We start from the raw sequence: 55587 nt of genomic DNA, 5'->3' as shown, positions 1-55587 counted from the left end.
TCACCGCCGTCGCCCGCCTGACCGGAACCGAGGAACCGCAGGCGCTGAAGGATCAGGGACGTGAGTGATCCGGCACTGATCTGGTCCTATCTGGCGCAGGGGCCGCTTCTGTGGCTGACCGCGACGCTGCTGGCCTATCTGGCGGGCGACGCGGTCTTTCGCGCGGCGGGGCGGCGCAGCATCGCCAACCCGGTTCTGGTCGCAGTCGCGCTGCTGGCGGTGCTGCTGTGGCTGACCGGCACCGATTACGCGACCTATTTCGGGGGCGCGCAATTCGTCCATTTCATGCTTGGCCCCGCCACCGTCGCGCTGGCGCTGCCGCTTTACGACAACCTGCCCCGCATCCGCCGCGCCGCCCTGCCGATGCTTGCGGGACTGCTGGCGGGATCGAGTGTCGCTGTGATCTCGGCGCTGGCCATCGCGCGGGCCTTCGGGATCGAGGGCGGCGTCCTGGCCTCACTGGCGCCCAAATCGACGACCGCACCCGTCGCCATCGGCATCGCCGAGCGGCTGGGGGGCCAGCCCACCCTGACGGCGGCGCTTGTGCTGCTGACGGGCATCTTCGGCGCGATCATCGTGACGCCGATGCTGAACGCGCTGAAGATCCGCGACTGGCGGGCGCGCGGCTTTGCGGTGGGCGTGGCCGCCCACGGCATCGGCACGGCGCGCGCCTTTCAGGTGAACCCCACGGCGGGCGCCTTTTCCGGCATCGGCATGGGGCTGAACGCGGTGCTGGCCGCGATCATCGCGCCCCTCGCGCTGCGGCTGTTTGCGGGTTAGCCGATCTCGGACAGGATTGCCTGAGCGGCGGCCCGAGGGTCCGGGGCCTGCCAGATCGGGCGCCCCACGACAATGTGGTCGGCGCCGGCCTGCAGCGCGGCGGCGGGCGTCTCGACCCGCTTCTGATCGCCACGGGCCGCACCTGCGGGCCGCACGCCGGGCGTCACGATCAGCCCCGATCCCGGCAAGGCACGGATCGCAGCTGCCTCGCGCGGGGAACAGATGATGCCGTCGGCGCCCGCCTCGAAGGCGCGGGCGGCACGTTCAACCGTGATCTCGTGCAGATCGCCCGCACGGATCAGCCCGGCATCCAGATCCGCCCGGTCCAGCGAGGTCAGGATCGTCACGCCCAGGATTTTCAACCCCGTTCCCGCCGCGCCCTGCTTGGCGGCCGCAACCACATGCGGATCGCCGTGGACGGTCAGGAAATCCAGATCGAACTGCGCCAGCCCGCGCACGGCGGCCTCGACCGTGGCGCCGATGTCAAAGAGCTTCATGTCCAGGAAGATGCGCTTGCCGTGTTCGTCCTTCAGCTCGCGCGCAAGCGCGAGGCCGCCGCCGGTCAGCATGCCCAGCCCGATCTTGTAGAAGCCCACGGCATCACCCAGACGCCCGGCCAGATCCAGCCCCGCCACGGCATTCGGCACATCCAGCGCCACGATCAGCCGGTCATCCATCGCCCGTTTCTCCTGTCATCGAAATCGGCGCCTTATGACATGCGAGCCGGGCGCTTGAAAGCCGCCGCAAAGCACCCAAATCTGGTTCATCAGACCCGGATGGGGGCGTGCCGCGAACGGGCGCCCGCGACCCGGGGGCTTAGCGAAAGGAGTGACCCGATGAACATGGACAAGTTCACGGAGCGGTCGCGCGGCTTCATCCAGGCCGCACAGACCATCGCGATCCGCGAGAATCAGCAGCGCGTGATGCCCGAGCATCTGCTGAAGGCGCTGATGGATGACGATCAGGGCCTCGCCTCGAACCTCATCACCCGCGCGGGCGGCGATGCCCGCCGCGTCAAGGAGGCCGTAGATCAGGCCGTGGCCAAGCTGCCCCGCGTCACCGGCGGCGGCGGGCAGGTCTATATCGACCCCGCCCTCGTGCGCGTTCTGGACGAGGCCGAGCAGGTCGCGAAAAAGGCCGGCGATAGCTTCGTCCCGGCCGAGCGGATGCTGATGGCATTGGCGCTGGTGAACACGAATGCCCGCGACGCTCTGACGGCGGGCGCCGTGAACGCGCAGGCGCTGAATGCGGCGATCAACGACATCCGCAAGGGCCGCACCGCCGACAGCGCCTCCGCCGAGGACAGCTACGAGGCGCTTGAGAAATATGCCCGCGACCTGACGGCGGCGGCGCGGGACGGCAAGATCGACCCGATCATCGGTCGCGACGAGGAAATCCGCCGCGCCATGCAGGTCCTGTCGCGCCGCACCAAGAACAACCCCGTCCTGATCGGTGAACCCGGCGTCGGCAAGACCGCCATCGCCGAGGGCCTTGCCCTGCGGATCGTGAACGGCGACGTGCCCGAGAGCCTGCGCGACAAGCGGCTGATGGCGCTGGACATGGGCGCGCTGATCGCCGGTGCCAAGTATCGCGGCGAGTTCGAGGAACGGCTGAAATCCATCCTGAAGGAGATCGAGACCGCAGCCGGCGAGATCGTGCTGTTCATCGACGAGCTGCACACGCTGGTCGGCGCCGGCAAGTCCGAAGGCGCGATGGATGCCGCAAACCTGATCAAGCCCGCGCTGGCGCGGGGCGAGCTGCATTGCGTGGGCGCCACGACGCTGGACGAATACCGCAAGTATATCGAAAAGGACGCGGCCCTTGCCCGGCGCTTCCAGCCGGTTCTGGTCGAGGAGCCCACCGTCGAGGACACGATCAGCATCCTGCGCGGCATCAAGGAAAAATACGAACTGCACCACGGCGTCCGCATCAGCGATGCGGCACTGGTCGCCGCCGCGCAGCTGAGCCACCGCTACATCACCGACCGCTTCCTGCCCGACAAGGCGATCGACCTTGTGGACGAGGCCGCCAGCCGGTTGCGGATGGAGGTCGACAGCAAGCCCGAGGAACTGGACCAGCTGGACCGTCAGATCCTGCAGATGCAGATCGAGGCCGAGGCCCTTAAGAAGGAAGACGACGCGGCCAGCAAGGACCGGCTGGAACGGCTGGAAAAGGACCTCTCGGACCTGCAGCAGCAGAGCGCCGCGATGACCGCCCGCTGGCAGGCCGAACGCGACCGGCTGGAGGGTTCGCGGACCCTTAAGGAGCAGCTGGACCGTGCGCGGGCCGAGCTGGACCAGGCCAAGCGCGAGGGCAATCTGGCGCGGGCGGGCGAGCTGTCCTACGGCATCATCCCGGGGCTGGAAAAGCAGCTCGAGCAGGCCGACGGCGAATCGCTGATGGTCGAGGAGGCCGTGCGCCCCGAGCAGATCGCCGAGGTGGTCGAACGCTGGACGGGCATCCCCACCGCCAAGATGCTGGAGGGCGAGCGCGACAAGCTGTTGAAGATGGAACAGCAGATCGGCCGCCGCGTGATCGGGCAGGCCGAGGCGGTCACCGCCGTCTCGAACGCGGTGCGCCGCGCACGGGCGGGCCTGAACGACGAGAACCGGCCGCTTGGCAGCTTCCTGTTCCTGGGCCCGACCGGTGTCGGCAAGACCGAGCTGACCAAGGCCCTGGCCGAATACATGTTCGACGATGACGGCGCGATGGTCCGCATCGACATGTCCGAGTTCATGGAAAAGCATTCCGTGGCACGGCTGATCGGCGCGCCTCCGGGCTATGTCGGCTATGACGAGGGCGGCGTCCTGACCGAGGCCGTGCGCCGCAGGCCTTATCAGGTGATCCTGTTCGACGAGGTCGAAAAGGCGCATCCCGATGTCTTCAACGTGCTGTTGCAGGTGCTGGATGACGGGGTGCTGACCGACGGCCAGGGCCGGACCGTGGACTTCAAGCAGACGCTGATCATCCTGACCTCGAACCTCGGATCGCAGGCGCTGTCGCATCTGCCCGAAGAGGCCGATGCCAGCGATGCGCGCCATCAGGTGATGGAGGCGGTGCGGGCGCATTTCCGCCCCGAATTCCTGAACCGTCTGGACGAGATCATCATCTTCCGCCGCCTGTCGCGGTCGAACATGGACGGGATCGTGCAGATCCAGCTTGCGCGGCTGGAAAAGCGGCTGGCCGGGCGCAAGATCACGCTGGATCTGGACGATGCGGCGCGGATGTGGCTAGCCGATCAGGGCTACGACCCGGTCTTTGGCGCACGCCCGCTGAAGCGGGTGATCCAGCGCGCGCTGCAGGACCCGCTGGCGGAGCTGCTGCTGTCGGGCGAGGTGCTGGACGGCAGCGTCGTCAAGGTCACGGCGGGGCCGGACGGGCTGATCGTGGGCAACCGCGTGGGCAAGGCGGGCGACCGGCTGGGGGCGGTGGGCGAGGGTCCGCGCCCGGATGTGCCGGTGCATTGACCCCCTGCAAACGAAAAAAGGCCCCGCAATAGCGGGGCCTTTCCTTTCAGAAACAACCGATCACTCGGCGGTTTCTTCTTTCTTCTCGACGATTTCCTCGCCGGTTTCCTGATCGACCATCTTCATGCCCAGACGGACCTTGCCGCGATCGTCGAAGCCCAGCAGCTTGACCTTCACCTCTTGACCCTCTTTGAGGATCTCGTTCGGGTGGGTCAGGCGGCGGTTGGCGATCTGGCTGACATGGACCAACCCGTCGCGCTTGCCGAAGAAGTTCACGAAGGCGCCGAAATCGACCAGCTTCACGACCTTGCCGGTATAGACCTTGCCTTCTTCCGGCTCGGCCACGATCGAGTAGATCATGTCATAGGCCTTCTTGATCGACTCGCCATTGGCCGAGGCGATCTTGATCACGCCATCGTCGTTGATGTCGACCTTGGCACCCGAGACCTCGACGATCTCGCGGATCACCTTGCCGCCCGAACCGATCACTTCGCGGATCTTGTCGGTCGGGATCTGCATCGTCTCGATGCGCGGAGCGTGTGCGCTGAACTCGCGACGGCCTTCGGTCAGGGCCTTGGCCATCTCCGAGAGGATGTGCAGACGGCCGTCCTTGGCTTGCGCCAGGGCCTGCTCCATGATCGCGGGCGTGATGCCCTGGACCTTGATGTCCATCTGCAGCGACGTGATCCCGTTTTCGGTCCCCGCCACCTTGAAGTCCATGTCGCCCAAGTGATCCTCGTCGCCCAGGATGTCCGTCAGCACCGCAAAGCGGCCGTCATCTTCCAGGATCAGACCCATCGCGACGCCGGCCACCGGCGCCTTCAGCGGAACGCCCGCATCCATCATCGACAGCGAACCGCCGCAGACCGAGGCCATCGAGGACGAGCCGTTCGATTCCGTGATCTCGGACACGACGCGGATCGTGTAGGGGAAGTCGGTCGGCGCCGGGAGCACCGCCTGCAGCGCGCGCCATGCGAGCTTGCCGTGGCCGATCTCGCGGCGACCGGGCGAGCCCACGCGGCCAACCTCACCGACCGAATAGGGCGGGAAGTTGTAGTGCAGCAGGAAGTTCGAACGGAAGTTGCCGTGCAGCGCGTCGATGATCTGCTCATCGTCGCCTGTGCCGAGCGTGGTCACGACCAGCGCCTGCGTCTCGCCGCGCGTGAAGAGGGCCGAGCCGTGGGTGCGCGGCAGGATCCCGACTTCGCTGACGATCGGGCGGACGGTCTTGTTGTCACGGCCGTCGATGCGCGCGCCACCGTTGATGATGTCGCCGCGCAGGATGTCGGATTCCAGCTTCTTGAGCGCCGAGCCAAGGTTCGGATCGGCCAGCTGCTCTTCGGTCAGGCCGGCCTTGACGGTCGCCTTGGCCGCAGCAACGGCATCCTGACGGGCCGACTTGTCGCGGATCGCGTAAGCCGCGCGCATCTCGGTCTCGCCCAGAGCCTTCACGCGGGCATAGATCTCGCTGTAATCGGGCGACTGGAAGTCAAAGGGCTCTTTGGCGGCGGCTTCGGCCAGTTCGATGATCAGGTCGATCACGGGCTGCATCGCCTCGTGGCCGAACTTCACGGCGCCCAGCATCTCTTCCTCGGTCAGCTCATAGGCTTCCGATTCGACCATCATCACGGCATCTTTCGTGCCGGCGACGACCAAGTCCAGACGCTGCTCGGGGTTCGAGCGAAGCTGGTCCATGTCCTGAACCTCGGGGTTCAGCACATATTCGCCGTTCGAGAAGCCCACGCGCGCGGCGCCGATCGGACCCATGAACGGCACGCCCGAGATGGTCAGCGCGGCCGAGGCGGCGATCATCGCCACGATGTCCGGGTCGTTGACCAGGTCGTGCGACAGCACGGTGCACATGACCAGGACTTCGTTCTTGAAGCCCGGCGCGAACAGCGGGCGGCAGGGACGGTCGATCAGACGCGCGGTCAGCGTCTCTTTCTCGGTCGGGCGCGCCTCGCGCTTGAAGAAACCGCCGGGCACCTTGCCGGCGGCGTAGTATTTTTCCTGATAGTGAACCGTCAGCGGGAAGAAGTCCTGCCCGGGCTTGGGTTCCTTCGCGAAGGTGACGTTGGCCATGACGCTGGTCTCGCCCAGGGTGGCGATGACGCTGCCGTCGGCCTGACGGGCAACCTTGCCCGTTTCCAGCGTGAGCGTTTCCTGGCCCCACTGGATCGATTTCTTCACTTCGTCAAACATCTGATGTCCTCTTGGGATGGTCCGGCCCTCCGGTCATCCCGTGTCATATGGCGGCCCCATTGCCGCCGACCCCAATCCTCTCGCGTCCGCCGGGGTCGAAGCGTCACGTCACAGATTCCGGCGACATACAGGAAATCGGGCCAGTTGGGAAGGGGCGCGCCGGGAACACTCTGCGCCTTCCGCGTCTTACCAAGGCTCAGACCCTGCCGAGGAGCCCGCGATGACCGACACGCCGACCCTGCCCGAACCGCCCGATCTGGCCGCCACGGTCTTTGCCGCACTGAAGGACAAGGCGCATCTGGCGAATGGCCCGCGCATGATGCTGGGCGTGCTGGCGGGGGTCTATATCGGTCTGGGCGGGCTGTTCGCCATCATCGCGCTGGCCGGGGCCGAGGCGATGCCCTTCGGCGTGGGCCAGGTGCTGGCGGGGCTGGTCTTTGCCATGGGCCTTGCGCTGGTGATGATCGGCGGGGCCGAATTGTTCACCGGCAACACGCTGATGGCGGGGCCGGTCGCGGCGGGCGAGGTCGCGCCCGGGCGGGCGGCGGCGGCGCTGGCGGTGGTCTATGCGGCGAATTTCGCGGGCTCGGTCCTGCTGGCACTGCTGGTTCTGGCAGCCGGCCTGCACGAGGCCGGCGAGGGCGCCGTGGGCCGCGCCGCGCTGGATCTGGGCGCGACCAAGACCGATCAGGGATTTGGCGCGATGCTGGCCAGCGGCATCCTTGCGAACATGCTGGTCTGCCTTGCGGTCTGGCTGGCCTATGGCGGCAAGACGGTGACGCAGAAGCTGGCAGGCCTGACCCTGCCAATCGCCGCCTTCGTCGCCGCCGGGTTCGAGCATTCGGTCGCAAACATGTATCTGCTGCCCTATGCGTGGATGGTGCAGGCCGTGACCGAGGGCGCGGGCGCGGCCATCACCGCGTCGGGCGTGCTGGCCAATCTGGTCGCTGCGACCATCGGCAACCTGATCGGCGGCGCGGCCATCGCGCTGGCCTACTGGTTCGCCTATCTGCGCGACTAGGCGCAAAACGGAAAACGCCCGCAGCACAGGGGCCGCGGGCGTTCTGTCTGTCGCGTCAGGCGCGCCGGATCAGCGGCGCAGGCCCAGCTTGGCGATCAGCGCGGTGTAGCGCGCTTCTTCCTTGGCTTTCAGATAGTCCAGCAGCTTGCGGCGCTGCGCGACCAGCTTCAGCAGACCACGACGCGAATGGTTGTCTTTCTTGTGCGTCTTGAAATGCTCGGTCAGGGTGGCGATGCGCGAGCTGAGGATCGCGACCTGCACCTCGGGCGAACCGGTATCGCCTTCCTTGGTGCCGAATTCCTTGATGACGCGGGCTTTTTCTTCAACAGTGATCGACATCGGGTACTCCTTTCGGATCTAGGGTCAAGGCGCAGGCCGGGATGTCGTCCAGCACAGGCCACTTGGTTCCCGGCCCGTCAGGGCGGCAGGATGCGCGCAGATAACCGAGAATCACCTGAAAGAAAAGCCCCCGGACCGGCGTCAGTCGCGCACCGCGACGATGCGGATGTCTTCCAGCCTCAGGCCGCCATGCTGCAACAGGCGCCCGACGGACTGGCCGTTGACCTCCAGCAGGTAGGTTCCGTCCAGATCCTGCCTCAGGGTCAGCTGCGCGGTGGGCGCGATCGTCTCGGACAGGTGCAGGTGGATCTGGTCTTCGGCTGCGTCATAATCGGCGATGGTCGGCATGCCCTGCGGGATCTGGCGCAGCACGAAGGTGTCGGCCCCCGCATTCCCCGAGGCGAAGTCATGCGCGCCGGGCATCAGCGTGTCGTCGCCCTCGCCCCCGTTCATCCAGACGGTCTCGGGACCGTCATGGCCGATCAGCACATCATTGCCGCGCCCTCCATCCAGATCGTCGGACCCCTCGGTCGAGACCAGCACGTCGTCGCCGTCATTGCCCGACAGCCAGTCATTGCCCGGCCCGCCGAACAGCGTGTCGTTTCCCTCGCCGCCAAAGATCGTGTCGTCGCCCTCGTCTCCATAGATCAGGTCGTCGCCGCCCTGCCCGTTCAGATGGTCGTTGCCGTCACCGCCGAAGATGACGTCGTCGCCACCCTCGCCATAGGCCGCATCGCCCTGGATCCAGTCATCGCCGCCGCCGCCATGGATCGTGTCCGCGCCCAGACCGCCGCGCAGGTCGTCCATCCCGGCGCCGCCGCGAATCACGTCATCGCCCGCCCCGCCCATCAGCGTGTCGCCATCGTCATCCCCGACGATCTGCCGTGGCACCGTCGGCGTTCCGTCCGGTCCGGGCATGACCGGCGGACGCTCTGCGTCGTCGGGATCGGGGGTCAGGGCATCGTCGTCGCTGGTGTCCTCGTCGCCGGACTGGCCGGATTCCATGACGAACGCCGCCAGGACAAGACCGATCAGACTGCCGATGAGCAACATTCGCGGACCCTTCACCACAGGACAGAGCAACAGCCGCAACGCGCGGCCTGTCACAGCATAGACCAGCCCGCAGGCCCGCGAAGCTGCAAACTTAAGAAAACCTTAACCAGCGCCGGTCGCTCTGCCGCTTGGCACGAAAAAACCCGCCGCATTGCTGCGGCGGGTTCTTTTCGTCCGTGATCTGCCGGGCATCCCCGGCAGGACCATCCTCAGCCCTGACGGGCCTTGAAACGGCGATTGGTCTTGTTGATCACGTAGATGCGGCCCTTGCGGCGCACAACCTGACAGTCGCGGTGCCGGCTCTTGAGCGAGCGGAGCGAGTTGCGAACCTTCATCGGTCTTCTCCATCGTCGCGGCCGCTGCGCTGCCGCCTTGAAAACGAAATACCCCCGACAACCGGCCGGGGGCGGCGAAAGAATGGTGGGCGGTACTGGGATCGAACCAGTGGCCACTACGATGTCAACGTAGTGCTCTACCGCTGAGCTAACCGCCCGTCCTCGAGTTCCAGGGCGATCGGCCCTCTCCCTCGTGGTTGGCGATCCTATACAGAGGCCCCAAGGGGGATTCAAGACCTATCGGCAACATGTTTTTCCGGTCTATAAACATTTACGGATCACCGTCGGAAGAGACCCTTGTCCCAGGCCGAGCTGCCATTCCTGCTGAATCGACCCGACCGCTGGAAGGCCGGAGTGATCTTCGCTTCGCCCCATTCGGGTTGCCATTATCCCGACTGGTTCCTGCGTGGCACGCGGTTGCCGATTCACGCGCTGCGGTCGTCCGAAGATGCCTTCGTGGACCGCCTGATCGCCTGCGCCCCCGATTTCGGCGCGGTTTCGCTGTGTTCGCTGGTGCCGCGCTGCATCGTGGATCTCAATCGCGGCACGGACGAGATCGACCCGCTGGTCGTGCGCGGCGTGCCGCGCCATCCGCTGAACCAGCGCACGCTGGCCGGGCTTGGGGTGATTCCCCGCGTCGTCTCGCAGGGGCGCGCCATCCACGAGCGGCCCATCGACCGCGCCGAGGCCGAGCGCCGGATCGAGACCTGCTGGCAGCCCTATCACCAGGCCCTGACCTCGCTGATCTCCGAGGCGCGCAAGCGATTCGGCCGCGCCATCCTGATCGACATGCATTCCATGCCTCATGACGCGCTGGCCCATCTGCAGGGCTCGCGTCCCGACATGGTGCTGGGCAACCGCCACGGCCTGTCGGCCTCGGCGCGGGTGACCGACGCGGTCTGCGCGGCGGTCGAATCACAGGGCTGGCGCATCCGGCGGAACTCGCCCTTTTCGGGCGCCTATATCTGCGCCGCCTACGGGCGGCCCAGCCAGAACGTGCATGTCGTCCAGCTCGAGATCGACCGCTCGCTCTACATGGATGAAAAGACGATCCTGCCGCGCCCCGATTTCGACGATTTCGCCGCAAGGATGCGCCGCGTGATCCGCGACCTCTCGCGCCTCGACGCCGACGAGCAGGACGCGATCGCGGCCGAGTGATCAGGCGCCCTTGGGCCGGAACGCCTTGATCCGGGCCGGGTCGGTCTCGATCCTCGCGGCGCCGATCAGGTCAAGGCAATAGGGCACGGCGGCAAAGACCGCATCCAGGCAGGTCGCGATGGCCGACGGCTTGCCGGGGATGGTGATGATCAGGCTGCGCCCGCGAATCGCCGCGGTCTGGCGCGACAGGATCGCGGTCGGCACCTCGCGCAGCGAGGCGCGGCGCATCTCTTCGCCAAAGCCGGGCAGTTCCTTGTCCATGACATCGGCCACGGCCTCGGGCGTCAGGTCGCGCGGCGCAGGCCCGGTGCCGCCGGTGACAAGGATCAGATCCGCGCCCCCGTCGGCCAGATCGCGCAGGGTGGCCGCGACCCCTTCGCGGCCGTCGGGGATGATGTGGCGCTCGATGATCACGGGCGAGGTGATGACACCCCGCAGCCAATCCTCGGCGCCGGGGCCGCCGTTGTCCTCGTATTCCCCCCGCGACGCCCGGTCGCTGACGGTCACGATGGCGATGCGGGCGGCCCCGTCCGTCATTTCGCGACGCGCGCGTTGCGGTTCGCGATCAGCTTCAGGCGCAGCGCGTTCAGGCGGATGAAGCCCGCCGCGTCCTTCTGGTCGTAGGCGCCGGCATCGTCCTCGAAGGTGACATGCGCCTCACTGTAGAGCGAATGATCCGACCAGCGGCCCACACAGCTTGCCAAGCCTTTGTAGAGCTTCAGCCGGACCGTGCCGGTCACGTGCTCCTGGCTCTTGTCGATCAGGGCCTGCAGCATCTCGCGCTCGGGGCTGAACCAGAAGCCGTTGTAGATCAGCTCGGCATAGCGCGGCATGATCGAATCCTTGAGGTGCCCCGCGCCCGCATCCAGCGTGATCTGCTCGATCCCGCGATGGGCCTCGAGCAGAATCGTGCCGCCCGGCGTCTCGTAGATGCCGCGCGACTTCATGCCGACGAAGCGGTTCTCGACGAAATCCAGACGCCCGATGCCGTGCTTGCCGCCCAGCTCGTTCAGGCGCGTGAGGATCGTGGCGGGCGACAGGGCCTCGCCGTCGATCGACACCGCGTCGCCGCGCTCGAAGCCGATCTCGATGAATTCGGGCTGATCGGGGGCGTCCTCGGGGTTCACCGTGCGCTGATAGACATAGTCCGGCGCGGCCTCGGCCGGGTTCTCCAGCGCCTTGCCCTCGGACGAGGTGTGCAGCAGGTTCGCGTCCACGCTGAACGGCGCCTCGCCGCGCTTGTCCTTGGCGATGGGGATCTGGTTTTTCTCGGCGAACTCGATCAGCTTGGTGCGGCTGGTCAGGTCCCATTCCCGCCAGGGCGCGATCACCTTGATCGAGGGATCCAGCGCATAGGCGCTGAGCTCGAAGCGGACCTGGTCGTTGCCCTTGCCGGTCGCGCCATGCGCCACCGCATCCGCGCCCGATTCCTGCGCGATCCGCACCAGATGCTGCGAGATCAGCGGCCGCGCGATCGAGGTGCCCAGCAGATAGAGCCCCTCGTAGAGCGCGTTGGCCCGGAACATCGGGAAGACGAAGTCGCGCACGAATTCCTCGCGCACGTCCACGATGTGGACGTTCTCGGGCTTGATGCCCAGCATCAGGGCCTTCTGGCGCGCCGGCTCCAGTTCCTCGCCCTGGCCCAGATCGGCGGTGAAGGTCACCACCTCGCAGCCGTATTCGGTCTGCAGCCATTTCAGGATGATCGAGGTATCAAGCCCCCCCGAATAGGCGAGGACGACTTTTTTCGGCGCGTCGGACATGCGGTGACCCCTTGTCGAAGTTTCCGGGGGAATACGGTGGTTTTCGCGTTGTCACAAGGGTGTGGGCCGAATCGAATAAGGGTGCGCGCGATTTCCATGGGAGCATTCAATGCTGGCTTTTTCAATTCTGGCCCATGCGCTGCGGCAGCTTAAGGGCAACCGGCGCGCAATGATGCGTCTGGCCGTGCCGTCGTTCCTTGTCTCTGCGGCCATATTTGCTGTGACATTCGGCGCGTCGGTTGCGATGGCTATGCGGACCAGTGCCGGCCCTGCTGCGGTGAATTTCGTCATGTGGCTCGGCATCCTTGCCGCGATTGTGCCATTTTTGGCGATGGCCGTGGCCTGGCATCGTTATGTCCTGATCGAAGAACCGCCACGGCTCCTGGGCGCAGAGCAACGGAGCGCTGTCCTCCGCTATGTCGGGACCGGGCTGCTGATGCTCTTGATCATTGTGCCGACGCTTTTCGCTGGCGCGATCCTGGTCGGCATCGTCTTTTCAGCGCGATCCGGAGGGCTGGGCCTTGGCATGTTCCTCGTCGGGATTCCGCTGGTGATGCTGTTCATGGCGTTCACACTGAGGCTGTCCATCGCCCTGCCTGGCGCCGCCATCGGCCAGTCGCGCCCGATCCGCACCGCCTGGGATGCCACAAAAGGGCGCCTCGGCTGCATTTTGGTGATCGCTTTCGTCATGTCTGTGATTCACAACCTGCCGGTGGCGATCATCGAGCGCGTGGTGCCTGGCAGCCTTGGCGGCACGGCCATCACGCTGGTGTGGCTTTGGCTTGCCGGATTGTTCCAGTTGTCGGTCGTGACCACGCTCTGGGGCCATTTCGTCGAGGGGCGTGCGCTGCGCTGAACCCTTGCCAGCTCGCACATTTCGCGGCATGGGGCGGGAATGGAAAACTTTGTCGCCTCCGTCCGTCTGGCCGAGGCCGCGCTTCGCGACCTGTTCGAGCCTACCCCGTTGCAGCGCAACGACCACCTGTCGGCGAAATTCGGCGCCGACATCTGGCTCAAGCGCGAGGATCTGACGCCCGTGCGCAGCTACAAGCTGCGCGGCGCCTTCAACGCGATGCGCAAGCTGGCCCGGCCCGGCGGCGGCGGCCATTTCGTCTGCGCCAGCGCCGGTAACCACGCGCAGGGTGTGGCCTATGCCTGCCGCCATTTCGGCGCGCGCGGAACGATCTTCATGCCGGTCACCACGCCCAAGCAGAAGATCGACAAGACCCAGATCTTCGGTGGCGACGCGGTCGAGATCGTGCTGACCGGCGACTATTTCGACCAGACGCTGGCCGCCGCGCAGGCCTTCTGCGCGGATGAGGGCGCGCAGTTCCTGTCGCCTTTCGACGCGCCCGACATCATCGAGGGTCAGGCGACGGTCGGGCTTGAGATGCTGGAACAGCTGGGCCGCGCGCCCGATCTGGTCGTGCTGCCGGTGGGCGGGGGTGGCCTGTCGGCGGGAGTGACGAAATACCTTGCAACCGAAGCGCCCGAGACACGCTTTGCCTTCGCCGAGCCGCTTGGCGGGGCCAGCCTCAAGGCCGCGCTTCAGGCGGGCGCGCCGGTCGCGCTGCCGGCGGTGGACAGCTTCGTGGACGGTGCGGCAGTCGCACGCATCGGCGCCCTGCCCTTCGAGGCGCTGGCGCGCTTCGATCCCGCCGACGTGCATCTGGCGCCCGAGGACCGCATCTGCCGCACCATGCTGGAGATGCTCAACACCGAGGGCGTCGTGCTGGAACCGGCGGGCGCGCTGGCGCTGGACGTGCTGGGCGATCTGGGCGATCTGTCGGGCCGGACGGTCGTGGCGGTCTGCTCGGGCGGCAATTTCGACTTCGAGCGCCTGCCCGAGGTCAAGGAACGCGCGCAGCGCTGGCTGGGGGTCAAGAAGTATTTCGTGCTGCGGATGCCGCAACGGCCCGGCGCGCTGCGCGATTTCCTGGATCTTCTGGGTCCGAATGACGATATCGCGCGGTTCGAATATCTGAAGAAATCGGCGCGCAATTTCGGCTCGGTCCTGATCGGGATCGAGACCTCGGATCCCGCCGATCTGGCCGCGCTGACCGCGCGGCTGGACGGGTCGGGCTTTGCCTATCGCGACATCACGAATGACGAGATCCTGTCGGAATTGCTGGTCTGAGACCGGCGCCACAAGATGAACCGCCAAGTTTAATCATCGGCTGGAGCCGGGTTTACCGCCGCTTTACGACATCGCGTCTAAGGATGTCTGATGAAAGCCGCGAATCGCCCCGCCCCCGCCCCAGTGATCACGCCCGCAGCCCTGCGGCGAACGGTGCTGCTGGTCGTCCCGGATCCCGCCGAACAGGCCGAGCTGGCCGCGATCCTGCTGCGTGACGGTTACGAGATCGTCGAGGCGATGACCGGCTCGGACGCGCTGGAACTTTGCCTCGCGCGCGAGCCGGACATGGTTCTGGCCGACCGGGCCCTGCCGGACATGAGCGGGCTGTCGCTCTGCGCCGCCTTCCGCCGGATGGAGCGGCAGAGCCACGGCTATTTCGTGCTGCTGTCAGCCGATGGCGGCGACGCCGAGATGCAGGCCGGGCTGCGCGAAGGCGTCGACGACATCCTGACCAAGCCCGTCGCACCGATGGCGCTGCGCGCGCGGCTGGCCGCCGGCGAGCGGCTGCTGCGGATCGAGGAAGAGCTGAATGCCAGCAATGCCCAGTTGCGCTCCGCGCTGGAGCGGCTCAGCGAGACGCAGGCCGCGATCGAACGCGACCTGCGCGAGGCGCGCAAGCTGCAACAGGGGCTGGTGCGCGAACGGGCCGGGCGCTTCGGCATGGCCGAGGTGTCGCTGCTGTTGCGCCCCGCGGGCCATATCGGCGGCGATCTGGTCGGCTTCTTTCCGATCAGCGACCACCGGATCGGCCTGTTCGCGCTGGACGTGGCCGGGCATGGCGTCACGGCCGCGCTGCTGACGGCACAGCTCTCGGTGCATCTGTCCGGCTCGACCGACCAGAACGTCGCGCTGCGGGGCGGGCAGAGCGGCGCGGATGCGGTGACGCCGGGCGGGCTGGCGCATTTCTTCAACACGATGATGCTGGAGGAGATGAACACCGACAGCTACTTCACGATGATCTACGGCGATCTGAACCACCGGACGGGCAAGCTGCGGATGGTGCAGGCGGGCCATCCCCATCCGGTGCTGCAACGCGCCGATGGCAGCATCCTGCGTCTGGGCAAGGGCGGCATGCCGATCGGGGTCTTCGAACGGCCGGTCTTTGACGAATTCACCGTCACGATGCAGCCGGGCGACCGGCTGCTGATCACCTCGGACGGGATCACCGAGGCCAGCACCCCCAACGGCCGCCTTCTGGGCGATGACGGGGTCGAGGCGATCATGCGCACCAACGCCTTTCTGGGCGGGGTGGCGTTTCTCGAATCGATGGCTTGGTCGGTCTCGGAATATTGCCGGGGGGAACGGCTGGACGACATGTCCGCCGTCCTGCTGGAGATGCGCACGGACGGCGGCTAGATCACGCCACAGGCGACGCCCAGCCGGCGCAGGGCGCGGCGCAGCATCTGGCGAGAGCCGGGATCGACCAGCAGATCCAGCGCCTCGGCCGGGGCGACCCAATGGGCGCTGTGGCCGGGCTCGGTCGGGTCGGACCGGCGCAGGACCGGACGGGCTAGCCAGATCGCGCAGAGCTTCTCGGCATGGATGCCGTAATCGGGCATGTAGCAGAAGCGGCGGTAGCGGCCCAGCAGGCGGGCGCCCTCGATGCTGTAGCCGGTCTCCTCGAACACCTCGCGGTGCAGCGCGCGGACAGGCGATTCGCCTGGATCGATGCCGCCTCCGGGCAGCTGGAATTCCGGCTCGGGCGCGGTCTGGTGGGTCAGCAGCAGCCGCCCCTCGCGCCACAGAACGGCATAGGCGCCGGGGCGACGCCGATAGGCGATCCGGGCAAGAGGGGGCTGTCCGAAGCGGGGGGTCATGGCGTCACCTGTCGCTGTGCAGCACCGCCATAGCAAGAGTGCCACGAACGGGGAAGCGCCCCCCGGCCCTTGGGCTTCGTTCAAAAACGCCTATATTGGGGCGCGAACAGCCCGGCCCGACCGTTTGCGGTGGCGGGGCCAGACGCTTCAAGGAAAGATGATGCACAAGATCAACCAGATCGCCTGGGACGACACGGTTCTGCCCTTCCAGCTTGACCGCTCGGACATCCGGGGCCGTGTGGCGCGGCTGGACGGGGTTCTCGACCATATCCTGACGCGGCACGATTACCCGGCACCCGTCAGCGCGCTTGTGGCGGAACTGGCGCTGCTGACCGCGCTGATCGGCCCGATGATCAAGCTGCGCTGGAAGCTCAGCCTCCAGGTGCGCGGCAATGGCGCGATCCGCACGCTGGCCGCCGACTACTACGCCCCCGTCGACGATGACGCGCCCGCCCGCATCCGCGCCTGGGCCAGCTTTGACGGCGACCGGCTGGACGCGCGCGCGCCCTTCGAGCAGATCGGCGAGGGTTACTTTGCCATCCTGATCGACCAAGGCGCGGGCAACATGCCCTATCAGGGCATCACGCCGCTTGCGGGGGGCAGCCTGTCGGCCTGCGCGCAGACCTATTTCGCGCAATCCGAACAGCTGCCGACGCGGTTCCAGCTGGCCTCGGGCCTGTCCCGGCAGGCCGGGAATGCGCCTGCTTGGCGGGCGGGCGGCGTGATGCTGCAGACGCTGCCCGCGCAGCCGCATTCCCCCGCCGAGGGCGGCAGCGGCGAGGGCGGCCTGATCGAGGCTGCCGACATCCTGCAGGGCGCGGAATCCGAGGATTGGAACCGCGCCAACCTGCTGCTGGACACGGTCGAGACGCTGGAACTGATCGGCCCCTCGGTCGGTCCGACCGACCTGCTGCTGCGGCTGTTCCACGAGGAAGAGCCCCGCGTATATGATGCGCAGCGGGTGGAGTTCGGCTGCTCGTGCACGGCGGACCGGGTGCGCGACACGCTGTCAATCTATTCGGCCAAGGACATCGCGCATATGACCACGCCCGAGGGGATCGTGACGGCCGATTGCCAGTTCTGCGGCGCGCATTACGAATTCGACCCCCAGAGCCTGGGATTCGAGGCGACGGTCGATGCGACGGGCAACCCGCTGACGGACCAGGCATGAGCCTTCGCTGGTCCCCAGACCTGCTGCGCCAGGCGCTGACGCACGCGGCCGGGGCCAGTTCGGATTACGACCTCAATCCCGGCGTGGCGCCGCCCTCGGCCACGCTGCGGCGGGCGGGGGTTCTGGCGGGCTTTCACGAAAGCGACGGGCGGCTCATCCTGACCAAGCGTGCCTCGGGGCTGCGCCATCATCCCGGCCAGATCGCCCTGCCCGGCGGCAAGCTGGACCCGGCCGACCCCGACGAGACCGCCGCCGCCCTGCGCGAGGCGCGCGAAGAGATCGGGCTGGACCCCGCGCAGTTGCAGGTGCTTGGCGCATTGCCGCCGCACCGCACGGTGACGGGCTTTGCCGTCCTGCCGGTGGTCGCGCTGATCCGGGGCGACTTCACCCCTATCCCCGAAGCCGGCGAGGTCGAAGAGGTCTTCACCCTGCCCTTCGCCCATATCGCCGACCCCACCCGATATCATGTCGAAAGGCGGCGCTGGCGCGGCGACTGGCGGGCCTATCACGTCGCGCCGTTCGGACCCTATTATCTGTGGGGCGCGACCGCGCGGATGCTGCTGGGTCTGGCGCAAAGGCTGGGGCAATGACGCATCTGCCCGCAGCGATCCTGAACGACGATGCCCTGATCCGCGTGCTTGACGCGCTGGAGGCCAGAGGGGCGCGCGCCTGGCTGGTCGGAGGCGTGGTACGCAACGCGCTGCTGGGCGAGCCGGTCAGCGATATCGACATCGCCACCGATGCCCCCCCGACCGAAGTGAGCTTACTGGCCGAGGCTGCAGGCCTGCGCGCGGTGCCGACCGGGATCGACCATGGCACCGTCACGCTGGTCGCGGATGGGCGGGGGTTCGAGGTGACGACCTTCCGCCGCGACGTGGAAACCGACGGGCGTCATGCGGTCGTGGCCTTCTCGACCGATCTGGCCGAGGATGCCGCGCGGCGCGACTTCACGATCAACGCACTTTACGCCGACCGCGCGGGCCGGGTGCTGGACCCGGTCGGCGGCCTGCCCGATCTGGCCGCGCGGCGGCTGCGCTTCGTGGGCGAGCCCGAAGACCGCATCCGCGAGGATTACCTGAGGATCCTGCGCTTCTTCCGCTTTTTCGCCCAGTATGGCCGCGAGGCACAGCCTCGGGCGCTGGCGGCCTGCGCGGCCCTGCGCGATGGCCTGGCCCGCATCGCCCCCGAACGCGTGGGCGCCGAGATGCGCAAGCTGCTGGCGGCCCCCGCTCCCGGTGCCGCCATTGCGCTGATGGCGCAGACCGGGGTGCTTGACCTGATCCTGCCCGGTGCCCGCCCAGACGCCCTGCAAAACCTGATCGCGGCCGAGAATGCGGCAGAGGCGCAACCCTCGTGGCGGCGTCGGCTGGCGGCGCTGGTGCCGGGCGATCCGACCGAGGCGCTGCGCCTGTCGCGCCACGAATCGCGCCATCTGGCCCGCCTGCGCGAGGCCGCGCGCGCGCGCTGGTCGCTGGACGAGGCGGGCTATCGCCTGACCGCGCCCGAGGCGCTGGACCATGCGCTGCTGCATCGGGGCATCGGGCTTCCCGTCGATTGGCGCGCCCGGCTGGATCGCGCGCAGGCCTCGCCCCTGCCTTTAAAGGCCTCGGACCTGCCCGGCCTGTCGGGACCGGCCCTGGGCCGCGCCCTGCGCGCGGCCGAGAGTGCCTGGATCGCCTCGGCGTTCACACTGCCTGCGCCCGCGCTGATCGACGCGGCGCTCAATGCCGACCTGAACCCCAAGGATACGCCATGAGCCCTCACGCCCGTCTTGGCCGCATGGTCGATGCCTTCCGTCCTGCAGACGGCCCGCCGCCGCGCACTTTGATGGCGTTCTTCCGCTGGTGCCTGTCGGGCGCATGGCCTGGCCTTGGCGTGGCGGGCGTGGCCTCGGCAATGGGCGGGGCAGCGGATGTCGTCTCGGCCATGCTGCTGGGTCTGGTCGTGGACGCGGTGGCCAGCAGCGCGCCCGGCACGTTCTGGGCCGAGAACTGGGGCCTCGTGGTCGGTTTCGCGCTGTTCTTCCTGGTGATCCGGCCGGCGATCTTCGGCCTGTCGACGGCCAGTTCCAACGTGATCATCGGCCCGAACATCCTGCCTCTGGTACTGTCGCGGCTGCATCGCTGGACGATGGGCCATTCGGTGACCTTCTTCGACAACGATTTCGCCGGGCGGCTGGCGCAGAAGCAGATGCAGACGGCGCGCGCCGTGACAGATGTCGCCTCGGAGATGGTGAACGTCGTGGCCTTCGCGCTGGCCTCGGTGATCGGATCGGCGGCGTTCCTGTTGGCGGTGGATGGCTGGGGGGCGGTGGCGCTGCTGGTCTGGCTTGCGGCCTATTTCGCGCTGATCCGGTTCTTCCTGCCGCGCATCCGGGCGAAATCGGGGGCGCGGGCCTCGGCGCGGGCGAATGTCACGGGCCAGGTCGTGGACACGATCACCAACATCAAGACCGTCAAGCTCTTCGCCCATGCCGATCACGAGGACCAGGCGGCCTTGGGCGCGATGGCCGGTTTCCGCGAGCGCGCGCTGGATTTCGGGGTCGTCTCGACCTGGTTCCGGCTGTCGCTGATGGTGGTGGCGGGCATCCTGCCGGTGATCCTGGTGGGCGGCGCGATCCTTCTGTGGCGCGATGGCGCCGCGACGGTGGGCGATGTCGCGGCTTCGGGCGCGATCGCGATGCGGCTGTCGCAGATGACGGGCTGGGTCAGCATGGCCCTGATGGGCATGTGGGGCAATATCGGCGAGGTCGAGGACGGGATGAAGACCCTCTCGCCCCCGCATGCGCTGACGGACGCGCCGGACGCGATCACGCTTGACCGGGTGCAGGGCGCGCTGCGCTTCGACCGCGTCAGCTTTGCCTATGGCCGGGCCGAGGCCGACGGCGCGGGCATCACCGATCTGGATCTGGACATCGCGCCGGGCGAGAAGATCGGCATCGTCGGTGCCTCGGGGGCCGGGAAATCGACGCTGGTCGCGCTGCTGCTGCGGCTCTACGATGTCGAGCGCGGGGCGATCCGCATCGACGGCCACGACCTGCGCGCGGTGACGCAGGAAAGCCTGCGCCGCCAGATCGCGATGGTCACGCAGGAAACGGCGATGTTCAACCGCTCGGCCCGCGACAACATCCGCTATGGCCGGCCCGACGCCACCGATGCCGAGATCGTCGCCGCCGCCACGGCCGCCGAGGCGCATGACTTCATCCTGACCCTGCGCGACCATATGGGCCGCACGGGCTATGACGCCCATCTGGGCGAACGCGGCGTCAAGCTGTCGGGCGGGCAGCGCCAGCGGATCGCGCTGGCCCGCGCGATCCTGAAGGACGCGCCGATCCTGGTGCTGGACGAGGCCACCAGCGCACTGGACAGCGAGGTCGAGGCGCAGGTCCAGACCGCCCTGTCGCGCGCCATGCAGGGCAAGACCGTGCTGGCCATCGCGCATCGCCTGTCCACCATTGCAGAGCTGGACCGCATCATCGTGATCGAGGATGGCCGCATCGTCGAAGAGGGCCGCCACGACGATCTGCTGGCGGCCGGCGGGCGCTATGCGCGCTACTGGGCGCATCAATCGGGCGGCGTGCTGGCGCTGGACGAGGCCGCCGAATGAGCCGCTGGCGGATCGAACGGCTTGGCCGCAAGGGCGACGGCATCGCCATCGGCGATCAGGGCCGCGCGCTGGCGGCCCTTGTCCTGCCGGGCGAAGAGATCGAGGGCGAGGCGGTCGATGGCCGCATCGCCGCGCCGCGCATCCTGACACCGTCGCCGGACCGGGTGCGGCCCCCTTGCGCGCATTACCGCGCCTGCGGGGGCTGTTCGCTGATGCATGCCTCCGAAGGCTTTGCCGCCGCCTGGAAGCGTCAGGTGGTGATGGCCGCGCTGGCGGCCCAGGGGGTCGAGGCGCCCGAGCCGGTCCTGCATGTCTCGCCCCTGCGCTCGCGCAGGCGGGCGGTCCTGTCGGGTCGGCGGACGAAGAAGGGCGCGCTGCTGGGCTTTCACGCCCGCGCCTCGGATGTGATCGTCGATCTGGGCGAATGCCACATCCTGCATCCGGCGATCACCGCCGCGCTGCCGCTGCTGCGCCGCATCGTGGTGGCAGGGGCCTCGCGCTCTGCCGAGATCGGCATGACGGTGATCCACGGCCCGGCCGGTCTGGATGTCGCGGTACGCGGCGGCAAGCCGATGGACCCCGCGCTGTTTCAGACGCTGGCCGCTTTGGCGGATGAGGGCGATCTGGCGCGGTTGGACTGGGACGGGCAGTCGATCACGCGCCGACCGCCCCTGCTGCCGATGGGGCGCGCGCAGGTCGTCCCGCCGCCGGGCGCCTTTCTGCAGGCCACGCCTGAGGGCGAGGCCGCGCTGCTGGCCGAGGTGCGCGCCGCGCTGGCGGGGGCGTCGCGGATCGCGGATCTCTTCGCCGGGATCGGCACTTTCGCCCTACCCCTGTCGGCCGAGGCCGAGGTTCACGCGGTCGAGGGTCTGGCCGCGCCGCTGGAAGCGCTTGATTCGGCTTGGCGCGCCACGCCGGGCCTGCGCCGCGTCACGACGGAGGTCCGCGACCTGGCCCGCAGGCCGTTGCTGAGGGACGAACTGGCACGCCATGACGCAATCGTGATCGACCCGCCGCGTGCCGGTGCCGCCGCGCAGATGACGGAAATCGCGGCCTCGGGCGTGCCGAAACTGGCCTCGGTGTCGTGTGATCCGGTCACTTTTTCCGGCGATGCGCGAATTCTGGCCGATGCGGGCTATCGCATCACGCATCTTGCTGTCGTGGACCAGTTCCGCTTTTCGCCGCATGTCGAAATCGTCGCGGCATTAACGCTTCGCTAGGCATGGCCGTCTTAAACATGGTATCCAGAAACCACAAAAACTCAAAAGACGTCCCGAGGCAGTGATGAGCAGAACGACCCGTCGTACTTTTTCGCTTTCCATGCTTGCCTTTCTGGCGGCATGCGGGTCGCCCCAACAGCCCAGCAAGTTCCAGCGCTATGATGGACCTCCGATCACCCAGATCCAGGTGAACAAGAGCCAGCGTCGCATGCACCTGCTCAGCGGCTCGAACGTGGTGCGATCCTACGATATCAGCCTGGGCTTCCAGCCCGCCGGCCACAAGCAGTTCGAGGGCGACGGCAAGACGCCCGAAGGTGTCTATTTCGTCGACCGATTCAACCCGCGCAGCCGGTACCACCTGTCGGTCGGGATCAGCTATCCCAACGAACGCGACCGTGCCTTTGCCGCAGCCCATGGCCGCCATCCCGGCGGCGACATCTTCATCCATGGCCGCGGCCCCGAGGGGAACAACCTCTTTCCCCGCCAACGCGACTGGACCGCAGGCTGCATCGCCGTCAGCGATGCCGAGATCGAGGAGATCTATGCCGCCGTGCAGGTCCGCACGCCGGTCGTCATCTTCCCCTGACCGGATCTGCCCGGACGCCCCGCACAGGCCCCGCCAGCGCGGGGCCTTTTTGCATCGCGCCTCAGTTCCCCGTCAGCAGCGTCCACCAGACCTTGCCCGAGGGTTCCTGATACCAGGCGAAGCCAAGCTGGGTTGCCGAGGGGTCCATGATCACGTCACGCGTCTCGCGCACGCCCATCCAGGCGGCCAGCGTCTGGATGTCGTTCTCGAAGGATTCCGAGATGTTCTCGCCCACCAGATTGCCCGAATAGCCCTGGCGCCGGGCGCGATCGACCGGCGACGAGCCGTCCGAACCCCAGTGCCAGGCGCGGTTCTGGGCCGACATGTCGCGCGAATGGGCCATGGCGGCCGCCGAAAGCTGCTGGTTCAGCATCAGCGGCTGCAGCGCGATGTTGCCGCGAAGTATGTTGATCTGCTGCAACACCCGCTGCGGAATCGCCGCAGCCTCCATTTCGCTGATCTGGCCCGGAATCTCGGGCTCGGCGGCGATCGGCTGGACCGGAGGGGGAACGTAACGCGGCGCGCAACCTGCGGCAGCCAGCATGCAGACCAATGAAATCGTTTTTATTTTCAACATTTTCGCCTGTCCCCTGCCCGATCCTTCCGACAGATGTAGCGAATAGCCGCGCGGGCTTCAAATCCAACTCTGCGTGAGGCGCGACGGAAGGCGCGGGCCCGACCCTGACAGCGGAGTGAATTGCCGGAATCGGCCGTGCGGTTTAGCGTCCGGTGGATCAGAACCATCGGAATCGGCAAGCGCGCCAGCAGAGCGCGCCCGAATGCAGGACATGAGACGATGAGCAAATCACCTTCCTTCAACCGCCGCGCCTTTCTGGGCTCGGCGGCTGCCTTGGGCACGGCGGGGCTGGCCGCTCCGGCGCTGGCGCAATTCGCCGAGGCACTTCCCGAGCCGATGCCCGCCGCGGCCCCCGTCAGCAACGGGCCGCAGCACAACATCTCGAGCTTTCGGATGCAGGACTGGCGGCCCTATTTCCAGAACCTGTCCAATGGCGCGATCCTGTGCGACCTGACCTCGCGCGCGCTGCATTACTGGTCCGAGGATCAGCAGACCTATCGGCTGTATCCCTCGTCGATCCCGGTCAGCGAGGATCTGACCCGCACCGGCCGGACCGAGATCATCCGCAAGGTCGAAGGACCGTCCTGGGCGCCGACGCCCGCCATGAAGGCGCGCAACCCCGACTGGCCGGACTTCGTGCCGCCGGGACCGGACAACCCGCTTGGCACCCATGCGCTGTGGCTGAGCTGGCAATATTACCGCATCCACGGCACCCACGACACGCGCAAGATCGGGCGGCGGTCGTCGAATGGCTGCATCGGGCTCTATAACGAACATATCGCCGAGCTCTACAACCTGACCAAGATCGGCACGCAGGTGCTGATCATCTGAGACGAAAAGGGGGCCTTCGCGGCCCCCTTTGCCTGTCGCCGGTCAGCGCGGCTCGACCCAGCCCGCGATGTTCTCGCGCACGACGTTCAGCATCACCTCGATATGCGCCGGATCGTCGTTGAGGCAGGGAATATAGGTGAATTCGTGGCCGCCCGCCTCTTCGAAGCTTTCCTGGATCTCGCCGTTGATCTCCTCGAGCGTCTCGATGCAGTCCGAGGCGAAGGCGGGCGAGATCACCGCGATCTCGGTGATCCCCTGTTTGGCCAGTTCGGCCACATGCTCGACCGTGTAGGGGCGCAGCCATTCCTCGCGGCCAAAGACCGACTGGAAGGTCGTGTCGATCACCCCATCGGGCCAGCCCAGCTCTTCCTTGAGCAGGCGCGAGGTCTTCTGGCACTGGCAATGATAGGGGTCGCCCTGCATCAGGTAGCGCTGCGGCATGCCGTGATAGCTGGCCACCAGCTTGCGCGGGATTCTGTCGCCAAGCGTCCGGCGCACGCTGTCGGCCAGGGCCTTGATGTAGTCGGGGCGGTTCACATAGGGCTCGACCGTGCGGACGGCAGGCTGCCAGGTCTGCTGCATCAGCGCCCTGAACAGCTGGTCGTTCGCCGTGGCCGAGGTCGGCCCCGCATATTGGGGATAAAGCGGCAGGAACACGATCCGGCGGCAGCCCGCCTTGACCATGCGGTCCACGACCTCGTGGGTCGAGGGGTTGCCGTAGCGCATGCAGAATTCGACCATGACCTGATCGCCCCACTCCTGATGGGCGCGGGCGCGCAGCATCTCGGTTTGGGATTTGGTGATCGTCATCAACGGGCTTTCATTCGCCTCGTGGTTCCAGATCAGCTTGTAGTTCGCGCCCGAGGTGAAGGGCCGCTTGGTCAGGATGACCAGTTGCAAAAGCGGCTGCCAGATCAGGCGGTTGATGTCGATGACGCGGCGATCCGACAGGAACTCGTTCAGGTAGCGCCGCATCGACCAGTAATCATAGCCGTCCGGCGTTCCCAGATTGGCGATCAGAATGCCGGTCTTGGCGGGCAGGACCCGGGGATGGTCGGCGGGCAGAGGACTGGTGGTCATTTCTGTTGCTTCCTGATGTCGTTCAAGGCGTCTGCCAGGGATGTCTGCGCCGTGCCGGGGCGCAGCGGCTTGGGCTGGCTGTCCGAGGGCGCCCAGCCCGTCAGAAAGACCAGATCGAATGTGACGGCGACACGGGACGGATCGTCGCGGTCGGGATGGTGGGCGGCCAGATGCGCGGCGGCGCGGGCCAGCACCTCGCGCCGGGTCGGGCGACGCAGGCGGGCGGCCATGGCATTGCCCTCGCCCATGGCGCGCAGGTCACGGGCCAGATGGAACAGATCTCGGTAGCTGGCGCGCTGGCTGAACCCGTCGGCCACCGGCAGGGCCATCCCCCCGCGTTGCAGCAGCGCGCCCAAATCGCGGATCTCGCCCATGGGCAGGATGCGGGGCGACAGGCCGCCGGTCACCTCGGCCTCGGCCTGGGCCAGGGCGGCGCGCAATTCGTGCAGGGTCTGGTTGCCGAAGCAGACGCCCAAAAACAGCCCGTCCTCGCGCAGCGCGCGGCGCGCCTGCACGATCTGGCCAACCGGGTCGTCGGCCCAGTGCAGGGCCAGCGCATGGATCACCAGATCATGCGCGCCGGGGGCAAGGTCCAGGCGGTCCTCGTCGGGGACGACTTTCGCCTGAGGGAAGCGCCTGGCCCAGAATTCGGGAAAGCCGGTCACGATGGCGGGGGCCGTAAACCTCCTGTTAACCTCGGCGAGCCTATCCTCGATCTCGTCTGCGGCGATGCGGTGGAACAGGTCGACATGGCCCATCCGCCGCGCGCGGGCGCGGTTGCGGGTCAGGGCCGCGCGGTCGGTCAGAGGGGAGCGTTGATCGGTGGGGCTGCTCATGGGGCTGGAACATAGGCTTCTTTCGGGGGCGGTTAAAGCGGGCTTGGCGCTGATCTATCCGCCGCAATGCCTGTCCTGCGGGGAAACCGTGGCGCAGGGCGGGGGCGCGGTGCATCTGTGCCCGGCCTGCTGGCCCGATGCGGTCTTTGTGGGCGCGACCTGCTGCGATGCCTGCGGCACGCCTCTGCCGGGCGATCCGGCGCCCGACCTGCAATGCGACGATTGCCTGCGCCTGCCCCGCCCGTGGGACAGGGGGCGCGCGGCGCTGGTCTATGGCGGCACCGCGCGCAAGCTGGTCCTGGCGCTGAAACATGCGGATCGCCCTGATCTGGCGCCCGCGCTCGGGGTCTGGCTGGCGCGAGCGGCGGCCGATATGGTCGCGCCGGGCATGGTCGTGGTGCCCGTACCGCTGCATCTGCGACGGATGTTGCGGCGCAAGTACAATCAGGCCGAATTGCTGGCTGCAGCGGTGGCCAAGCATCACGGGCTTGACCACCAGCCGCGCCTTCTGCGCCGCATCCGCCACACGGAAGGACAGGATCACCGGAGCGTCATGGACCGTCACGCCAATGTCGCGGGGGCGCTGGCGGTTGATCCGGCGCGGGCTGCGCGGTTGCGGGGGCGGCCGGTCCTGCTGATCGACGACGTGATGGCCTCGGGCGCGACCTTGGCCGAGGCGACCGAGCGCCTGTCCGAGGCCGGGCTGGGTCCGATCTCGGTCGCGGTTCTGGCGCGGGCGGTCAAGGATGCCTAGATAGGGACCGAAACAGCATCGGACCCGCCATGAGCATCGAGATCTACACGACCCGCACCTGCCCCTTCTGCCACCGCGCCAAGGCGCTGCTGGACCAGAAGGGCGCGCGCTACACCGAAATCGATGTGGGCGCCGACCCCGCGCTGCGCGAGGCGATGACCCGGCGCGCGGGCGGCAAGCGCACCGTGCCGCAAATCTTCGTGGGCCAGACCCATGTCGGCGGTTGCGACGACCTCTACGCGATGGAGCGGGCGGGCAAGCTGGACCCGCTGCTGAAGGGCGCGGCATGAGCCTGCCCTCGTCCCTGACCGTCGGGCTGGTGCAGCTGACGGTCGGGGACGACCCTGCCCTGAACCTGCCCGTGACGCTTGACCTGATCCGGCAGGCGGCGGCGCAGGGCGCAAGGCTGATCCTGACGCCCGAGGCCACGAACCTGCTGTCGCCCGACCGCGCGCATCAGGCGCGCATGCTGCGCCCAGAGACCGAGGACCCGACGCTGGCCGCGCTGCGCGGCGAGGCGCGTGCGCTTGGCGTCTGGCTGCTGATCGGCTCGCTGGCGCTGAGGACCGATGACGCGGCCGGCCGCTTTGCCAATCGCAGCCTGCTGATCGCGCCGGATGGCGGGATCGTCGCGCGCTATGACAAGCTGCACATGTTCGACGTGACGATCAGCGACACGGAATCCTTTCGCGAAAGTGCCGCCTATCGCCCGGGCGACAGGGCGGTTCTGGCGCAGGTCGACGGGATCGGGCTGGGGCTGAGCATCTGCTACGACCTGCGCTTTCCCCATCTCTACCGGCGGCTGGCGCAGGCGGGGGCGCGCATCCTGACGGTGCCCTCGGCCTTCAACCCCACCACCGGCGCCGCCCATTGGGAGGTTCTGCTGCGCGCCCGCGCGATCGAGACCGGCTGTTTCGTGCTGGCCCCCGCACAATGCGGCACCCATCCCGCGCCGCACAGTCCCGACCGTCCCGCCCGTCGCAGCCACGGCCACAGCCTGGTCGTGGCGCCATGGGGCGAGGTGCTGGCGGATGCCGGAACCGTGCCCGGCGCGGTGATTGTTTCGCTTGACCTTCAGGCGGTTGACAGGGCACGGTCCCGCATCCCCTCCCTGTCCCACGATCGCCCCTTTTCCGGTCCCCAAGGCCATGACGACCCAAGCGCCCAATCCTGAGCATCCCGAAGCCGCCGACCGGCTGGCCGCCAGCCTCTTTGCCGAGCTGCTGATCGCCGAGCAATTGTCGCGCGACCTGATCGGGGGGGCGCTGCCCCGCGGCATGCAGATCTCGCATTTCTCGGTGCTGAACCTGCTGGCGCATGTGAACGAGGAACGCACACCAGCCCAGCTGGCCGAAGCCTTTCACGTCACGCGCGGCGCGATGACGAACACGTTGTCGCGGCTGGAATGGGCGGGGCATATCCATATCCGCCCGGACTGGGACGATGCGCGGCGCAAGTTCGTGTCGCTCAGCCCGGCGGGTCGCGCGGCGCGGGATGCGGCGCTCTCCTCGTTCATGCCGGCCATTGCGGGGATCGTGCGCGATATCGGGGTGGACCGCGTCCGCATGGCGCTGCCCGTCCTGCGCGAATTGCGCCGCCGGCTTGAACAGCACGCCTAACGGCGCGCGGTCAGAAGGTAATTCACCGACAGGTCGCGATCCGACAGCCGCCAGCCGAAGCTGAGCGGGTTGAAGACCATACCTCGCCTGTCCGCCACGCGCAGCCCCGCGCCCTTGACCAAGCCGGCCAGTTCGTCCGGGGTGATGAAGCGCTGCCAGTCATGCGTGCCGCGCGGCAGCCAGCGCATGACCCATTCCGCCCCGATGATCGCGGCGGCGAAACTGCGCGCGGTGCGGTTCAGTGTCGACAGGATCAACAGCCCTCCCGGCTTCAGCAGCGACTGGCAGGTGGCCACGAACCCGGCCGGATCGTTGACATGCTCGATGATCTCGAGCGCGAGGACCACGTCGAAACGCTCGCCCTCGTCCACCAGCGTCTCGGCCGTGGTCGCGCGGTAATCGATGGCAAGGCCCTGCGCCTCGGCATGCAGGCGCGCGACGGCGATGTTGCCGGCGGCCGCGTCCGCGCCCGTGACATCGGCGCCCAGCCGCGCCATCGGCTCCGAGACCAGCCCGCCGCCGCAGCCGATATCCAGCAGCCGCAGCCCCGCCAGCGGCGACTGCGCCTTTTGGTCGCGTCCGAATTCCGCCGCGATCTGCGCGGTGACATAGTCCAGACGCAGCGGATTCATCAGATGCAGCGGCCGGAACTTGCCGTTCGGGTCCCACCATTCCGCCGCCATGGCCTCGAACTTGGCGATTTCCGAGGGATCGACGCTGGCGCCGGTCTGCGACAGTGAGGGGTGCGACATGGGCGGTCCTTCTGGCGGGCGGTTCAGTCTGTCCTTATAGTGGCAGGATGAACCGATTGGCAGGACAAATCACCGCGTCACCTGGTCGCCTGTATTCGGCGGCCGAACCCTTTGCGCGGCACATGATCGAGGTACCGGGCGGCCACAGCCTCTATGTCGAGGAATGCGGCAACCCCAACGGGCGGCCCGTCCTTGTCCTGCATGGCGGTCCGGGCGGCGGATGCAGCCCCTATATGCGGCGTTTCTTCGACCCGTCGCATTACCGGGTGATCCTGTTCGACCAGCGGGGATGCGGGCGCTCGCAGCCCACGGCCTCGGTCATGGCGAACACGACGCAGGACCTGATCGCCGACATCGTGCTGATCCGGCGGCGGCTTGACGTGGCCGGGCGATGGCTGCTGTTCGGCGGCAGCTGGGGCGCGACGCTGGCGCTGGCCTATGCCCAGGCCCATCCCGAACAGGTGGCCGGGCTGATCCTGCGCGGCGTGTTCCTGGGCACGCGGGGCGAGCTGGACTGGTTCTACGGCGGCGGCGCGGCGCGGTTCTTCCCCGAGCTTTGGGCCCGCTTTCAGGAACCGATCCCCCCGGCCGAGCGCGGAGACATGATTGCCGCCTATCACCGCCGTCTGTTCGACGCGGATCTGGGCCGTCAGGGCCGCTATGCGCTGCCCTGGCTGATGTGGGAAAACGCGCTGGCGGGGCTGCAATCCTCGCCCGCCTCGGGGGCGCCCACCGATTATGCCCGCGCCTTCGCCCGTCTGGAGAATCACTATTTCTACAATGCCTGCTTCCTGGACGAGGGGCAGCTGCTGCGTGACCTGCACCGCATCCGCCACCTGCCCGCCGTCATCGTGCAGGGGCGCTATGACATGGTCTGCCCGCCGGTCTCGGCCTGGGAACTGGCGCAGGCCTGGGAGAATTGCGAACTGATCATGGTGCCGGCGTCGGGCCATGCGCTGTCCGAGCCAAATATCAGCGCCGAGCTGGTCCGGGTGATGGACGGCATCCGCGACGACGATCACGAGAAGGAGCGCGCATGACCCTGTTCCCGATCTTCCTGCTGGCCTCGGGCGCCGCTGCGGCGACGGGCATCGTCTTCCGTCCCGGCCCCTGGTATGCGGCGCTGCGAAAGCCTTCGTTCACGCCGCCGAACTGGGCCTTTCCCGTGGCCTGGACGCTGATCTACCTGCTGTCGGCGCTGGCGGCCACGCGGGTCGCGGTGCTGCCCGGCGCGGGCGTCGCGCTGGCCTTGTGGTCGGCGCAGATCGCGCTGAACACGCTGTGGACGCCACTTTTCTTCGGGGCGCGCCGGATGGGGCTGGCGATGATCTGCATGGTCGTTCTGGTCGTGGTGGTGGCGGCGATGACCGTCACCTTCTGGCGGCTGGACTGGGTCGCGGGGCTGATGCTTCTGCCCTATCTGGGCTGGCTGGGCGTGGCCACGGGGCTGAACTGGCGCATCATGCGCGACAATCCCGGCGCGGGCGCCGCGTGATGCGGCTTGCCTTTTGCGCGGCGTTGCGCTAAGGACACGTCCAACAGCGGTGCAGGGGTCCACACCCTGCCCACCGGATCTTCCGCTAGGGGCCTCCGCTGAAGGCCCCTTTTTCACATCCGAGAGGACCCCATGTCGAATGACCTGATCGCCAAGACCGCCATCGACCGGCGCCTGGCCGAGATCATCGCCCCGGTGATCGAGGATATGGGCTACGAACTGGTCCGCCTGCGCCTTCAGGGCGGCAAGACGGCGACCCTGCAGATCATGGCGGACCGTCCCGAGGGCGGGATCAATGTCGATGACTGCGCCGAGATTTCGACGATGGTCAGCGCCACGCTGGATGTCGAGGACCCGATCGAGGACAATTACCACCTTGAAGTGTCCAGCCCCGGCATCGACCGGCCGCTGACGCGCCTCAAGGATTTCGCCACGTTCGAGGGTTACGAGGCGCGGCTGGACCTGAACCAGCCGATCGACGGGCGCAAGCGCTTCAAGGGCGTCCTGGCGGGCGTCGAGGGCGAGGAAGTCCTGCTGAACATCACCGAGAACGGCGAGGAACATACGATCGGCCTGAACTTCGACCTGCTGGCCGATGCCAAGCTGGTCCTGACCGACGAGCTGATCCGCGAAATGCTGCGTCAGAAGAAGGAAGCCGGGATCGAGATCGACAATCTCGACGAATCGGCCTTTGACGCGATCGAAACCGATGACAATGACGGCGCCGAGAACGCCGAGACCAAGGAGTGAGTGGCGATGGCGATCACCTCTGCCAACCAGCTTGAACTGCTTCAGACGGCCGAGGCCGTTGCGCGCGAGAAGATGATCGACCCCGAGCTGGTCATCGAGGCGATGGAGGACAGCCTGGCCCGCGCCGCCAAGTCCCGTTACGGCGCCGAGATGGACATCCGCGTCCGCATCGACCGCAAGACCGGCAACGCCACCTTCACCCGCGCCCGCACCGTGGTCGAGGAAGAGGCGCTGGAAAACTACCAGGCCGAGTTCACCGCCGATCAGGCCAAACCCTATTTCGAGCCTTCCAAGGATGGCCGCTCGGTCTGGGTGCGTGGCGGTCAGGCGGTCACAGATTTCGCCGGTGGCCCGCAGATCGGCGACGTGTTCCAGGAACAGGTTCCCCCGGTCGATCTGGGCCGCATCGCCGCGCAATCCGCAAAGCAGGTCATCCTGCAGCGGGTCCGCGAGGCCGAGCGTGACCGCCAATACGAGGAGTTCAAGGACCGCGCCGGCACGATCATCAACGGCGTCGTCAAGCGCGAGGAATACGGCAACATCATCGTGGATGTCGGCCGCGGCGAAGCAATCCTGCGCCGCAACGAGAAGATCGGCCGCGAGAGCTATCGCCCGAACGACCGCATCCGCGCCTATGTCAAGGACGTGCGCCGCGAGAACCGCGGCCCGCAGATCTTCCTGTCGCGCACCGACCCGCAGTTCATGGCCGAACTGTTCAAGATGGAGGTGCCGGAAATCTATGACGGCGTCATCGAGATCAAGGCCGTGGCCCGCGATCCGGGCAGCCGCGCGAAGATCGCCGTGATCAGCTATGACAACTCGATCGACCCGGTCGGCGCCTGCGTCGGCATGCGCGGCAGCCGCGTCCAGGCCGTCGTGGGCGAGCTGCAGGGCGAGAAGATCGACATCATCCCCTGGAACGAGGATCAGGCGACGTTCCTCGTGAACGCGTTGCAGCCGGCCGAGGTCAGCAAGGTCGTCTTCGACGAGGAGGCCAACAAGATCGAGGTCGTCGTCCCCGACGAGCAGCTGTCGCTGGCCATCGGCCGCCGCGGTCAGAACGTGCGTCTGGCCAGCCAGCTGACGGGTCTGGATATCGACATCCTCACCGAGGAAGAGGAATCCAAGCGCCGTCAGGCCGAATTCAACGCGCGCACCGCCCTCTTCATGGAGGCGCTGGACCTGGACGAGTTCTTCGCCCAGCTTCTGGTGGCCGAAGGCTTCACCGATCTGGAAGAAGTCGCCTATGTCGAACTGGACGAGCTTCTGGCCATCGAAGGTGTGGACGAAAGCACCGCCGAAGAGCTTCAGGCCCGTGCCCGTGACGTGCTCGAGGCGAAGAACAAGGCCGCTCTGGAAAATGCCCGCGCGCTTGGCGCCGAGGACAGCCTCATTGAATTCGAGGGCCTGACACCCCAGATGGTCGAGGCACTGGCCAAGGACGGCGTCAAGACGCTGGAAGACTTTGCCACCTGCGCCGATTGGGAACTGGCCGGCGGCTGGACCACGGTGAACGGCCAGCGCGTCAAGGACGAAGGCCTGCTGGAGCCCTTCGAGGTCAGCCTCGAAGAGGCACAGACGATGGTGATGACGGCACGCGTGCTTCTGGGCTGGGTCGATCCGACCGAGCTTGAAGCCGATGCCGAGGATGATGGCGAAACCGACGAAGAGGAGGCCGGGGCCTGATCGCGCGCCCCGGACGGATGCACCAATTGAGCCGTGGCGGACGTGACAAGGACCGGGACGAACCCGAACGGCGCTGCATCGCGACCGGCGAGACGCAGCCCAAGCGCGGGCTGATCCGCTTCGTGGTCGGCCCCGAGGGGCAGCTTGTGCCCGATCTGGCCGAAAAGCTGCCCGGTCGCGGGATCTGGGTGGCCGCCGACCGCGCCGCACTGGATCGCGCGGCCTCCAAGGGATTGTTTTCCCGCGCCGCGCGTATGCCGGTGACGGTGCCCGAGGGGCTGACCGATCTGGTCGAGGCGGGCGTGGCGCGGCGGCTGGTCGATCTGGTCTCGCTGGCGCGCAAGTCGGGCCGGGCGGTCGCCGGGTTCGAGAAGGTCAAGGGCTGGCTTGCAGAGGGGCGCGCCAAAGTGCTGCTGCAGGCCAGCGACGGGTCGGAAAGGGGCAAGGGCAAGCTGTGGACGCCGACCGGCGGACGCTGGTTCGGCTGCCTGACCGCCTCAGAATTGGGTTTGTCCTTCGGGCGCGATCATGTCATACACGGCGCGCTTGCGGCGGGTGGACTGACGGACAAGGTGATCTTGGAAGCCAGCAGACTGACGGGTCTGCGCGGGCATGACGGCGGCAATACGGCCGCCGGGAAGGAATGAATACGCAGATGAGCGATAACGACGGTAAAAAGACCCTGGGGCTTGGCGGCAGCGGCCGTTCCGGCCAGGTCAAGCAAAGCTTCAGCCATGGCCGCACCAAGAGCGTGGTCGTCGAAACCAAGCGCAAGCGCGTCGTGGTGCCCAAGGCGGGCGCCACGCAGATGACCGACGCGCAGAAGGAAAAGAACCCGCTGACCGCCCGGATGGCTGGCGATCCGTCGAAACGCCCTGCCGGCATCTCGGACGCTGAGATGGAGCGCCGCCTCAAGGCGCTGGCCGCCGCCAAGGCCCGCGAGGCCGAGGATGCCGCCCGCCGCGCCGCCGAGGACAAGGCCCGCGAGGAAGAGCGCGAACGCCGCCGCGCCGAGATCGAGGCCAAGGCCCGCGAAGAGCGCGAGCGCGAGGAAGCCCTGAAGGCCAAGGCCGAGGAAGAGGCCCGCGCCGCCCGCGAGGCCGAAGAGGCCGCCAAGCGCAAGGCCGAGCCGCGCGCCAAGCCCGCCGCCGCCCCCGCCAAACCCGCCGCCCCGGATCAGGCCGCCATCGAGGCCGCCGCCTCGCGCGCCGAGACCAAGGGCGTGGCGACCGGCGCACCGCGCAAGCCCGAACGCGACCGTGTGGAGCGCGCCCCCGAACGCGACCGCGGCAAGACCGCGCGCGACGACAGCCGCCGCACCGGCAAGCTGTCCCTGACCCAGGCGCTGGACGGCGAGGGCGGGCGTCAGCGCTCGCTCGCCGCGATGAAGCGCAAGCAGGACAAGGCCCGTCAAAAGGCGATGGGCGGCAGCCAGCGCGCCGAAAAGCAGGTCCGCGACGTCCAGCTGCCCGAGACCATCGTGGTGTCGGAACTGGCCAACCGGATGGCCGAACGCGCCGCCGACGTGGTCAAGGCGCTGATGAAGATGGGCATGATGGTGTCCATGAACCAGGCGATCGACGCTGACACCGCCGAACTGGTGATCGAGGAATTCGGCCACCGCGCCGTGCGCGTCAGCGACAGCGATGTCGAGCAGGTCATCGACAGCGTCGAGGACAAGCCCGAGGATCTCCGCCCGCGCCCGCCGATCATCACGATCATGGGCCACGTTGACCACGGCAAGACCTCGCTTCTGGACGCGATCCGCAACGCGAACGTCGTCTCGGGCGAGGCCGGCGGGATCACCCAGCATATCGGCGCCTATCAGGTGACGACCGAAAGCGGCGCGGTGCTGTCCTTCCTCGACACGCCGGGCCACGCGGCCTTTACCTCGATGCGGGCGCGCGGCGCCCAGGTGACGGATATCGTCGTGCTGGTCGTGGCCGCCGATGACGCGGTGATGCCGCAGACGGTCGAGGCGATCAACCACGCCAAGGCCGCCGGCGTCCCGATGATCGTGGCGATCAACAAGATCGACAAGCCGACCGCCGATCCGCAGAAGGTTCGCACGGACCTGCTGCAGCACGAAGTCGTCGTCGAGGCGATGTCGGGCGACGTGCAGGATGTCGAGGTTTCGGCCAAGACCGGCAAGGGCTTGGACAACCTGCTGGAAGCCATCGCGCTGCAGGCCGAGATCCTCGAGCTGCGCGCCAACCCGAACCGCGCCGCCCAGGGCGCCGTGATCGAGGCGCAGCTTGATGTCGGCCGCGGTCCCGTGGCCACGGTTCTGGTCCAGCACGGCACCCTGCGTCGCGGCGACATCTTCGTCGTGGGCGAGCAATGGGGCAAGGTCCGCGCGCTGATCAACGACAAGGGCGAGCGCGTCGAAGAGGCCGGCCCGTCCGTCCCGGTCGAGGTGCTGGGCCTGAACGGCACCCCCGAGGCCGGCGACGTGCTGAACGTCGTCGAGACCGAGGCCCAGGCCCGCGAGATCGCCGAGTTCCGTATCCAGCAGGCCAAGGACAAGCGCGCCGCCGCCGGCGCCGCCACGACCCTGGAACAGCTGATGGCGAAGGCCAAGGCCGATCAGAACGTCGCGGAACTGCCGGTGGTCGTGAAGGCCGACGTGCAGGGCTCGGCCGAGGCGATCGTCCAAGCGCTGGAGAAGGTCGGCAACGACGAAGTGCGTGTCCGCGTCCTTCATTACGGCGTGGGTGCGATCACAGAATCCGATATCGGTCTGGCCGAAGCCAGCAAGGCCCCCGTCATCGGCTTCAACGTACGGGCCAACGCGCCGGCCCGGAACTCGGCCAACCAGAAGGGTGTCGAGATCCGTTATTACTCGATCATCTACGATCTGGTCGATGACATCAAAGCCGCCGCGTCGGGCCTGCTGTCCGCCGAGGTTCGCGAGAACTTCATCGGCTATGCCCAGATCCGCGAAGTCTTCAAGGTCACGGGCGTCGGCAAGGTCGCCGGCTGCCTTGTCACCGAGGGCGTGGCACGCCGTTCGGCAGGCGTGCGTCTGCTGCGCGACAACGTGGTGATCCACGAAGGCACGCTGAAGACGCTCAAGCGCTTCAAGGACGAGGTCAAGGAAGTGCAATCCGGCCAGGAATGCGGCATGGCCTTCGAAAACTATGACGACATCCGCCAAGGCGATGTCATCGAGATCTTCGAGCGTGAAGAGGTCGAACGCACGCTGTAAGCCGTGCCGATCACGTCGAAAGGGGGCCGCGGTTTCGCGGCCCTTTTTGGTATCGCGAACCCTCATGGCACCGCTGCACCCCTTGCGCATGAAGAAGGGCGGCATGCCCCCCGCATGCCGCCCTTGGAATCTCTTAGCCTTTGCAGGCAGGCTCACTTGCCGACGGGGCGCCCCTCAAATGTCCGGCTTCCGACGCGCACGAGGATATTGCCGTTGGCTGCGGCCCCTTCGAAAACGCCTTGAATCGATATGTACTGTCCGATCGAGATGGTGCGAATCATGTCAATCCTCCTCTGCGCCCACAGGATCAGGTTGTCACGAATTGGTTAAAATTCCACTAAGCCCAGAGGCAACCCACCTGCGATTTAGGCAGCATTCGAACGAGTTCCAAGGGAACTGCGACATTATAGCCACATTTTCAGCACGGGGATCAGCGGCACATCGGCAGGCGGCATGGGGTAATTGCCAAGATCTGCTGCCTTGACCCAGGCCAGCCGCTGCCCTTCGCGCGGCTGGGGGATGCCCTTCCACTTGCGGCAGGCGAAGACCGGCATCAGCAGGTGGAAACTGTCATATTGGTGGCTGGCAAAGGTCAGCGGCGCGAGGCACGAGGACCAGGTGTCGATGCCCAGCTCCTCGTGCAATTCGCGGATCAGGGCGGCTTCGGGGGTCTCGCCCGGCTCGACCTTGCCGCCGGGAAACTCCCACAGGCCGGCCATCGACTTGCCCTCGGGGCGCTGCGCGAGCAGGATGCGGCCATCCACGTCGATCAGCGCCACCGCCGAAACCAGAACCGACTTCACGAGCGGTAATCCGCGTTGATGTCGATGTAGCCATGCGTCAGGTCGCAGGTCCAGACGGTGCGCGCGCCCTGCCCCAGCCCCAGATCGACCCCGATCCGCAGATCCTGGTTCTTCATGTAGGCGCTGGCCGCTTCCTCGTCATAGGAAGGGTCGCGCCAGCCGTCGCGCGCCAAGACCATGTCGCCGAAGCGGATCGTCAGACGGTCGCGGTCGGCCTCGGCGCCCGATTTGCCGATGGCGGCGACAATGCGGCCCCAATTGGCGTCCTCGCCCGCGATGGCGGTCTTGACCAGCGGCGAATTGGCGATGGCCATTGCCACGCGATGCGCGTCGGCCGTGTCGCGCGCGCCGGTCACGGCGATCTCGACGAACTTGGTCGCGCCCTCGCCGTCGCGCACGACCAGATGGGCCAATTCGCGCATCACGCCATGCAGCGCCGCGACAAAGGCCTGCCCGGCGGCGCTGCCCAGATCGGTGATCGGCGCGGCCGTGCTGCGCCCCGTCGCCGCCAGGATCAGCGCGTCCGAGGTTGAGGTGTCGCTGTCCACGGTGATCGCGTTGAAGGTCGTGTCCAGCCCCGAGCTCAGCGCCCATTGCAGCAGGTCGGCGGGGATCGCCGCGTCGGTGAAGACATAGACCAGCATCGTCGCCATGTCGGGCGCGATCATGCCCGACCCCTTGGCGATGCCGGTGATGCGGATCTCGCCACCCTCGCCGGGCAGGGTCGCGAAAGCGCCCTTGGGGAAGGTGTCGGTGGTCATGATCGCGCGCGCGGCCTCGGCGGCGCCTGCGGCGTCCAGCCGGCCGGCCAGATCGTCGATCACCGCGATGATCCGGTCATGGGGCAGCGGCTCTCCGATCACACCGGTCGAGGACGAGAAGACCCGCCCCTGCCCCAGCCCAAGCGCCCGTGCGACGGCCCCGGTCACCGCATCGACCGATTCCTGGCCGCGCGCGCCGGTAAAGGCATTGGCATTGCCCGAATTGATGATGATCGCGGCGCCGTCCGGCGCGTCGCCGCCCGCGGCCAGCTTGGCCTGGTTGTCCAGAACGCAGGCAGCGCGGGTCGAGGATCGCGTGAACGCCCCCGCCAGCGTGCTGCCCGGCGCCACGCGGATCAGCGTGACGTCGGTGCGGCCCTGATACTTGATGCCTGCGGCGGCGCTGGCGAATTCGACGCCCTCGATCACCGGCAGGTCGGGAAAGCGCGCCGGCGCCAGCGGCGAAACGGGAAGCCCGGCCTTGCCCATCACTCGGCCTCCAGCAGGGTGGCGTCATTGATCAGCGCGGGGTCGATGTCTTCGACGCGCTGGACCTCGGCCTCGGAGACGAGGCGCTGGATCTCGGCCTCGACAGTCTCGCGCAGGACCATCTGCGAAAGCTGGTCGCGGATCTCGGCCAGTTCGGGCGCCTCGCGCAGGCGCGTTTCCGACAGCCGGATCACATGCCAGCCGAATTCGGTCTGGACCGGGTCCGAGATCTCGCCCGGCTGCAGGGCGGCCACGGCCTCGGCGAAGGGGGGCACCATCTGATCGGCCGAGAACCAGCCCAGATCGCCGCGGTTGGGCCCCGAAGGCCCGGTCGAATGCTGCTCGGCCAGATCGCCGAACTCGGCCCCGCCGTCCAGCTGGGCCTTGATCTCGGCCGCCTCTTCCTCGGTCTCGACCAGGATATGGGCGGCGTTGTATTCGGTCGTCGGCTCGGCCTCGCCGAACAGGCGGTCATAGGCGGCGGCGATCGCCTCGTCCGAGGGCTCGGCCTCGGCCAGGCGGCTGACGGTGGCGGTGGCCATCGCGTTGCGGCGCTGCAATTCGATCTGGGCGCGCAGACCGGCGCTGTCCTCGGCGGCCTCGGCCACGGCGGTCTGGCGGATCAGCTGGTCCAGCATCATGTCCCACATTGCCTGATCGGGCAGTTGCTGCGCCATCGGGTCGGTCATCGACTGGCGCATCAGGATCATCTGGCCCAGGGTGATGGGCTGTCCGTTCACGGTTGCGACCACGCGGTCGGCCCCGCTTTCCTCGGCCAGAGCGGCGGGAGCAAGCGCCCCGAGCCCCATGGCCAGTGCCAGACAAGACGCCTTCAGCATGTCGCAACCCCTTGCAGATCACGGCCCGGACCGCGTCGACGGGCCGGGCCAACATTGACAGTCAGGCATGCGGGGCCTACATCCCGGAGCAACTCCGTGGAAGGCGCCGCCGCCGCGTTTCGTTCAGGCCCCTGATACGGCAATGCCGCCGGTGCGGGCAAGTGGCCCGCGTCACAGGCGCCTTTCCCAACAACGTGATTGCGAAGGTGACATGCTCGGCATCGGAAATCTGGCGAAAATGGTCTTTGGCACGCCCAATGACCGCAAGGTCAAGGGAACGCGCCCGCTGGTCGCGCGCATCAATGCGCTGGAGGCCGAGTTCAAGGCCCTGTCCGATCAGGGACTGATCGACAAGACGCGCGAATTCCAGAACCGCGTGGCGGGCGGCGAAAGCCTTGACGACATCCTGCCCGAGGCCTTCGCCAATTGCCGCGAGGGCGCGCGCCGCGCCCTGGGCCTGCGGGCCTTCGACGTGCAGCTGATGGGGGGGATCTTCCTGCATCAGGGCAACATCGCCGAGATGAAGACCGGCGAGGGCAAGACCCTGGTCGCCACCTTCCCGGCCTATCTGAACGCGCTGTCCGGCAATGGCGTGCATGTCGTCACCGTCAACGATTATCTGGCCAAGCGTGACGCGGAATGGATGTCCAAGGTCTATGCCCAGCTGGGCATGACCTGCGGCGTCGTCTACCCCTTCCAGCCCGAGGACGAGAAGCGCGCCGCCTATGCCTGCGACGTGACCTACGCCACCAACAACGAGCTGGGCTTCGACTATCTGCGCGACAACATGAAGGGCTCGGTGGCCGAGATGGTCCAGCGCGGCCACAATTACGCCATCGTCGACGAGGTGGACAGCATCCTCATCGACGAGGCCCGCACGCCCCTGATCATCTCGGGACCGTCGCAGGACCGGTCGGAACTCTACCGCGTTCTCGACCAGTATATCCCGCTGCTGACGGACGAGCATTTCAAGCTGGACGAGAAGGCCCGCAACGCCACCTTCACCGAAGAGGGCAACGAGTTTCTGGAAAAGCGCCTTCAGGCCGACGGCATCCTGCCCGAGGACCAGACGCTCTACGATCCGGAATCGACCACCATCGTCCACCATGCCAGCCAGGCCCTGCGCGCGCACAAGCTGTTCCTGAAGGACCAGCACTACATGGTCCGCGACGGCGAGGTGATGCTGATCGACGAATTCACCGGCCGGATGATGAAGGGCCGCCGCCTGTCGGACGGCCTGCACCAGGCGATCGAGGCCAAGGAGGGCGTGGACATCCAGCCCGAGAACGTCACCTTGGCCAGCGTGACCTTCCAGAACTATTTCCGCCTCTATGCGAAACTGGCCGGGATGACCGGCACCGCCGCGACCGAGGCCGAGGAATTTCAGGAGATCTACAAGCTGGGCGTGGTCGAGGTTCCGACCAATCGCGGCATCGCGCGGATCGACGAGCATGACCGCGTCTACCGCACCGCGCAGGAAAAGTACGCGGCCGTGGTCGAGGCGATCCGCGAGGCGAATGCCAAGGGCCAGCCGATCCTGGTGGGCACGACCAGCATCGAGAAATCCGAGATGCTGTCCAACCTGCTGACCAAGGAAGGCATCGCGCATAACGTCCTGAACGCCCGCCAGCACGAGGCAGAGGCCCAGATCGTCGCCGATGCCGGCAAGCCCGGCGCCGTGACCATCGCCACCAACATGGCCGGCCGCGGCACCGACATCCAGCTGGGTGGCAATGTCGAAATGAAGGTGATGGAGGCGCTGAAGGCCGATCCCGACGCCCATCCCGACGAATTGCGCGCCCGGATCGAGGCCGAACACGCCGCCGACAAGCAGAAGGTGCTCGAGGCGGGCGGGCTGTTCGTTCTGGCCACCGAGCGCCATGAGAGCCGCCGGATCGACAACCAGCTGCGCGGCCGTTCGGGCCGTCAGGGCGATCCGGGCCGGTCGCTGTTCTTCCTGTCGCTGGAAGACGACCTGATGCGGATCTTCGGCTCTGACCGCCTGGACAAGGTGCTCTCGACCCTCGGCATGAAAGAGGGCGAGGCCATCGTGCACCCTTGGGTGAACAAGTCGCTGGAGCGCGCCCAGGCCAAGGTCGAGGGGCGCAACTTCGACATCCGCAAGCAATTGCTGAAATTCGACGACGTCATGAACGACCAGCGCAAGGCCATCTTCGGCCAGCGCCGCGAGATCATGGACAGCGAGGAGCTGGGCGAGATCACCGCCGACATGCGCCACCAGGTCATCGACGACCTGGTCGAGGATTTCATGCCCGCCAAGACCTATGCCGACCAGTGGGACGCCGAGGGCCTGAAGACGGCTGTCCGCGAGAAGCTGAACATGAACCTGCCCGTCGTCGAATGGGCCGAGGAGGAGGGCGTCGATCAAGAGGTGATGCGCGAGCGGATCACCGAAGCGACCGACCGCTACATGGCCGAAAAGGCCGCCGCCTTCGGCCCCGAGACGATGAAGACCGTCGAAAAGCAGGTCCTGCTGCAGATGATCGACCAGAAATGGCGTGACCACCTGCTGACGCTGGAACATCTGCGCTCGGTCGTGGGCTTCCGCGGCTACGCGCAGCGCGACCCGCTGTCGGAATACAAGACCGAGGCCTTCCAGCTGTTCGAGACGCTGCTGGACAGCCTGCGCTTCGACGTGACGCAGCGCCTGTCGCAGATCCGTCCGCTGACCGATGCCGAACGCGAAGAGATGCTGCGCCAGATGGCCGAACAGCAGAAGGCTGCGCAGGACCGCCTGACCATGGCGCATGGCGCGGACAGCCAGTCTGCCTCGGACGCGGACAAGCCGGTGCCGCTGGTCGAGGGCTTCGACGAGAACGACCCCGGCACATGGGGCAACCCGTCGCGCAACGATCCCTGCCCCTGCGGTTCGGGCAAGAAGTTCAAGCACTGCCACGGCGCGTTCTGACGCCGCCGCAGCACGGATTGCGTCCCGCGACGGGATCGCGCCCGCCGGGCGGGGACGAGCCCCGCCACGGCCGGGCGCGAGGCCGGGCCCTGCCCGGCCCTATCCCAGACGAGGGGGCAGCGCCCATCCGCGCATGAGATCGTCGGCGCGCATCGGCTTCTTGCCAGCGCGCTGCGCCTCGGTGATCTCCAGCGCGCCCGTCCCGCAGGCCACCCGGAACCCTCCCAGAACTTGGCCCGGCGCGCCCTCTCCCGCGATCAGCCGCACGCGGAGCAGCTTGACGCGCTCTCCGCCGATATCGCACCAGGCGCCCGGAAAAGGCGACAGGCCCCGGATCTGGCGGTCGATCTCGATCGCGGGTCTTGTCCAGTCGATGCGCGCCTCGTCCTTCAGGATCTTGGCGGCATAGCTGACCCCCGCCTCGGGCTGCGGCACAGCAGGCAGAGGCAGGCGCTCCAGCACATCGCAGATCAAGGCGGCACCCATGCCAGACAGACGGTCATGCAGATCGGCGGCGGTCTCCTCAGGGCCAATGGGGGTACGCGCCTCGGCCAGGACCGGACCGGTATCCAGCCCGGCCTCCATCTGCATGATGGCGACGCCCGTTTCGGCATCCCCCGCCATGATCGCCCGCTGGATGGGCGCGGCCCCCCGCCATCGCGGCAGGATCGAGGCATGGATATTCAGACAGCCCAGCCGCGGCGCGTCCAGAACCGGCTGCGGCAGGATCAGCCCATAGGCCACCACGACCGCCACATCCGCGTCAAGCGCGGCAAAGGCGGCCTGCTCTGCCGGGTCGCGCAACCGCTCGGGATGGCGCACCGGCAGACCCAGAGCCTCGGCCGCCGCCTGAATTGGCGAGACGCGCGGCTTCTGCCCGCGCCCGGCCGCCCTGGGCGGCTGGGTATAGACCGCCACGACCTCGTGGCGCGCGGCGATCTCGCGCAGGGCAGGAACCGAGAAATCGGGCGTCCCCATGAAAACGACGCGCATGTCCACTCCTTTGCCTTGGTCCAAATATCCCCGGGGGTCCGGGGGCAGGCAGCCCCCGGCGCTATCCCTTCCGCGCCAGCTTCGCCGATTTCGCGACCAGCATCTTGCGCCGCAAGGGCGTCAGATGATCCACATAGACCCGCCCCTCCAGATGGTCGATCTGATGCTGCACGCTGGTCGCCCAGAGGCCGACGAAATCCCGATCCTCGATCTGGCCCTGATCGTTGAGGAACCGCACCGTGACGGCGCGCGGCCGCTTTACGGGCGCCCAGACGCCGGGCAGGTTGGGGCTCGCCTCGTCATGGCTGCGCAACTGTACGCTCGCATGCAGGACTTCGGGATTGGCCATCCGTACCGCCTGACCACGCTTGTCGGACGCATCGACCACCGCCAGCCGCAGCATGATCCCGATCTGGGGCGCGGCAAGGCCCACGCCCGGCATCGCCTCCATCGTGTCGATCATGTCGTCCCAGATCATCCGCACGGCCTCGGTCACGGCCTCGACGGGCTCGGCCGGGCGATGCAGGCGCGGGTCGGAATAGGGGATGAAGGGCCGCACGGCCATGGCGTCTTCCTTGTCGAAAGGGCGCGCAGCGGGGCGGTGTCAGTCGCGCGCCCGGTCCCGCTTGAGCTTCTGCATCTTGCGCGTGATCATCTGGCGCCGGATCGCCGAGAGGTGGTCGATGAACAGCACCCCGTCCAGATGGTCCAGTTCGTGCTGGGCGCAGGTCGCGGCCAGCCCGTCGAAATCGCGCTCGTGAACCTTGCCGTCAAGCCCCAGCCAGCGCAGCCGGACCTCGGCCGGGCGCGTCACCTCGGCATATTGGTCGGGGATCGACAGGCAGCCCTCTTCATAGACATTCGTCGCATCCGATCGCCAGACCAGTTCCGGGTTCACCAGAACCATCGGATCGGGCTCGGCCTCGGGGTCGCGGGTCGCGTCCATCACGAAGATGCGCTGCAACACGCCGACCTGCGGGCCGGCCAGGCCTATGCCGGGCGCGTCATACATCGTCGCGATCATGTCAGCGGCCAGGGTCTCGATTTCCGGCGTGATGCGGGCAATCGGGTCGGCCACACGCTTGAGGCGCGGATCGGGATGGATCAGGATGGGTCTCAGGCTCATGACGCGCATTTAGGCCAAGCCCGCGCGCGAAGCAATAACGCGGCAAGCCCCGCGACAGGCAAGGACAGGAAATTCCATGACGACCCCCGATTTCGACGAGATCATCGACCGCCGCGGCACCCATTGCAGCAAATGGGACGACATGGCGGCGCAATACGGCGTCTCGGCGCATGACGGCATCGCCATGTGGGTGGCGGACATGGATTTCCGCCCCCCCGCCGCCGTCCAGCGCGCGGTCGAGGCCCATGTCGCCCACGGCATCTATGGCTATCCCGGCGCGAACCGGCCCTATCTGGACGCGATCTGCTGGTGGATGCAGGCGCGCCACGACTGGCAGATCCAGCCGGACTGGGTGCTGACCTGCGCGGGGCTGGTCAATGGTGTGGCGATGGCCTTGGACGCGCTGACGCAGCCGGGCGACGGGGTCATCGTGATGAGCCCGGTCTATCACGCCTTTGCCCGCACGATCCGGGCCTCGGGGCGCAGGCTGGTCGAGCTGCCTCTGGCACTGGATCAGGGCCTCTACCGGATGGACTGGCAGAGCTGGCAGGCGCAACTGACAGGGGACGAGCGCATGCTGATCCTCTGCTCGCCGCACAATCCCGGCGGCCGTGTCTGGTCCAAGGCCGAGCTGCGCGAGGTGGCCGATTTCTGCATCCGCAACGACCTGATCCTTGTGTCGGACGACATCCATTGCGATCTGGTCATGCCCGGCGCGCCGCGCCACCGGATGATCGGCGCGCTGATCCCCGAGATCGCCGACCGGCTGGTGACGCTGACCGCCGCCACCAAAAGCTTCAATATCGCCGGCGCCCACATCGGCAATGCGATCATCTCCGATTCCGACCTGCGGGCTCGGTTCAAGGCGGCGCTGATGGCGCGCGGCATCTCGCCCGCCTTCATGGGGATGGACATGGTCGCCGCCGCCTATTCCCCTGAGGGCGCGGAATGGATCGACCACCTGTGCGCCTATCTGGACGGGAACCGGCGGCTCTTCGACCAGGGCGTGAACGCGATTCCGGGGCTGCGGTCGATGCCCTTGCAGGCGACCTATCTGGCCTGGGTCGATTTCTCGGGGACCGGCATGGCGCAGTCCGAATTCATCGCGCGGGTCGAGGGGCAGGCCCGGATCGCCGCCAATCACGGCGCCAGCTTCGGCGCAGGGGGTGAGGATTTCCTGCGCTTCAACCTGGCCACCCCCCGCGCCCGCGTGGCCGAGGCGGTCCAGCGCCTGACCGCCGCCTTTGCGGATCTGCAATAGGCCCGTCACAGGGGGCCGGGCGCGTTGCATGATGCAGCGACCCGGCCTATATAGCGCCAGATCCGAACCCAAGGGGCGCCACGCATGGTCTATCTGGATTTCGAAAAGCCGCTCGCCGATATCGAGGCCAAGGCCGAAGAGCTTCGCGCCATGGCCCGCAAGGGCGAAGGGGCCGTCGATGTCGAGAAAGAGGCCGCCGCGCTGGATGCCAAGGCGCAGGAGATGCTGGGCGAGCTTTACGCCTCGCTGACGCCCTGGCGCAAGACGCTGGTCGCGCGCCATGCCGACCGCCCCCATTGCAGCGACTACATCAAGGCGCTGTTTACCGAATTCACGCCGCTGGCGGGCGACCGCGCCTTTGGCGACGACCATGCGGTGATGGGTGGCCTTGCGCGCTTCAACGACGCGCCCTGCGTCGTGATCGGCCATGAGAAGGGCAACGACACCAAATCGCGCATCCACCACAATTTCGGCATGGCCCGCCCCGAAGGCTATCGCAAGGCGATCCGCCTGATGGACATGGCGCACCGCTTCGGCCTGCCTGTCATCACGCTGGTCGATACGCCCGGCGCGTATCCCGGCAAGGGCGCCGAGGAACGCGGCCAAAGTGAGGCCATCGCCCGCTGCACCATGAAATGCCTGGAAATCGGCGTGCCGCTGGTCAGCGTCATCATCGGCGAGGGCGGTTCCGGCGGGGCCGTGGCCTTTGCGACCGCCAACCGCATCGCCATGTTGGAACACTCGATCTATTCGGTGATCTCGCCCGAAGGCTGCGCCTCGATCCTGTGGAAGGATGCCGAGAAGATGCGAGACGCCGCCGAGGCGCTGCGCCTGACCGCGCAGGATCTCAAGAAGCTGGGCGTGATCGACCGGATCATCGCCGAGCCGATGGGCGGCGCGCAGCGCGATCCCGCCGCCGCCATCGCCGCCGTGGGCGTCGAGATCGGCGCGATGCTGGCGGAAATGTCGGGCATGAAGCCCGCCGATCTGGTCCGCGACCGGCGCGAGAAGTTCCGCGCGATGGGCGCCCACGCGCTGGCCGCCTGACGCGCCTCCTGACGACATTGTGATCCATCGGCAACAGGCCGGGCAAAAATGCCCGGTCTTTTGCATGTCCAATTGCAGGATCTGCAGAACGGTGGCAGCGTGCCCCTGCCCGCAATTTGCAAGACAGGAGGGGCGCAGATGATCCATCACCAAGCAACCCGCCCGTCCCGCAAGGCCAACCGACAAGGCCCCTCGCGCAACCGCGCCTGAGGTCTTCGATACGCCCTCTGCGCCCGCTTCGGGCCGGAACTGCGGGCACACCCACCGCGCCATGATCTGATATCCGCATGCAAGCGGCGCTTTCGCGCGGCTGTCCGGCATGGCGCCTTTCCGACCACATTCCAGACATGGCCCTGCCTTGGCCGGGCCGAGGAGACGACGATGATCGCCGAACTGCATCCGCAGGCTTCGCGCCTGAACCCTGCCCTTCACCGCCTGATCGCCCGCCATGGACGGATGGCGGTCCTATGGGCGATGATCCGGGCGCTGCTGCTGCCAAGACGGCGGCGGCCCAGGCCGCCCGACCCCTATCACCTCAGCCCGCATATGCGGCGCGACATCGGCCTGCCGCCCGAGCCGCCGACGGTGCCGCGCTATTACGAGCTGCGCTGATCGGCGTCCGGCCGGGGCAGGATCAACCCTGCCTCGGCCATCAGAAGGTCCGAGCGCGTCTCGATATCAGCCTCGAGCCGGGTCATCAGCGCCTCTTGGGGCAGGTCGGGGCCGATCGCGGGCAGGAACTCGATCACGGCGCGGCCCGGGCGGATGCCCCAGCCCTTGCGCGGCCAGAACATGCCGGTATTGACCGCGACCGGCACGACCGGCAGCCCGGTCGCGGCGCGGATCGTGGCGACGCCGTGCTTGTAGGGACGCCGCTGGCCCGGCAGGGTGCGCGTGCCTTCGGGGTAGATGATCAGCTGCCCCAGCCCGTCGCCCGCGATCCGCTGGTTGATCGTGGTCGAAATCGCCGCCATCGCGTCGCGCCCGCGCGAGCGGTCGATGGGGATGCAGCCCACCTTCCACGCATACCAGCCCATGATCGGCACGCGCATCACTTCGCGCTTCATGATGAAGGCGCGGCGCGGCACGGCATGGGCGATGACAAGGATGTCCCAGAAGCACTGGTGCTTGGCCGCGACGATGCAATCTTCGGTCGGAGGCGTGCCGCGGATCTCGCAGGTCAGGCCCAGATGCAGGCGCGCGGCCCGGATCATGTAGCCGATCCAGAAGGTCGCAACCCTGTTCGCACCGACCCGACCCTGCGCCAGAACCAGCACGATGCCGAAGAGCCCGATCACCAGCGTCGCCAGCGCGATATGCAGGTAATAGAGGACGTTCTGCGCATATTGCCAGACCGTCAGCCGACCCGGACGAGGGTTCTCGTGGCGCTTCATCGCACCGCCTCCAGCATCTTGAGCGCGGCCCAACGGGTCGCGACGAAGCCGACCCCGGCCGCGACGACCGGGATCAGCAGTGGCAGCAGCCAGCCCCAGCCCTGAAAGCCCAGACCCGTCAGGAAGCCGCCCGCCGCGCTGGTATTGGGCAGCATGGCGACCGCCGCCATCCCGGCCAGCGTGCCGACGCTGGCGCCCACCGCCGCACGGCGGGTGAAGCGGCGCACGAAGGCCGTGGCGATGGTGATGTCGCGCGCCCCGATCAGGCGCAGCACGCGGATGACCTGCCCGTTCGCCGCCAGGGCAGCCTTGGCCGCCAGCGTGATCATCGCCGCCGAGGCCGCGCCGATCAGCAAGAGCGACACCACGCCCAGCACGCGCAGTCTCTGCGCGGCCGAGACCAGAGGACGCCGCCATGCGCTGTGATCGTCCAGCACCGCGCCCGGCGCCTCGGCCTCAAGGCGCAGGGCCAGGCCCTCGGGGTCGAAATCCCGCCCCGAGACCGGCAGGTCGATCAGCGCCGGCACCGGCAGCGCATCGACCGGCATGTCGGGACCGAACCACGGTTCCAGAAGCGCCGCGACCTCGTCCTGCGGCAGGCGGCGGGCCTGACCCGCGCCCGGCGTGGTCTGCAGGATGGTCAGCACCGACTGCACGCGCGCATCAAGCTGCGCGGCGGGTGCGCTGATCCGCACCGTGACCGAACCCGCCAGTTCCGACGACCAGCGTTCCGCCAGCCGCCCCGTCGCCAGCGCCAGCGCCAGCGCAAAGACCGCCAGAAAGGCCATCGCCCCCGCCGAGAACAGCGTCAGCTGCGCGGTGAACCCGGTGGGCGGCACGATCCGGTCACCCTTGCCGCCCTCGCCGCCGAGCAGCCCCTGGACCAGCCCCTTCAGTCGGGGCGCCACGACGCGCCTGCCTTTCATAGATCCGCCCCCGCCAGATGCAGCTTGCCGCCCGAGATGCGCAGCACCCGCGCCGAGACCTGCGCCTTTGCCGCCCGGATCAGGTTCAGGTCATGGGTGGCGACAAGCACGGTCTTGCCCGATTTGTTCAGCTCGATCAGCAGCTGCATCAGCCGCATCGACATCTCCCAGTCCAGATTGCCGGTCGGCTCGTCAGCCAGCACCAGATCGGGCGACAGGATCACCGCCCGCGCCAGCGCGGCCCGCTGCCTTTCGCCGCCCGACAGGGATGGCGGCAACGCGCGGGCATGCTGCGACAGCTGCACCCAGCCCAAGAGGTCGCGCAGCGCGTCCATGTCGACCGGCTCGCCCGCGACGGTCATGGGCAGGGCCACATTCTCCGCCAGGGGCAGGTGGTCCAGGAATTGCGGGTCCTGATGGACGACCCCGACCCTGCGGCGCAGCAGGGCGATCCCGTCGCGGTCCAGCGCCTGCATGTCCTGCCCGAAGGCGGTCATCTGCCCGGACCGCGGCAGCAGGTCGGCATAGCACAGCCGCAGCAGCGTGGTCTTGCCCGATCCCGACGGCCCGGTCAGGAAATGGAACATGCCCGGCTGCAATGTCAGCGTCATGCCCGACAACAGATCGGCCTCTCCGTGATAACCGAAGCCGACATCCCGCATCTCGATCACATGCTACCTCGTTCGCTGCCAAAAGCCGTTCTGTCGCGGCCTGTCCCGACCTGCCGCTTTGCAACCCGGTTCCCGGCTTGATAAAACAGCCGCAAGGCGATTACGAGGGTCGGCATGTCTGAAATGAGGTTGATCTGTCCCGGCTGCGAGGCCGAATACCGGCTACCGCCCGATGCCATCCCCGCCTCGGGCCGCGAGGTCGAGTGCAGCGCCTGCGGCCATGTCTGGATGGCCCGCCGCGCCGATGCCGCGCCCGCGCGGCTGGATCTGGGCGATTTCGCCGCCGCCGATCCGGCGCCCGGCCCCGCCTTGCCTCCGCCCAGCAGCCGCCTGCCCGCCGATGTGCTGGACATCCTGCGGCAGGAGGTCGAGCACGAGCGCCGCCTGCGCGAGGGTGACGGTGCAGAGACGCTGCCCGCGATCCGGACCGTCCTGCCCGAGGACGAGGCCGACTGGCCCGCCACGACCGTCACCGATGCCGACCAGCGCCCGCCCGCCCCGACAGGCCCCACGCCCGAGGGTTCGGCCCCTGTGGACCGGCCCGCAAGGCGCGCCGATCCGCAGCCGCAGCGGGCCGAGTCACCGCGCCTGATCACCCGGCCGCTGGCCGTGCCGCCCGCAGAGCCCGCCTCGGCCGAGACCGCGCGGCCCTCCCCGCAGGTCATCCGCCACGACGCCCCGCCCGCCCCCCGCAAACAGGGGCGCAGCGGTGCCTATCGGGCGGGGTTCGGCCTGTCGCTGATGGTGGCCGCCTCTTGCGTGGCGCTGTATCTGCTGGCGCCCGGACTGGCGGCCAGCGACAACCCCTTTGGCGAACGGCTGATGGAGCTGCGCCAAGAGGTCGACCGGGGCCGGCTATGGCTTCAGGATCAGGCGCGCGATCTGACGGGCTAAGGCGCGGGCCTCAGAACCGCTCCAGCAGGCGCCCCAGATAATCGCGTTCGTCGCGCGGGCGGGCGATCTCGCCGCTGCGGCGGCGGATCTCGTCCAGCAGATCGCGCGCGCGCCGAGCCGGGTCCAGCCCCTCGGCCAAGGGGTCTCCTCCGGTGATGACGTTGCCGCTGCCGGGGCGCGGGCGTCCCAGAGGGTCAAGCTGCGGCCGGCCATCCACAGGCGCCCCCTGCGCGCCCGGTTGGCCTTGGCCGGGCTGCTGGCCGTCCTGCGCCTCGGCCCGGTCCTGGCCCTCGCCCTGCTGCGCCGGGGGCTGGTCGCCCGCCAGCATGTCGCCAAGCGCGCGCATGCCCTCGCGCATGGACTGGATCGCATCGGCCTGCCGTTGCAGCGCCTCGCCCGTATCGCCCTGACGCAGCGCGTCCTCGGCATCCTCCATCGCGCGGCCCGCCTCGTCCAGCTGCCGCCGCGCGCGGTCGCCCGCCTCCGAGCCCTGGCCGGGCATCAGGCCCTGCTGGCGGCCCAGTTCCTCGCGCAATTCGCGCTGGCGTTCGGCCAGTTCACCGGGCGAGGTTCCCTCGGCCTGATCGCCGTCCTGATCCTGCCCGAAACCCTGCCCGAACTGGCGCTGCATCTCGCGGAAGGCGTCGTCGGACAGGCGCTGCTGCTCGCGCAGCGTGTCGGCCAGGCGGTTCATCGACTGATTGCCCTCGCCACTGCCCTGACCGCTGCCTTCGCCGCCCTCGCCCTGCTGGACCTGAAGGTTCTCCATCATGCGGTTGAACTGTTCCAGAAGGGCGGCGGCCTCGGCCATGCGGCCCTCGTTCATCAGGCGCTGGATCTCGTCCATCATCTGCTGGATCTGGTCGCCGGTGATCTGCTGGCCCTGCTGGCCGCGATCGGGGCTGTCGCTGCGGTCCTGACGCTGGCTCTGCTCGGCCAGCATCTGGGTATAGGCCTCGGTCGCCTCGCGCAGCTCGTCCATCAGTCGCTGGATCTCGTCGGGACTGGCGCCGTTGCGGATCGCCTCGGACAGCTTCTGCTGCGCCTCGCGCATCCGCGCCAGCGCATCGGCCAGACCGCCATCCTCAAGCTCCAGCGCGGCCTGCCACAGGGCCTCGGCCATGCGGTCGCGCGCCTCGGGGGCAAGCGGGCCACGTTCCAGCAGGGTCACGGCAGAGCGGAGTTCGGTATAAAGCGCGTCCTCGACAAAGCCTTCGGGCCGCCATGTCACGGCGCGCAGGATCTCGGCGCTGCGGCGAGCGTTCTCGCGCGACCAAAGCAGATCGCGCCGCATCTCGATCAGCGCGGCGGCGAGCGGGTTGAAGAAGCGCCGCCCCGGCAGGTCCAGCCGCGCGGCGGGCGCATGGGCCACCTGTTCGATCCCGTCCTCGGCGCGCAGGGTCAGCGTCACCGGCAGGTTCGCCCAGGGGTGGCGGGCCAGATCCTCGACCAGCTGGCCCGCGACCTGACGGCGATCCCCGCGCGGCAGAGGCAGGGCCAGTTCGATATCCTCGCGCGGCTCGGGCTCGGCGGCCAGGCCGAAGCGGCGGTCAACAGCGGCCAGATCCAGCGCGATCACGGCATCGGCCGCGATGACGCCGTGGTCATCCTCGGCGCTGAAATCCTGGATCATCCGGCCATCGGCCCGGCGCATGGGGGCGGCGCCCGCGCGGATCACCGGAGGCTGGTCCGGCAGGACCTCGATCCCGAAGTGGCGCCCGGCCAGTTCGACGCTGCCGCTTTCCTCGGCGCGGATCCTCGGGGCCAGCGGGTCGTCCGACAGCGAGGGGCCGATATCCTGCGCCACCTCCTGCGCGCCGCCATAGAGACGGAAGGTCAGGACCGAGCCCTTGGGCAGCACCAGATCCTCGCCCTCGGGCAGGGCATTCAGGTAAAGCGTCGGGCGGCGGGTATAGGCGGGCGGCTCGGCCCAGCCCTCCCATGAGGGGCCGGTGGCGACCTGCGGCGCAGCGGCGGGGTTCATCGTGGCGGCGATGGCCGACAGGCCCTGTCCCATCCGGCCCGCGCCGCCGAAGATCAGCGCCATGACCAAGGCCAGCATCGCGGCCAGCCGCAGCGCATAGGGGTCGCGCCGCGCAAGCTGGGCGTCGGGCGGCACCGGGCGCGCCTGAAGCGCGGCCGCCCGCATCTGCGCCAGATGCGCGCGCCACAAGGCACCCTCGCCGCCGATCGCCGCGCGGTCGGACAGGGCCGACAGGGGCCGCCCCGGCAGCGTCCGGTCCAGCCGGGCCAGCGCATCGGCATCCCGCACCGGCACAAAGCGCAGCCCGCCCCGGATCGCCGTCACGATCACGGCCGCCAGCCACAGGCCCGCCGCCCAGGGCAGGGCGGGGCCAAGCGGTTCGGCCAGACCCAGCCAGAGGATCGAGAACCCGACGGCCACCAGCGCCGCCAGCGGCCAGAAGGCCCGCGCGGCCCGTTCCCAGACCATGCCCCACCGCGTCAGCCGCAGCGCGCGCGCGACCGGGCCGCGCCCGTCCGCGATCAGGTCATCGGCCCGCGCATCTTCGGGCGCCGACCGGAGACCATCGGCCCCCGGCGCTTCTTCCGCATCGTGATGCCGCGTCAAAGCCATGCCGGGATGCTATCCCGGCTCAGCATCTCCTCATATGTCGGACGCGCCCTGATGACGGCGAAGTGATCGCCCTCGACCAGCACTTCCGGCACCAGAGGCCGCGAATTGTACTCCGATGCCATCACCGCGCCGTAAGCCCCCGCCGAGCGGAAGGCGATCAGGTCGCCCGCCGCCATGGCCGGCAGTTCGGCGCCCTTCTGGAACGTGTCGCCCGATTCGCAGACGGGGCCGACAACGTCATAGGGCTGGACGGGGGCGCCCGGCGCCGCCTCGACGACCGGGACGATGTCGTGATGGGCGCCATACATGGCCGGGCGCAGCAGGTCGTTCATCGCCGCGTCAACGATCAGGAAATCGCGATCCTCGCCACGCTTGACGTAGATCACCTGGCTCAGCAGCACGCCCGCATTGCCGACGATGTTGCGGCCCGGCTCGATCTCGATCTCGCAGCCCAGATGGCCCACGGTCTCGCGGATTACGGCGCCGTATTCGATGGGCAGCGGCGGCGCGTTATTGTCGCGGCGATAGGGGATGCCAAGCCCGCCGCCCAGATCAAGGCGGGTGATGTCGTGGCCTTCGGCGCGCAGCGCCTGCGTCAGTTCCGCGACCTTGGCATAGGCCGCGCGAAAGGGCGCCAGATCGGTCAGCTGGCTGCCGATATGCACATCCACCCCGACCACACGCAGCCCCGGCAGGGCTGCGGCCTCGGCATAGACCTCGCGCGCGCGAGAGATGGGGATGCCGAACTTGTTCTCGGCCTTGCCGGTGGCGATCTTCTCGTGGGTCTTGGCATCCACGTCCGGGTTCACCCGGATCGCCACGGGCACCGTCGCGCCCATGCTGTCGGCCAGCGCCGACAGGGCCTGCATCTCGGGTTCGCTCTCGATGTTGAACTGGCGGATGCCGCCTTCGATGGCCATGCGCATCTCGGCCAGGGTCTTGCCGACGCCGGAAAAGACGATCCGGTCGCCCGGCACGCCCGCCGCCCGGGCGCGGGCATATTCCCCGCCCGAGACCACATCCATCCCCGCCCCCATGTCGCCCATCAGCTTGAGCACGGCGAGATTGCTGTTCGACTTGACCGCGAAGCAGACCAGGTGATCGGTCCAGTCCAGCGCCTGCCGGAACAGACCGAAATGCCGGCGCAGCGTCGCGGCCGAGTAGATGTAGACCGGGCTGCCGACCTGCCGCGCGATGCAGGACAGGGCCACATCCTCGGCGAACAGCTCACCCTGGCGATAGTTGAAGTGATCCATCAGAGCCGCGCCGAGACGCCGACCCGCGCATCACCGCCGATGCTGACGCCGATCTGCTGCTGCAGCGGCTTTTCCGGCGGCCGCTGCGGGGGACCATCGACGCCGCAGGCGGTCAGCGCGAACAGCGCCGCGATCAGGGCAAGGGTCGGGGTCTTCATGCCAGTTTCTCCTTCCAGCGGGTGATCTGGGCGCGGACCTGATCGGGCGCCGTGCCGCCATAGCTTTGCCGCGACGCGACCGAATTGTGCACGCCCAGCACGGAAAACACGTCCTGCGTGATGCCCGCATGGACCGATTGCATTTCGTCCAGCGTCAGGTCAGGCAGATCGACGCCGCGCCCCTCGGCCAGCGCGACAAGGCTGCCGGTGACGTGATGGGCGTCGCGGAAGGGCAGGCCCAGTTCGCGTACCAGCCAATCGGCCAGATCGGTCGCGGTGGAAAAGCCGCTGGACGCCGCCGCCTCCAGCTTCTCGCGGTTGGCGGTCAGGTCGGAGAGCATCCCGGCCATCGCCGCCAGCGCCAGCATCAGGCTGTCGGCGGCGTCGAAGGCCTGTTCCTTGTCCTCCTGCATGTCCTTGGAATAGGCTAGCGGCAGGCCCTTCATCACGGTGAACAGCGCCACCGTCGCCCCCAGGATGCGCCCGATCTTGGCCCGGATCAGCTCGGCCGCGTCGGGATTGCGCTTTTGCGGCATGATGGACGAGCCGGTGGACCACTTGTCCGACATCGAGACGAACCGGAACTGCGCCGACGACCAGATCACCAGCTCTTCGGCCAGCCGCGACAGATGGACGGCGCAGATGCTGGCTACCGACAGGAATTCCAGCGCGAAGTCCCGATCGCTGACCGCATCGAGGCTGTTCGCCATCGGCCGGTCGAAGCCCAGCTCGCGCGCGGTCATCTCGCGGTCGATCGGATAGCCCGTCCCGGCCAGCGCCGCCGCGCCCAGAGGCGATTCGTTCATCCGTTTGCGGGCGTCCTCAAACCGCGACAGATCGCGGCCGAACATCTCGACATAGGCCATCATGTGATGGCCCCAGGTCACAGGCTGCGCGGTCTGCAGATGCGTGAAGCCCGGCATGACCCAATCGGCCCCGGCCTCGGCCTGCGACAGGGCGGCGCGGATCAGCGCGCCCAGCCCCTGGATGGCGGCATCGCATTGATCGCGCACCCACAGGCGGAAATCCGTCGCCACCTGATCGTTCCTCGACCGGCCCGTATGCAGCCGGCCCGCAGGTTCGCCGATGATCTCTTTCAGGCGGGCCTCCACGTTCATGTGGATGTCTTCCAGATCGGTGCGGAAGGGGAAATCGCCCGCCTCGATCTCTGACAAGACGGTGAGCAGGCCTTCCCCGATGG

At 67.9% G+C, this 55587-nt stretch carries 56 protein-coding genes and 1 tRNA gene (1 of these 57 only partly in view); 30 read left to right on the top strand and 27 right to left on the bottom strand.

All coding sequences use genetic code 11. The features are described from left to right. A protein-coding gene (locus tag QAR72_RS07900) for a CidA/LrgA family protein (protein ID WP_304616823.1) crosses the window boundary here: on the top strand, positions 1-68 show its end. The gene continues 313 nt to the left of window position 1, outside the view; only the last 68 of its 381 coding nucleotides appear in the window; the start codon falls outside the window, past its left edge; the stop codon is at positions 66-68. After that, on the top strand, positions 61-780 hold the full coding sequence (locus tag QAR72_RS07895; RefSeq protein WP_304616822.1) for an LrgB family protein: 720 nt from the start codon (positions 61-63) through the stop codon (positions 778-780). Before QAR72_RS07900 ends, QAR72_RS07895 begins: the two co-directional genes overlap by 8 nt. Here the strand turns inward: QAR72_RS07895 and pyrF are convergent. After that, on the bottom strand, positions 777-1457 hold the full coding sequence (pyrF, locus tag QAR72_RS07890) for an orotidine-5'-phosphate decarboxylase (RefSeq protein WP_304616821.1): 681 nt from the start codon (positions 1455-1457) through the stop codon (positions 777-779). The two genes, QAR72_RS07895 and pyrF, sit on opposite strands and share 4 nt — an antisense overlap. Positions 1458-1616: 159 nt before the next feature. Here pyrF and clpB point away from each other — a divergent pair, with 159 nt between their 5' ends. Beyond that, positions 1617-4247 carry an ATP-dependent chaperone ClpB gene (gene clpB, locus QAR72_RS07885; protein WP_304616820.1) on the top strand — a complete coding sequence of 877 codons (2631 nt, stop codon included), beginning with the start codon at positions 1617-1619 and terminating at the stop codon, positions 4245-4247. Positions 4248-4307: 60 nt separating this feature from the next. Here clpB and pnp read toward each other — a convergent pair whose 3' ends face one another. Next, positions 4308-6449, bottom strand: a complete 2142-nt coding sequence (gene pnp / locus QAR72_RS07880; protein ID WP_304616819.1) for a polyribonucleotide nucleotidyltransferase — start codon at positions 6447-6449, stop codon at positions 4308-4310. A 220-nt stretch (positions 6450-6669) separates the two neighbouring features. On the opposite strand from pnp, the gene QAR72_RS07875 reads away from it, so the two are divergent. Then, positions 6670-7470: a formate/nitrite transporter family protein gene (locus tag QAR72_RS07875; protein WP_304616818.1), complete on the top strand. Its 801-nt coding sequence runs from the start codon at positions 6670-6672 to the stop codon at positions 7468-7470. Between the two features lie 69 nt (positions 7471-7539). On the opposite strand, the gene rpsO is transcribed toward QAR72_RS07875, so the two are convergent. The 4 genes from rpsO to QAR72_RS07855 all read right to left on the bottom strand — a co-directional run bounded on the left by rpsO (position 7540) and on the right by QAR72_RS07855 (position 9355). Continuing rightward, positions 7540-7809 (bottom strand): 30S ribosomal protein S15, encoded by a 270-nt coding sequence (gene rpsO, locus QAR72_RS07870; RefSeq protein ID WP_304616817.1) that lies wholly within the window; start codon positions 7807-7809, stop codon positions 7540-7542. A 141-nt stretch (positions 7810-7950) separates the two neighbouring features. After that, a complete protein-coding gene (locus QAR72_RS07865; RefSeq protein ID WP_304616816.1) occupies positions 7951-8862 on the bottom strand; it encodes a calcium-binding protein in 912 nt (303 codons plus the stop codon). Between the two features lie 209 nt (positions 8863-9071). Continuing rightward, positions 9072-9197 (bottom strand): type B 50S ribosomal protein L36, encoded by a 126-nt coding sequence (ykgO, locus tag QAR72_RS07860; RefSeq protein ID WP_042245282.1) that lies wholly within the window; start codon positions 9195-9197, stop codon positions 9072-9074. 83 nt (positions 9198-9280) lie between these two features. Continuing rightward, positions 9281-9355, bottom strand: a tRNA-Val gene (locus tag QAR72_RS07855). A gap of 139 nt (positions 9356-9494) precedes the next feature. Here QAR72_RS07855 and QAR72_RS07850 point away from each other — a divergent pair. Further along, a complete protein-coding gene (locus QAR72_RS07850; RefSeq protein ID WP_304616815.1) occupies positions 9495-10355 on the top strand; it encodes an N-formylglutamate amidohydrolase in 861 nt (286 codons plus the stop codon). On the opposite strand, the gene mog is transcribed toward QAR72_RS07850, so the two are convergent. Further along, positions 10356-10892, bottom strand: a complete 537-nt coding sequence (gene mog, locus QAR72_RS07845) for a molybdopterin adenylyltransferase (protein WP_304616814.1) — start codon at positions 10890-10892, stop codon at positions 10356-10358. Then, positions 10889-12118 (bottom strand): argininosuccinate synthase, encoded by a 1230-nt coding sequence (locus QAR72_RS07840; RefSeq protein ID WP_304616813.1) that lies wholly within the window; start codon positions 12116-12118, stop codon positions 10889-10891. The genes mog and QAR72_RS07840 overlap by 4 nt, the downstream gene beginning before the upstream one ends. A 109-nt stretch (positions 12119-12227) precedes the next feature. Between QAR72_RS07840 and QAR72_RS07835 the strand changes: the two genes are divergently transcribed. The 3 genes from QAR72_RS07835 to QAR72_RS07825 all read left to right on the top strand — a co-directional run bounded on the left by QAR72_RS07835 (position 12228) and on the right by QAR72_RS07825 (position 15611). Next, positions 12228-12974, top strand: a complete 747-nt coding sequence (locus QAR72_RS07835; protein ID WP_304616812.1) for a hypothetical protein — start codon at positions 12228-12230, stop codon at positions 12972-12974. 39 nt (positions 12975-13013) lie between these two features. Then, complete coding sequence (gene ilvA / locus QAR72_RS07830) at positions 13014-14255, top strand: threonine ammonia-lyase IlvA (protein ID WP_304616811.1); 1242 nt, start codon at positions 13014-13016, stop codon at positions 14253-14255. A 90-nt stretch (positions 14256-14345) separates the two neighbouring features. After that, positions 14346-15611 (top strand): PP2C family protein-serine/threonine phosphatase, encoded by a 1266-nt coding sequence (locus QAR72_RS07825; RefSeq protein WP_304616810.1) that lies wholly within the window; start codon positions 14346-14348, stop codon positions 15609-15611. Here the strand turns inward: QAR72_RS07825 and QAR72_RS07820 are convergent. After that, on the bottom strand, positions 15608-16072 hold the full coding sequence (locus QAR72_RS07820) for an NUDIX hydrolase (RefSeq protein WP_304616809.1): 465 nt from the start codon (positions 16070-16072) through the stop codon (positions 15608-15610). The two genes, QAR72_RS07825 and QAR72_RS07820, sit on opposite strands and share 4 nt — an antisense overlap. Positions 16073-16232: 160 nt before the next feature. Here QAR72_RS07820 and hslO point away from each other — a divergent pair, with 160 nt between their 5' ends. The 6 genes from hslO to QAR72_RS07790 all read left to right on the top strand — a co-directional run bounded on the left by hslO (position 16233) and on the right by QAR72_RS07790 (position 22655). After that, a complete protein-coding gene (gene hslO, locus QAR72_RS07815; RefSeq protein ID WP_304616808.1) occupies positions 16233-17243 on the top strand; it encodes an Hsp33 family molecular chaperone HslO in 1011 nt (336 codons plus the stop codon). Further along, positions 17240-17833, top strand: a complete 594-nt coding sequence (locus tag QAR72_RS07810; RefSeq protein WP_304616807.1) for an NUDIX hydrolase — start codon at positions 17240-17242, stop codon at positions 17831-17833. Before hslO ends, QAR72_RS07810 begins: the two co-directional genes overlap by 4 nt. Then, entirely contained in the window at positions 17830-18999 is a 1170-nt protein-coding gene (locus tag QAR72_RS07805; RefSeq protein ID WP_304616806.1) for a CCA tRNA nucleotidyltransferase, read from the top strand. Before QAR72_RS07810 ends, QAR72_RS07805 begins: the two co-directional genes overlap by 4 nt. Continuing rightward, positions 18996-20849, top strand: coding sequence for an ABC transporter ATP-binding protein (locus QAR72_RS07800; RefSeq protein ID WP_304616805.1), 1854 nt, complete (start codon positions 18996-18998; stop codon positions 20847-20849). Before QAR72_RS07805 ends, QAR72_RS07800 begins: the two co-directional genes overlap by 4 nt. Next, on the top strand, positions 20846-22069 hold the full coding sequence (locus tag QAR72_RS07795) for a class I SAM-dependent RNA methyltransferase (RefSeq protein ID WP_304616804.1): 1224 nt from the start codon (positions 20846-20848) through the stop codon (positions 22067-22069). Before QAR72_RS07800 ends, QAR72_RS07795 begins: the two co-directional genes overlap by 4 nt. Positions 22070-22169: 100 nt before the next feature. Further along, on the top strand, positions 22170-22655 hold the full coding sequence (locus tag QAR72_RS07790; RefSeq protein WP_304616803.1) for a L,D-transpeptidase family protein: 486 nt from the start codon (positions 22170-22172) through the stop codon (positions 22653-22655). Between the two features lie 61 nt (positions 22656-22716). On the opposite strand, the gene QAR72_RS07785 is transcribed toward QAR72_RS07790, so the two are convergent. Then, positions 22717-23199 (bottom strand): CAP domain-containing protein, encoded by a 483-nt coding sequence (locus QAR72_RS07785; protein WP_304616802.1) that lies wholly within the window; start codon positions 23197-23199, stop codon positions 22717-22719. A 252-nt stretch (positions 23200-23451) separates the two neighbouring features. On the opposite strand from QAR72_RS07785, the gene QAR72_RS07780 reads away from it, so the two are divergent. Continuing rightward, complete coding sequence (locus QAR72_RS07780; RefSeq protein WP_304616801.1) at positions 23452-24063, top strand: L,D-transpeptidase; 612 nt, start codon at positions 23452-23454, stop codon at positions 24061-24063. A gap of 42 nt (positions 24064-24105) precedes the next feature. Here the strand turns inward: QAR72_RS07780 and hemH are convergent, their stop codons facing one another. Together hemH and QAR72_RS07770 are read right to left on the bottom strand one after the other, a co-directional pair. After that, complete coding sequence (hemH, locus tag QAR72_RS07775) at positions 24106-25143, bottom strand: ferrochelatase (RefSeq protein WP_304616800.1); 1038 nt, start codon at positions 25141-25143, stop codon at positions 24106-24108. Next, positions 25140-25979: an SAM-dependent methyltransferase gene (locus tag QAR72_RS07770; protein WP_304616799.1), complete on the bottom strand. Its 840-nt coding sequence runs from the start codon at positions 25977-25979 to the stop codon at positions 25140-25142. Before QAR72_RS07770 ends, hemH begins: the two co-directional genes overlap by 4 nt. On the opposite strand from QAR72_RS07770, the gene QAR72_RS07765 reads away from it, so the two are divergent. From QAR72_RS07765 to QAR72_RS07750, 4 genes are read left to right on the top strand one after another with little or no spacing between them, the layout of a single operon-like run. After that, positions 25978-26733, top strand: coding sequence for a ComF family protein (locus QAR72_RS07765; RefSeq protein ID WP_442953566.1), 756 nt, complete (start codon positions 25978-25980; stop codon positions 26731-26733). The genes QAR72_RS07770 and QAR72_RS07765 overlap by 2 nt on opposite strands. A gap of 29 nt (positions 26734-26762) precedes the next feature. After that, a complete protein-coding gene (gene grxC, locus QAR72_RS07760) occupies positions 26763-27023 on the top strand; it encodes a glutaredoxin 3 (RefSeq protein ID WP_304616797.1) in 261 nt (86 codons plus the stop codon). A 14-nt stretch (positions 27024-27037) separates the two neighbouring features. Beyond that, a complete protein-coding gene (locus QAR72_RS07755) occupies positions 27038-27907 on the top strand; it encodes a carbon-nitrogen hydrolase family protein (protein ID WP_304616825.1) in 870 nt (289 codons plus the stop codon). Beyond that, positions 27882-28352: a MarR family winged helix-turn-helix transcriptional regulator gene (locus QAR72_RS07750; protein ID WP_304616796.1), complete on the top strand. Its 471-nt coding sequence runs from the start codon at positions 27882-27884 to the stop codon at positions 28350-28352. The genes QAR72_RS07755 and QAR72_RS07750 overlap by 26 nt, the downstream gene beginning before the upstream one ends. Here QAR72_RS07750 and ubiG read toward each other — a convergent pair. Then, the gene (gene ubiG / locus QAR72_RS07745) at positions 28349-29104 is read right to left on the bottom strand and encodes a bifunctional 2-polyprenyl-6-hydroxyphenol methylase/3-demethylubiquinol 3-O-methyltransferase UbiG (RefSeq protein WP_304616795.1); all 756 of its coding nucleotides are present in this window, start codon (positions 29102-29104) and stop codon (positions 28349-28351) included. The genes QAR72_RS07750 and ubiG overlap by 4 nt on opposite strands. Positions 29105-29151: 47 nt before the next feature. Here ubiG and pip point away from each other — a divergent pair, with 47 nt between their 5' ends. The 6 genes from pip to infB all read left to right on the top strand — a co-directional run bounded on the left by pip (position 29152) and on the right by infB (position 36243). After that, entirely contained in the window at positions 29152-30144 is a 993-nt protein-coding gene (gene pip, locus QAR72_RS07740) for a prolyl aminopeptidase (RefSeq protein WP_304616794.1), read from the top strand. Beyond that, positions 30141-30599, top strand: a complete 459-nt coding sequence (gene tspO / locus QAR72_RS07735; protein WP_304616793.1) for a tryptophan-rich sensory protein TspO — start codon at positions 30141-30143, stop codon at positions 30597-30599. The genes pip and tspO overlap by 4 nt, the downstream gene beginning before the upstream one ends. Positions 30600-30731: 132 nt before the next feature. Continuing rightward, the gene (gene rimP / locus QAR72_RS07730) at positions 30732-31349 is read left to right on the top strand and encodes a ribosome maturation factor RimP (RefSeq protein WP_304616792.1); all 618 of its coding nucleotides are present in this window, start codon (positions 30732-30734) and stop codon (positions 31347-31349) included. Positions 31350-31355: 6 nt separating this feature from the next. Further along, positions 31356-33035: a transcription termination factor NusA gene (gene nusA / locus QAR72_RS07725; RefSeq protein WP_304616791.1), complete on the top strand. Its 1680-nt coding sequence runs from the start codon at positions 31356-31358 to the stop codon at positions 33033-33035. A gap of 26 nt (positions 33036-33061) precedes the next feature. After that, positions 33062-33682, top strand: a complete 621-nt coding sequence (locus tag QAR72_RS07720) for an RNA-binding protein (RefSeq protein ID WP_304616790.1) — start codon at positions 33062-33064, stop codon at positions 33680-33682. An 8-nt stretch (positions 33683-33690) separates the two neighbouring features. Then, the gene (infB, locus tag QAR72_RS07715) at positions 33691-36243 is read left to right on the top strand and encodes a translation initiation factor IF-2 (protein ID WP_304616789.1); all 2553 of its coding nucleotides are present in this window, start codon (positions 33691-33693) and stop codon (positions 36241-36243) included. 152 nt (positions 36244-36395) lie between these two features. On the opposite strand, the gene QAR72_RS07710 is transcribed toward infB, so the two are convergent. From QAR72_RS07710 to QAR72_RS07695, 4 genes are all read right to left on the bottom strand, one after another. Then, the gene (locus QAR72_RS07710; protein WP_304616788.1) at positions 36396-36524 is read right to left on the bottom strand and encodes a hypothetical protein; all 129 of its coding nucleotides are present in this window, start codon (positions 36522-36524) and stop codon (positions 36396-36398) included. A 123-nt stretch (positions 36525-36647) separates the two neighbouring features. Further along, complete coding sequence (mutT, locus tag QAR72_RS07705) at positions 36648-37046, bottom strand: 8-oxo-dGTP diphosphatase MutT (protein WP_304616787.1); 399 nt, start codon at positions 37044-37046, stop codon at positions 36648-36650. Next, positions 37043-38296, bottom strand: a complete 1254-nt coding sequence (gene argJ / locus QAR72_RS07700) for a bifunctional glutamate N-acetyltransferase/amino-acid acetyltransferase ArgJ (protein ID WP_304616786.1) — start codon at positions 38294-38296, stop codon at positions 37043-37045. The genes mutT and argJ overlap by 4 nt, the downstream gene beginning before the upstream one ends. Continuing rightward, entirely contained in the window at positions 38296-39135 is an 840-nt protein-coding gene (locus tag QAR72_RS07695) for a peptidylprolyl isomerase (protein ID WP_304616785.1), read from the bottom strand. The genes argJ and QAR72_RS07695 overlap by 1 nt, the downstream gene beginning before the upstream one ends. 211 nt (positions 39136-39346) lie before the next feature. On the opposite strand from QAR72_RS07695, the gene secA reads away from it, so the two are divergent. After that, a complete protein-coding gene (gene secA / locus QAR72_RS07690; RefSeq protein ID WP_304616784.1) occupies positions 39347-42064 on the top strand; it encodes a preprotein translocase subunit SecA in 2718 nt (905 codons plus the stop codon). Positions 42065-42163: 99 nt separating this feature from the next. Here secA and fmt read toward each other — a convergent pair whose 3' ends face one another. The 3 genes from fmt to def (QAR72_RS07675) form a co-directional block, all read right to left on the bottom strand. Continuing rightward, the gene (fmt, locus tag QAR72_RS07685; RefSeq protein ID WP_304616783.1) at positions 42164-43057 is read right to left on the bottom strand and encodes a methionyl-tRNA formyltransferase; all 894 of its coding nucleotides are present in this window, start codon (positions 43055-43057) and stop codon (positions 42164-42166) included. A gap of 61 nt (positions 43058-43118) precedes the next feature. Further along, positions 43119-43622: a peptide deformylase gene (gene def / locus QAR72_RS07680; RefSeq protein WP_304616782.1), complete on the bottom strand. Its 504-nt coding sequence runs from the start codon at positions 43620-43622 to the stop codon at positions 43119-43121. Between the two features lie 39 nt (positions 43623-43661). Beyond that, positions 43662-44183: a peptide deformylase gene (gene def, locus QAR72_RS07675; RefSeq protein ID WP_304616781.1), complete on the bottom strand. Its 522-nt coding sequence runs from the start codon at positions 44181-44183 to the stop codon at positions 43662-43664. 76 nt (positions 44184-44259) lie between these two features. Between def (QAR72_RS07675) and QAR72_RS07670 the strand changes: the two genes are divergently transcribed. The 3 genes from QAR72_RS07670 (at position 44260) to QAR72_RS07660 (ending at position 47103) form a co-directional block, all read left to right on the top strand. Further along, positions 44260-45444, top strand: coding sequence for a MalY/PatB family protein (locus tag QAR72_RS07670; RefSeq protein WP_304616780.1), 1185 nt, complete (start codon positions 44260-44262; stop codon positions 45442-45444). Between the two features lie 84 nt (positions 45445-45528). Beyond that, complete coding sequence (locus tag QAR72_RS07665; protein ID WP_304616779.1) at positions 45529-46491, top strand: acetyl-CoA carboxylase carboxyltransferase subunit alpha; 963 nt, start codon at positions 45529-45531, stop codon at positions 46489-46491. A 381-nt stretch (positions 46492-46872) separates the two neighbouring features. Beyond that, positions 46873-47103, top strand: coding sequence for a hypothetical protein (locus tag QAR72_RS07660; RefSeq protein ID WP_304616778.1), 231 nt, complete (start codon positions 46873-46875; stop codon positions 47101-47103). Here the strand turns inward: QAR72_RS07660 and QAR72_RS07655 are convergent. Genes QAR72_RS07655 through QAR72_RS07645 form a run of 3 tightly spaced genes read right to left on the bottom strand, consistent with a single transcriptional unit; the run spans position 47088 to position 49482 of the window. After that, positions 47088-47885 (bottom strand): lysophospholipid acyltransferase family protein, encoded by a 798-nt coding sequence (locus QAR72_RS07655; RefSeq protein WP_304616777.1) that lies wholly within the window; start codon positions 47883-47885, stop codon positions 47088-47090. The two genes, QAR72_RS07660 and QAR72_RS07655, sit on opposite strands and share 16 nt — an antisense overlap. Further along, positions 47882-48811 carry a cell division protein FtsX gene (locus QAR72_RS07650; RefSeq protein ID WP_442953565.1) on the bottom strand — a complete coding sequence of 310 codons (930 nt, stop codon included), beginning with the start codon at positions 48809-48811 and terminating at the stop codon, positions 47882-47884. The genes QAR72_RS07655 and QAR72_RS07650 overlap by 4 nt, the downstream gene beginning before the upstream one ends. After that, the gene (locus tag QAR72_RS07645; RefSeq protein ID WP_304616775.1) at positions 48808-49482 is read right to left on the bottom strand and encodes a cell division ATP-binding protein FtsE; all 675 of its coding nucleotides are present in this window, start codon (positions 49480-49482) and stop codon (positions 48808-48810) included. Before QAR72_RS07645 ends, QAR72_RS07650 begins: the two co-directional genes overlap by 4 nt. Before the next feature lie 114 nt (positions 49483-49596). Here QAR72_RS07645 and QAR72_RS07640 point away from each other — a divergent pair, with 114 nt between their 5' ends. After that, positions 49597-50376 carry a zinc-ribbon domain-containing protein gene (locus QAR72_RS07640; RefSeq protein WP_304616774.1) on the top strand — a complete coding sequence of 260 codons (780 nt, stop codon included), beginning with the start codon at positions 49597-49599 and terminating at the stop codon, positions 50374-50376. Positions 50377-50386: 10 nt separating this feature from the next. On the opposite strand, the gene QAR72_RS07635 is transcribed toward QAR72_RS07640, so the two are convergent. The 4 genes from QAR72_RS07635 to argH form a co-directional block, all read right to left on the bottom strand. Further along, positions 50387-52972: a DUF4175 domain-containing protein gene (locus tag QAR72_RS07635; RefSeq protein ID WP_304616773.1), complete on the bottom strand. Its 2586-nt coding sequence runs from the start codon at positions 52970-52972 to the stop codon at positions 50387-50389. Then, positions 52963-54228 carry a diaminopimelate decarboxylase gene (lysA, locus tag QAR72_RS07630; protein ID WP_304616772.1) on the bottom strand — a complete coding sequence of 422 codons (1266 nt, stop codon included), beginning with the start codon at positions 54226-54228 and terminating at the stop codon, positions 52963-52965. Before lysA ends, QAR72_RS07635 begins: the two co-directional genes overlap by 10 nt. Continuing rightward, a complete protein-coding gene (locus QAR72_RS07625; protein WP_304616771.1) occupies positions 54228-54386 on the bottom strand; it encodes a lipoprotein in 159 nt (52 codons plus the stop codon). The genes lysA and QAR72_RS07625 overlap by 1 nt, the downstream gene beginning before the upstream one ends. Beyond that, a partial coding sequence (argH, locus tag QAR72_RS07620; protein WP_304616770.1) for an argininosuccinate lyase occupies positions 54383-55587 on the bottom strand: 1205 nt, incomplete at its 5' end. The genes argH and QAR72_RS07625, both read right to left, overlap by 4 nt.

The organism is Paracoccus sp. (in: a-proteobacteria) (assembly GCF_030604785.1).
GTDB lineage: Bacteria > Pseudomonadota > Alphaproteobacteria > Rhodobacterales > Rhodobacteraceae > Paracoccus.
This window is presented reverse-complemented; position numbering and strand designations above follow the sequence as displayed.

Coding starts and splice junctions, on each gene's coding strand:
- pyrF (WP_304616821.1), bottom strand. CDS start 1,457: ATGGATGACCGGCTGATCGTGGCGCTGGATGTGCCGAATGCCGTGGCG.
- clpB (WP_304616820.1), top strand. CDS start 1,617: ATGAACATGGACAAGTTCACGGAGCGGTCGCGCGGCTTCATCCAGGCC.
- pnp (WP_304616819.1), bottom strand. CDS start 6,449: ATGTTTGACGAAGTGAAGAAATCGATCCAGTGGGGCCAGGAAACGCTC.
- QAR72_RS07875 (WP_304616818.1), top strand. CDS start 6,670: ATGACCGACACGCCGACCCTGCCCGAACCGCCCGATCTGGCCGCCACG.
- rpsO (WP_304616817.1), bottom strand. CDS start 7,809: ATGTCGATCACTGTTGAAGAAAAAGCCCGCGTCATCAAGGAATTCGGC.
- QAR72_RS07865 (WP_304616816.1), bottom strand. CDS start 8,862: ATGTTGCTCATCGGCAGTCTGATCGGTCTTGTCCTGGCGGCGTTCGTC.
- ykgO (WP_042245282.1), bottom strand. CDS start 9,197: ATGAAGGTTCGCAACTCGCTCCGCTCGCTCAAGAGCCGGCACCGCGAC.
- mog (WP_304616814.1), bottom strand. CDS start 10,892: ATGACGGACGGGGCCGCCCGCATCGCCATCGTGACCGTCAGCGACCGG.
- QAR72_RS07840 (WP_304616813.1), bottom strand. CDS start 12,118: ATGTCCGACGCGCCGAAAAAAGTCGTCCTCGCCTATTCGGGGGGGCTT.
- QAR72_RS07835 (WP_304616812.1), top strand. CDS start 12,228: ATGCTGGCTTTTTCAATTCTGGCCCATGCGCTGCGGCAGCTTAAGGGC.
- ilvA (WP_304616811.1), top strand. CDS start 13,014: ATGGAAAACTTTGTCGCCTCCGTCCGTCTGGCCGAGGCCGCGCTTCGC.
- QAR72_RS07825 (WP_304616810.1), top strand. CDS start 14,346: ATGAAAGCCGCGAATCGCCCCGCCCCCGCCCCAGTGATCACGCCCGCA.
- QAR72_RS07820 (WP_304616809.1), bottom strand. CDS start 16,072: ATGACCCCCCGCTTCGGACAGCCCCCTCTTGCCCGGATCGCCTATCGG.
- hslO (WP_304616808.1), top strand. CDS start 16,233: ATGCACAAGATCAACCAGATCGCCTGGGACGACACGGTTCTGCCCTTC.
- QAR72_RS07810 (WP_304616807.1), top strand. CDS start 17,240: ATGAGCCTTCGCTGGTCCCCAGACCTGCTGCGCCAGGCGCTGACGCAC.
- QAR72_RS07805 (WP_304616806.1), top strand. CDS start 17,830: ATGACGCATCTGCCCGCAGCGATCCTGAACGACGATGCCCTGATCCGC.
- QAR72_RS07800 (WP_304616805.1), top strand. CDS start 18,996: ATGAGCCCTCACGCCCGTCTTGGCCGCATGGTCGATGCCTTCCGTCCT.
- QAR72_RS07795 (WP_304616804.1), top strand. CDS start 20,846: ATGAGCCGCTGGCGGATCGAACGGCTTGGCCGCAAGGGCGACGGCATC.
- QAR72_RS07790 (WP_304616803.1), top strand. CDS start 22,170: ATGCTTGCCTTTCTGGCGGCATGCGGGTCGCCCCAACAGCCCAGCAAG.
- QAR72_RS07785 (WP_304616802.1), bottom strand. CDS start 23,199: ATGCTGGCTGCCGCAGGTTGCGCGCCGCGTTACGTTCCCCCTCCGGTC.
- QAR72_RS07780 (WP_304616801.1), top strand. CDS start 23,452: ATGAGCAAATCACCTTCCTTCAACCGCCGCGCCTTTCTGGGCTCGGCG.
- hemH (WP_304616800.1), bottom strand. CDS start 25,143: ATGACCACCAGTCCTCTGCCCGCCGACCATCCCCGGGTCCTGCCCGCC.
- QAR72_RS07765 (WP_442953566.1), top strand. CDS start 25,978: ATGGGGCTGGAACATAGGCTTCTTTCGGGGGCGGTTAAAGCGGGCTTG.
- QAR72_RS07770 (WP_304616799.1), bottom strand. CDS start 25,979: ATGAGCAGCCCCACCGATCAACGCTCCCCTCTGACCGACCGCGCGGCC.
- grxC (WP_304616797.1), top strand. CDS start 26,763: ATGAGCATCGAGATCTACACGACCCGCACCTGCCCCTTCTGCCACCGC.
- QAR72_RS07750 (WP_304616796.1), top strand. CDS start 27,882: ATGACGACCCAAGCGCCCAATCCTGAGCATCCCGAAGCCGCCGACCGG.
- ubiG (WP_304616795.1), bottom strand. CDS start 29,104: ATGTCGCACCCCTCACTGTCGCAGACCGGCGCCAGCGTCGATCCCTCG.
- pip (WP_304616794.1), top strand. CDS start 29,152: ATGAACCGATTGGCAGGACAAATCACCGCGTCACCTGGTCGCCTGTAT.
- tspO (WP_304616793.1), top strand. CDS start 30,141: ATGACCCTGTTCCCGATCTTCCTGCTGGCCTCGGGCGCCGCTGCGGCG.
- rimP (WP_304616792.1), top strand. CDS start 30,732: ATGTCGAATGACCTGATCGCCAAGACCGCCATCGACCGGCGCCTGGCC.
- nusA (WP_304616791.1), top strand. CDS start 31,356: ATGGCGATCACCTCTGCCAACCAGCTTGAACTGCTTCAGACGGCCGAG.
- infB (WP_304616789.1), top strand. CDS start 33,691: ATGAGCGATAACGACGGTAAAAAGACCCTGGGGCTTGGCGGCAGCGGC.
- QAR72_RS07710 (WP_304616788.1), bottom strand. CDS start 36,524: ATGATTCGCACCATCTCGATCGGACAGTACATATCGATTCAAGGCGTT.
- argJ (WP_304616786.1), bottom strand. CDS start 38,296: ATGGGCAAGGCCGGGCTTCCCGTTTCGCCGCTGGCGCCGGCGCGCTTT.
- QAR72_RS07695 (WP_304616785.1), bottom strand. CDS start 39,135: ATGCTGAAGGCGTCTTGTCTGGCACTGGCCATGGGGCTCGGGGCGCTT.
- secA (WP_304616784.1), top strand. CDS start 39,347: ATGCTCGGCATCGGAAATCTGGCGAAAATGGTCTTTGGCACGCCCAAT.
- fmt (WP_304616783.1), bottom strand. CDS start 43,057: ATGCGCGTCGTTTTCATGGGGACGCCCGATTTCTCGGTTCCTGCCCTG.
- def (WP_304616782.1), bottom strand. CDS start 43,622: ATGGCCGTGCGGCCCTTCATCCCCTATTCCGACCCGCGCCTGCATCGC.
- def (WP_304616781.1), bottom strand. CDS start 44,183: ATGAGCCTGAGACCCATCCTGATCCATCCCGATCCGCGCCTCAAGCGT.
- QAR72_RS07670 (WP_304616780.1), top strand. CDS start 44,260: ATGACGACCCCCGATTTCGACGAGATCATCGACCGCCGCGGCACCCAT.
- QAR72_RS07665 (WP_304616779.1), top strand. CDS start 45,529: ATGGTCTATCTGGATTTCGAAAAGCCGCTCGCCGATATCGAGGCCAAG.
- QAR72_RS07660 (WP_304616778.1), top strand. CDS start 46,873: ATGATCGCCGAACTGCATCCGCAGGCTTCGCGCCTGAACCCTGCCCTT.
- QAR72_RS07655 (WP_304616777.1), bottom strand. CDS start 47,885: ATGAAGCGCCACGAGAACCCTCGTCCGGGTCGGCTGACGGTCTGGCAA.
- QAR72_RS07650 (WP_442953565.1), bottom strand. CDS start 48,811: ATGAAAGGCAGGCGCGTCGTGGCGCCCCGACTGAAGGGGCTGGTCCAG.
- QAR72_RS07640 (WP_304616774.1), top strand. CDS start 49,597: ATGTCTGAAATGAGGTTGATCTGTCCCGGCTGCGAGGCCGAATACCGG.
- QAR72_RS07635 (WP_304616773.1), bottom strand. CDS start 52,972: ATGGCTTTGACGCGGCATCACGATGCGGAAGAAGCGCCGGGGGCCGAT.
- lysA (WP_304616772.1), bottom strand. CDS start 54,228: ATGGATCACTTCAACTATCGCCAGGGTGAGCTGTTCGCCGAGGATGTG.
- QAR72_RS07625 (WP_304616771.1), bottom strand. CDS start 54,386: ATGAAGACCCCGACCCTTGCCCTGATCGCGGCGCTGTTCGCGCTGACC.